Annotated in this window: 51 protein-coding genes and 3 pseudogenes (1 of these 54 running past the window's edge); 36 read left to right on the plus strand and 18 right to left on the minus strand. The window is 69.5% G+C overall.

The window, feature by feature from the left end; translation table 11 throughout:
- Both QRN67_RS22585 and QRN67_RS22590 read left to right on the plus strand, forming a co-directional pair.
- On the plus strand, positions 1-271 hold the end of the coding sequence (locus QRN67_RS22585; RefSeq protein ID WP_285413680.1) for a D-amino acid dehydrogenase. Its footprint begins 1,031 nt before the window's first position; the window shows 271 of its 1,302 coding nt (coding positions 1,032-1,302); the start codon falls outside the window, past its left edge; its stop codon occupies positions 269-271.
- Positions 272-310: 39 nt separating this feature from the next.
- Complete coding sequence (locus tag QRN67_RS22590; RefSeq protein WP_285413682.1) at positions 311-1,675, plus strand: diguanylate phosphodiesterase; 1,365 nt, start codon at positions 311-313, stop codon at positions 1,673-1,675.
- Here QRN67_RS22590 and QRN67_RS22595 read toward each other — a convergent pair.
- Positions 1,650-2,729, minus strand: coding sequence for an aromatic ring-hydroxylating dioxygenase subunit alpha (locus QRN67_RS22595; protein WP_081269306.1), 1,080 nt, complete (start codon positions 2,727-2,729; stop codon positions 1,650-1,652). The two genes, QRN67_RS22590 and QRN67_RS22595, sit on opposite strands and share 26 nt — an antisense overlap.
- 336 nt (positions 2,730-3,065) lie before the next feature.
- On the opposite strand from QRN67_RS22595, the gene QRN67_RS22600 reads away from it, so the two are divergent.
- From QRN67_RS22600 to lplT, 12 genes are all read left to right on the plus strand, one after another.
- Positions 3,066-4,103 (plus strand): ABC transporter substrate-binding protein, encoded by a 1,038-nt coding sequence (locus QRN67_RS22600; RefSeq protein ID WP_285413683.1) that lies wholly within the window; start codon positions 3,066-3,068, stop codon positions 4,101-4,103.
- The gene (locus QRN67_RS22605) at positions 4,100-4,630 is read left to right on the plus strand and encodes a nucleoside deaminase (RefSeq protein ID WP_081269304.1); all 531 of its coding nucleotides are present in this window, start codon (positions 4,100-4,102) and stop codon (positions 4,628-4,630) included. The genes QRN67_RS22600 and QRN67_RS22605 overlap by 4 nt, the downstream gene beginning before the upstream one ends.
- 24 nt (positions 4,631-4,654) lie before the next feature.
- Positions 4,655-5,485 carry an urease accessory protein UreD gene (locus tag QRN67_RS22610; RefSeq protein WP_285413684.1) on the plus strand — a complete coding sequence of 277 codons (831 nt, stop codon included), beginning with the start codon at positions 4,655-4,657 and terminating at the stop codon, positions 5,483-5,485.
- Between the two features lie 210 nt (positions 5,486-5,695).
- Positions 5,696-7,207 (plus strand): DUF4331 domain-containing protein, encoded by a 1,512-nt coding sequence (locus tag QRN67_RS22615; RefSeq protein ID WP_285413685.1) that lies wholly within the window; start codon positions 5,696-5,698, stop codon positions 7,205-7,207.
- A gap of 13 nt (positions 7,208-7,220) precedes the next feature.
- Entirely contained in the window at positions 7,221-7,508 is a 288-nt protein-coding gene (locus QRN67_RS22620; protein ID WP_285413686.1) for a hypothetical protein, read from the plus strand.
- Positions 7,509-7,513: 5 nt separating this feature from the next.
- Complete coding sequence (locus QRN67_RS22625) at positions 7,514-8,695, plus strand: tetratricopeptide repeat protein (RefSeq protein WP_285413687.1); 1,182 nt, start codon at positions 7,514-7,516, stop codon at positions 8,693-8,695.
- Positions 8,682-9,875 carry a HupE/UreJ family protein gene (locus QRN67_RS22630; protein ID WP_285413688.1) on the plus strand — a complete coding sequence of 398 codons (1,194 nt, stop codon included), beginning with the start codon at positions 8,682-8,684 and terminating at the stop codon, positions 9,873-9,875. Before QRN67_RS22625 ends, QRN67_RS22630 begins: the two co-directional genes overlap by 14 nt.
- Before the next feature lie 116 nt (positions 9,876-9,991).
- Positions 9,992-10,888, plus strand: coding sequence for an iron-containing redox enzyme family protein (locus tag QRN67_RS22635; protein ID WP_285413689.1), 897 nt, complete (start codon positions 9,992-9,994; stop codon positions 10,886-10,888).
- A complete protein-coding gene (locus tag QRN67_RS22640; protein ID WP_285413690.1) occupies positions 10,882-11,832 on the plus strand; it encodes a methyltransferase in 951 nt (316 codons plus the stop codon). The genes QRN67_RS22635 and QRN67_RS22640 overlap by 7 nt, the downstream gene beginning before the upstream one ends.
- Positions 11,832-12,926 (plus strand): hypothetical protein, encoded by a 1,095-nt coding sequence (locus QRN67_RS22645; protein WP_285413691.1) that lies wholly within the window; start codon positions 11,832-11,834, stop codon positions 12,924-12,926. Before QRN67_RS22640 ends, QRN67_RS22645 begins: the two co-directional genes overlap by 1 nt.
- Before the next feature lie 9 nt (positions 12,927-12,935).
- Positions 12,936-13,790, plus strand: coding sequence for a GNAT family N-acetyltransferase (locus QRN67_RS22650; protein WP_285413692.1), 855 nt, complete (start codon positions 12,936-12,938; stop codon positions 13,788-13,790).
- On the plus strand, positions 13,787-14,992 hold the full coding sequence (gene lplT, locus QRN67_RS22655; protein ID WP_285413693.1) for a lysophospholipid transporter LplT: 1,206 nt from the start codon (positions 13,787-13,789) through the stop codon (positions 14,990-14,992). Before QRN67_RS22650 ends, lplT begins: the two co-directional genes overlap by 4 nt.
- A 51-nt stretch (positions 14,993-15,043) precedes the next feature.
- Here lplT and QRN67_RS22660 read toward each other — a convergent pair whose 3' ends face one another.
- On the minus strand, positions 15,044-16,033 hold the full coding sequence (locus QRN67_RS22660; RefSeq protein ID WP_285413694.1) for a Bug family tripartite tricarboxylate transporter substrate binding protein: 990 nt from the start codon (positions 16,031-16,033) through the stop codon (positions 15,044-15,046).
- 148 nt (positions 16,034-16,181) lie between these two features.
- Here QRN67_RS22660 and QRN67_RS22665 point away from each other — a divergent pair, with 148 nt between their 5' ends.
- From QRN67_RS22665 to QRN67_RS22685, 5 genes are all read left to right on the plus strand, one after another.
- Complete coding sequence (locus tag QRN67_RS22665) at positions 16,182-16,739, plus strand: VOC family protein (RefSeq protein ID WP_285413695.1); 558 nt, start codon at positions 16,182-16,184, stop codon at positions 16,737-16,739.
- Complete coding sequence (gene mhpA / locus QRN67_RS22670; protein ID WP_285413696.1) at positions 16,732-18,231, plus strand: bifunctional 3-(3-hydroxy-phenyl)propionate/3-hydroxycinnamic acid hydroxylase MhpA; 1,500 nt, start codon at positions 16,732-16,734, stop codon at positions 18,229-18,231. Before QRN67_RS22665 ends, mhpA begins: the two co-directional genes overlap by 8 nt.
- Positions 18,232-18,249: 18 nt before the next feature.
- A complete protein-coding gene (locus QRN67_RS22675) occupies positions 18,250-19,002 on the plus strand; it encodes an IclR family transcriptional regulator (protein ID WP_234383163.1) in 753 nt (250 codons plus the stop codon).
- 49 nt (positions 19,003-19,051) lie between these two features.
- Positions 19,052-19,909, plus strand: coding sequence for a fumarylacetoacetate hydrolase family protein (locus QRN67_RS22680; RefSeq protein WP_285413698.1), 858 nt, complete (start codon positions 19,052-19,054; stop codon positions 19,907-19,909).
- A gap of 118 nt (positions 19,910-20,027) precedes the next feature.
- Positions 20,028-21,614, plus strand: a complete 1,587-nt coding sequence (locus QRN67_RS22685) for a GGDEF domain-containing protein (RefSeq protein WP_285413699.1) — start codon at positions 20,028-20,030, stop codon at positions 21,612-21,614.
- On the opposite strand, the gene QRN67_RS22690 is transcribed toward QRN67_RS22685, so the two are convergent.
- Both QRN67_RS22690 and QRN67_RS22695 read right to left on the minus strand, forming a co-directional pair.
- Complete coding sequence (locus QRN67_RS22690; RefSeq protein WP_285413700.1) at positions 21,602-23,701, minus strand: TonB-dependent receptor; 2,100 nt, start codon at positions 23,699-23,701, stop codon at positions 21,602-21,604. The genes QRN67_RS22685 and QRN67_RS22690 overlap by 13 nt on opposite strands.
- Positions 23,702-23,747: 46 nt before the next feature.
- Entirely contained in the window at positions 23,748-24,641 is an 894-nt protein-coding gene (locus QRN67_RS22695; protein ID WP_285413701.1) for a LysR substrate-binding domain-containing protein, read from the minus strand.
- Positions 24,642-24,747: 106 nt separating this feature from the next.
- Between QRN67_RS22695 and QRN67_RS22700 the strand changes: the two genes are divergently transcribed.
- From QRN67_RS22700 to metC, 4 genes are all read left to right on the plus strand, one after another.
- A complete protein-coding gene (locus QRN67_RS22700; protein WP_285413702.1) occupies positions 24,748-25,338 on the plus strand; it encodes a cysteine dioxygenase family protein in 591 nt (196 codons plus the stop codon).
- 86 nt (positions 25,339-25,424) lie between these two features.
- Complete coding sequence (locus QRN67_RS22705; RefSeq protein WP_285413703.1) at positions 25,425-27,014, plus strand: rhodanese-like domain-containing protein; 1,590 nt, start codon at positions 25,425-25,427, stop codon at positions 27,012-27,014.
- Between the two features lie 64 nt (positions 27,015-27,078).
- Entirely contained in the window at positions 27,079-28,104 is a 1,026-nt protein-coding gene (locus QRN67_RS22710) for a Bug family tripartite tricarboxylate transporter substrate binding protein (RefSeq protein ID WP_081269285.1), read from the plus strand.
- Between the two features lie 44 nt (positions 28,105-28,148).
- Positions 28,149-29,363, plus strand: coding sequence for a cystathionine beta-lyase (gene metC, locus QRN67_RS22715; protein ID WP_285413704.1), 1,215 nt, complete (start codon positions 28,149-28,151; stop codon positions 29,361-29,363).
- 15 nt (positions 29,364-29,378) lie between these two features.
- On the opposite strand, the gene QRN67_RS22720 is transcribed toward metC, so the two are convergent.
- From QRN67_RS22720 to QRN67_RS22765, 10 genes are all read right to left on the minus strand, one after another.
- Positions 29,379-29,963: a lipocalin family protein gene (locus QRN67_RS22720; RefSeq protein WP_106938068.1), complete on the minus strand. Its 585-nt coding sequence runs from the start codon at positions 29,961-29,963 to the stop codon at positions 29,379-29,381.
- 88 nt (positions 29,964-30,051) lie between these two features.
- Complete coding sequence (locus QRN67_RS22725) at positions 30,052-31,149, minus strand: alpha/beta hydrolase (RefSeq protein WP_285413705.1); 1,098 nt, start codon at positions 31,147-31,149, stop codon at positions 30,052-30,054.
- Between the two features lie 99 nt (positions 31,150-31,248).
- Positions 31,249-32,247: a Bug family tripartite tricarboxylate transporter substrate binding protein gene (locus QRN67_RS22730; RefSeq protein WP_503010940.1), complete on the minus strand. Its 999-nt coding sequence runs from the start codon at positions 32,245-32,247 to the stop codon at positions 31,249-31,251.
- A gap of 35 nt (positions 32,248-32,282) precedes the next feature.
- Complete coding sequence (locus tag QRN67_RS22735) at positions 32,283-33,518, minus strand: acyl-CoA dehydrogenase family protein (protein WP_503010941.1); 1,236 nt, start codon at positions 33,516-33,518, stop codon at positions 32,283-32,285.
- Positions 33,519-33,535: 17 nt separating this feature from the next.
- Complete coding sequence (locus tag QRN67_RS22740; RefSeq protein ID WP_285413706.1) at positions 33,536-35,125, minus strand: AMP-binding protein; 1,590 nt, start codon at positions 35,123-35,125, stop codon at positions 33,536-33,538.
- Between the two features lie 124 nt (positions 35,126-35,249).
- Positions 35,250-36,269 carry a LysR family transcriptional regulator gene (locus QRN67_RS22745; protein ID WP_285413707.1) on the minus strand — a complete coding sequence of 340 codons (1,020 nt, stop codon included), beginning with the start codon at positions 36,267-36,269 and terminating at the stop codon, positions 35,250-35,252.
- 46 nt (positions 36,270-36,315) lie between these two features.
- Complete coding sequence (locus QRN67_RS22750; protein WP_285413708.1) at positions 36,316-36,735, minus strand: SEL1-like repeat protein; 420 nt, start codon at positions 36,733-36,735, stop codon at positions 36,316-36,318.
- A 156-nt stretch (positions 36,736-36,891) separates the two neighbouring features.
- Positions 36,892-38,172, minus strand: coding sequence for a M20/M25/M40 family metallo-hydrolase (locus QRN67_RS22755; protein WP_285413709.1), 1,281 nt, complete (start codon positions 38,170-38,172; stop codon positions 36,892-36,894).
- Positions 38,173-38,298: 126 nt separating this feature from the next.
- Positions 38,299-38,505 carry a YbdD/YjiX family protein gene (locus QRN67_RS22760; protein WP_285413710.1) on the minus strand — a complete coding sequence of 69 codons (207 nt, stop codon included), beginning with the start codon at positions 38,503-38,505 and terminating at the stop codon, positions 38,299-38,301.
- Between the two features lie 4 nt (positions 38,506-38,509).
- Entirely contained in the window at positions 38,510-40,576 is a 2,067-nt protein-coding gene (locus tag QRN67_RS22765; protein ID WP_285413711.1) for a carbon starvation CstA family protein, read from the minus strand.
- A gap of 212 nt (positions 40,577-40,788) precedes the next feature.
- Between QRN67_RS22765 and QRN67_RS22770 the strand changes: the two genes are divergently transcribed.
- The 3 genes from QRN67_RS22770 to QRN67_RS22780 all read left to right on the plus strand — a co-directional run bounded on the left by QRN67_RS22770 (position 40,789) and on the right by QRN67_RS22780 (position 42,662).
- Positions 40,789-42,087 (plus strand): FAD-dependent oxidoreductase, encoded by a 1,299-nt coding sequence (locus QRN67_RS22770; RefSeq protein ID WP_285413712.1) that lies wholly within the window; start codon positions 40,789-40,791, stop codon positions 42,085-42,087.
- Positions 42,088-42,172: 85 nt separating this feature from the next.
- Positions 42,173-42,301: a hypothetical protein gene (locus QRN67_RS22775; RefSeq protein WP_267898750.1), complete on the plus strand. Its 129-nt coding sequence runs from the start codon at positions 42,173-42,175 to the stop codon at positions 42,299-42,301.
- 1 nt (position 42,302) lies between these two features.
- Positions 42,303-42,662 (plus strand): hypothetical protein, encoded by a 360-nt coding sequence (locus tag QRN67_RS22780; protein ID WP_285413713.1) that lies wholly within the window; start codon positions 42,303-42,305, stop codon positions 42,660-42,662.
- A gap of 27 nt (positions 42,663-42,689) precedes the next feature.
- On the opposite strand, the gene QRN67_RS22785 is transcribed toward QRN67_RS22780, so the two are convergent.
- Positions 42,690-43,190, minus strand: a complete 501-nt coding sequence (locus QRN67_RS22785) for a C40 family peptidase (protein WP_234383158.1) — start codon at positions 43,188-43,190, stop codon at positions 42,690-42,692.
- Positions 43,191-43,377: 187 nt separating this feature from the next.
- Positions 43,378-43,665 (minus strand): HU family DNA-binding protein, encoded by a 288-nt coding sequence (locus QRN67_RS22790; protein ID WP_285413714.1) that lies wholly within the window; start codon positions 43,663-43,665, stop codon positions 43,378-43,380.
- A gap of 199 nt (positions 43,666-43,864) precedes the next feature.
- On the opposite strand from QRN67_RS22790, the gene QRN67_RS22795 reads away from it, so the two are divergent.
- Together QRN67_RS22795 and QRN67_RS22800 are read left to right on the plus strand one after the other, a co-directional pair.
- Entirely contained in the window at positions 43,865-44,521 is a 657-nt protein-coding gene (locus QRN67_RS22795; protein ID WP_285413715.1) for a dihydrofolate reductase family protein, read from the plus strand.
- A gap of 17 nt (positions 44,522-44,538) precedes the next feature.
- Positions 44,539-45,756: a PQQ-dependent sugar dehydrogenase gene (locus QRN67_RS22800; RefSeq protein ID WP_285413716.1), complete on the plus strand. Its 1,218-nt coding sequence runs from the start codon at positions 44,539-44,541 to the stop codon at positions 45,754-45,756.
- Here the strand turns inward: QRN67_RS22800 and QRN67_RS22805 are convergent, their stop codons facing one another.
- Positions 45,757-46,599, minus strand: a complete 843-nt coding sequence (locus tag QRN67_RS22805; RefSeq protein WP_106938058.1) for a dienelactone hydrolase family protein — start codon at positions 46,597-46,599, stop codon at positions 45,757-45,759.
- Between the two features lie 226 nt (positions 46,600-46,825).
- Here QRN67_RS22805 and QRN67_RS22810 point away from each other — a divergent pair, with 226 nt between their 5' ends.
- From QRN67_RS22810 to QRN67_RS22845, 8 genes and pseudogenes are all read left to right on the plus strand, one after another.
- A complete protein-coding gene (locus QRN67_RS22810; RefSeq protein ID WP_285413717.1) occupies positions 46,826-47,182 on the plus strand; it encodes a hypothetical protein in 357 nt (118 codons plus the stop codon).
- A gap of 232 nt (positions 47,183-47,414) precedes the next feature.
- The gene (locus QRN67_RS22815) at positions 47,415-47,837 is read left to right on the plus strand and encodes an organic hydroperoxide resistance protein (RefSeq protein ID WP_285413718.1); all 423 of its coding nucleotides are present in this window, start codon (positions 47,415-47,417) and stop codon (positions 47,835-47,837) included.
- Positions 47,838-47,858: 21 nt separating this feature from the next.
- Complete coding sequence (locus QRN67_RS22820) at positions 47,859-49,187, plus strand: sensor histidine kinase (protein WP_285413719.1); 1,329 nt, start codon at positions 47,859-47,861, stop codon at positions 49,185-49,187.
- The gene (locus QRN67_RS22825; RefSeq protein ID WP_285413720.1) at positions 49,184-49,933 is read left to right on the plus strand and encodes a response regulator; all 750 of its coding nucleotides are present in this window, start codon (positions 49,184-49,186) and stop codon (positions 49,931-49,933) included. Before QRN67_RS22820 ends, QRN67_RS22825 begins: the two co-directional genes overlap by 4 nt.
- Before the next feature lie 4 nt (positions 49,934-49,937).
- On the plus strand, positions 49,938-50,069 hold the full coding sequence (locus QRN67_RS22830; RefSeq protein ID WP_285413721.1) for a hypothetical protein: 132 nt from the start codon (positions 49,938-49,940) through the stop codon (positions 50,067-50,069).
- A gap of 252 nt (positions 50,070-50,321) precedes the next feature.
- Positions 50,322-51,359 (plus strand): alpha/beta fold hydrolase, encoded by a 1,038-nt coding sequence (locus tag QRN67_RS22835; protein ID WP_285413722.1) that lies wholly within the window; start codon positions 50,322-50,324, stop codon positions 51,357-51,359.
- Between the two features lie 25 nt (positions 51,360-51,384).
- Positions 51,385-53,109, plus strand: a pseudogene (locus tag QRN67_RS22840) (cytochrome c biogenesis protein DipZ).
- 66 nt (positions 53,110-53,175) lie between these two features.
- A pseudogene (locus QRN67_RS22845) lies at positions 53,176-53,927 on the plus strand (SDR family oxidoreductase).
- Between the two features lie 311 nt (positions 53,928-54,238).
- On the opposite strand, the pseudogene QRN67_RS22850 reads toward QRN67_RS22845, so the two are convergent.
- Positions 54,239-54,739: pseudogene (locus tag QRN67_RS22850) on the minus strand (site-specific integrase); the annotation flags it as partial.
- Positions 54,740-54,967 lie beyond the last annotated feature (228 nt).

Genomic DNA, 54,967 nt, shown 5'->3' on the forward strand with positions numbered 1-54,967 from the left:
CGACGTGCCGCGCGCCACGTTCTGGACCGGCCTGCGCCCGATGACGCCCGACAGCACGCCCATCGTCGGCGGCACACGCTACGCCAACCTGTTCCTCAACACCGGCCACGGCACGCTGGGCTGGACCATGGCCTGCGGCTCGGGCAAGCTCATCTCCGACATGGTGATGGGCCAGCGCCCCGAGATCCGTACCGACGGCCTCGCGATGGACCGCTACGACCAGGGCGCGCCGCGCGCAACGCGCCCCAGCACCGCTGCCGCACCCGCCTGACGCACCTGACGAAGGCTTGGGCCACGCCGTCACGGCACATTGGCCTACAGGATCGCCGCGACGTCGCGGTTGCACGGTTGGTTTCCGCCGCTACCCTCGAGGGGACGGATCCAACTCATGCAACCCCTCATTCACATCGCCTACGCGAGCAAAGCGACACAAGCCTTCGACCCCGGCGCCCTGGCGCAGCTGATGCAGAGCGCAAGCAGCGCCAATGAACGCCGCGGACTCACGGGCTTTCTGCTCTACGACAACCGCCATTTCTTTCAGTTGCTGGAAGGTCCGCCGGCCGTTGTCGACGAGACCTTCCAGAAGATCGTCGCCGACGCGCGGCATGGCGAGATCGTCCGCATCCTGAACGAGCCTCTTCCCGCGCGCCAGTTCGACGAATGGTCCATGTCGTTCATGGCCATGGCGCCGGGCGAACTCCGCGCCATCGACGGGCTGCAAGACGTCTTCGACGCAGACGCCACGTTCACGCAATTGAATCCGGCACAGGCGCGCCGGGTGATTGCCGCCTTTGCCGACGGACGCTGGCGGCAGAACATCGTCGGGCGCGCATCGCAAGGAGGGGCTACCGTCACCGGCGCGGCCACCGACGCGCCGGACTTGACCGCGCCCGCATCGGCGGCCTGGGCGTCGGCGTACGGCCGCAGCTATGCCTATCAGCCGATCGTCGACACGGCGGCACTGAAGGTCGTGTCCTATGAGGCCCTCGTTCGCGGCGCCCGCGGCGAATCGGCCTTCCAGGTGCTGGGGGCGGTGCCTGCCGCGCAGCTCCACGGCTTCGACGCCGAAGGCCGAACCGAAGCCATCGCTCAAGCGGCGCGCCTGGGGATCGCCTGCGACCTGAACCTGAACTTCATGCCGCAGAGCGCCGTCGCGTCGCCGCGCGTTCTGGACAGCACCGTGGCCGCGGCCCGGCGATGCGGTATTGGGCTCGACCGCATCGTCATCGAGATCACGGAGACCGAGGCCATTCAGGACCATCGCGGCTTCTCGGAGTCGATCGACGTGTACCGGCGCCAGGGGTTGAAGGTGGCCATCGACGACTTCGGGGCCGGTTACTCGGGGCTGAATCTGCTCGCCGAATTCCAGCCCGACCAGATCAAGGTGGATATCGCCCTGGTGCGCCAGATTCAGGTCAACGGGCCGCGCCAGTCGATCGTGCGGGCGATCGTCGGCCTTTGCCGCGAGCTGTGCATCGACGTGATCGCCGAAGGCATCGAGTCGACGGACCAGCTGCGCTGGCTGGAAGACGAAGGCGTGCACCTGTTCCAGGGCTACCTCTTCGCGAAGCCGGGCTTCGAGTGCCTGCCGATGCCCGCGTTTCCCCAGCCCCGCCAGATGCAGCCGCTCCAGACCCAGGTTCAGACCCTTACGCGGCCTTCGCAACAGGAATGACGACGCCCATGCTGCGGTGGACCTCGGCTTCGCCATGCTTCGCCAGCAACTGCATGAGGTGCTTGCGGATCAGCATGCCCGGCTTGTCCGACTCCATCGAATACTCCACACCGCGCCGGCGCGTGTCGACCAGCGCATCGGGGTCGGTCGACTCGAGGATGTCCTTGTCCTCGCGCGTCACCGCATCGTCGAAGTCGATCAGCATCTGCGCCGCGCAGTCGGCCTCGGTGTCGTTGCGGAACAGCCATTGGCACAGCTGCATGCGCCCGTCGTCGATGGGGGTGAAGCAGTTGATGATGATGTGGCGCACACCGCTCGGATACTCGATGTCGAGCCGCCGCGAGAACGGCAGGAAGTATGCGTTGCGCATGTGACGCGTGGTGATCGGGTCGGTCACGCCGCTGATCGCGTGGAACTTCACCGGGTTGGTGGCCTCGATGACCGTCTCGGCATAGAAGCCCGTTTCGTTTTCCACCAGTTCGTACTTGCTCGGCTTCGGGCTCGCGGCCACGCCGAAGGTGGCGCGATGCACGAAGCTGAAGTGCGAGTTGTCGAAGGAGTTTTCCAGCGCGCGCATCGGGCTGGTCTGCCACTCCTCGTAAAACTGGAAGATGGTGCGGTAGCCCGGGTCGTCGAACTCGGGAATGGTGGGGATGTCGGCGATCGGATCTTCCAGCGCCACCCAGGCATAGCCGTAGCGCGCGGTGCAGTGGTAGGCGGTGGTGCGGTAATCGGGCGAGATCTTGCGGTCGGCGTCGTACTGCGGAATGCGCACCACCTGGCCGCTGCGGTCGTAGGTCCAGCCGTGGTAGCCGCACTGGATGGCACCGGTGCCGCAGGCCTGGCCTTCGCTGTCCACGCACCAGCCTTTTGACAGCTTCGCGGTGCGGTGGCAGCAGCGGTCGCGCAGCGCGGCAGGCTGGCCGTGCGAATCGATGAAGAGAACGATGTCCTCGCCCAGCAGCTTGAAAGGCTTCGGGCCGTTGGCGAGTTCGGTGAGCGGCATGACGGCATGCCAGAACTTGCGGAAGACGGGTTGTTGGGTAACGAGCATGCGCGGACTCCTTCTGTGGTCGTGTGGGGACGAACTGAAAGAGCAATTTCCTGCCAGGGACGGACGATGCCCGCCACGTGGCTGAACGCTTCTACTCTGCGCAAGCTGCCTCGCAAATTGCGCGCCCGGATTGTGGCTCCGCTTTTTCCGCAATGCACGCATTCCTTCGCAATGCCCGAGCAAAAGCCTTGGCATGCCTCGTGCATCGACCGGTGCAAGAGTAGAAGCGTTCAGCAGCGCACGCACCATCCACGTGCGCCCGCCCGGAAATTGCTCTTGAAACGCCTTCTGCCTTGCGGCGGAGGGATTCAAGACCCGAAGACTCCGAGGCCCCAAATGCAACGTCGATTCTTTCTTGCGGCCGGCACCGCCGCCCTTGCCCCCATCACCGCGCCGTCCGTGTTCGCCCAGGGCAGCACCGGCAAGCTCACCCCGCTCAAGTTCACGCTCGACTTCCGCATCAACGGGCAGACCGCGCCCTTCTTCCTTGCACTGGCCAAGGGCTACTACAGGGACGAGGGACTCGATGTGAGCATCGACACCGGCGCGGGCTCGGTCGCCTCGATCACGCGCATTGCCAGCGGCGTGTACCAGCTGGGCCTGGGCGACATCAGCTCGCTGGTCGAGTTCAACGCGCAGAACCCGGGCACACCGATGGTGCAGGCCGTCTACCAGTACTACAACCGCGCACCATTCGTGATCATCGGCCGCAAGGACCGTGGCGTCAGCGCAGACTTCAGGAGCCTCGCGGGCAAGAAGGTGGCCGCCGCGGCCGTCGAATCGACACGGCGCGCCTGGCCGATGGTGGCGCGCAAGCAGGGCATGCGCGCCGATGCCTTCCAGTGGCAGACCACCGACTTCAGCGCGCGCGACAACGTGATGGTGCGCGGCGATGTCGATGCCGCCACCTATTTCCACGACTCGGCCGTGTCGCTGTTCGCACGCATGAAGCCGGAGGAGCTGTCGGTGCTCAAGTACGCGGACGCCGGCGTCAACCTGTACGGCAACGCGATCCTCGCCAGCAGCAACCTCGTGGCGCAGAACCCGAAGGTGGTGGCCGCCTTCCTGCGCGCGAGCAACCGCGCCATCGTCGAGACCTTTGCCAACCCGGCGCCGAGCATCGCGGCCATGCGCCAGCGCGAACCCATCCTCGACGAGAAGATCGAACTCGAGCGCTGGGGCATCACGGCGCAGTACGTGGGCGCGGCGGACACGCGCGGCCACGGGCTTGGCGATATAAAGAAACTCACGCTCGAGCAGCAGGTCGACGAAGTGGCCGATGTCTTCGGCCTCAAGGTCAAGCCCGCGTCCGACGCCATCTTCAACACTTCAATGCTCCCATCGCGCAGCGAACGCTCCCTCCCCAAGGCATGAACATCCTCAGCAGCAACAACAACACCGCCTACCCCGCCGAAACGACGCTCGACGAGCGCGACGGCCGCTACCTGCGCAAGGCCATCGTGTGGTCGCACGCGGCGCGTCGGCGGGGCAACCGCCCCTTCGGCTCGGTCATCGTCTCGGCCGCCGGCGAGGTACTGGCCGAGGCCGGCAACAGCAACACCGAGACCGGCGACTGCACCGCCCATGCGGAGGTCAACGCATTGCGCGCGCTGGCAGGGCGCAACATCTCGCGCGAAGAGCTGGCAGGTGCCACGCTTTACGCCTCGGGCGAGCCCTGCGTGATGTGCGCGGGCGCGATCTTCTGGTCGAACATCGGCCGGGTGGTGTTCGGCATCGACGCCGAGCGCCTGCGCGTGTTCCGCGGCGAGCGGCAGGACCAGCGCGACGCCGAGCTGTCGTGCCGCGACGTGTTCCGCGCCTCGCCGCATCCGATCGAGTGCATCGGCCCCGCTCTCGTCGACGAAGCCAGCGCCGCGCACGACGGCGCCTGGAAGACCTGAAAGCGGGCGCACTAGACTCGCCGCATGCCCTGGCACGCCCGTCTCCATCTCGCCTACACACAAGAAGCCGCCCGCACCGTCGCCCGCTTTCGCCATGACGGCCCGCTGCGCATCCTGCAGAGCCTCTACCCCGAGGGCGACGCCGTCTGCCACAACGTGCTGGTGCACCCGCCGGGCGGGCTGGTGGGCGGCGACACGCTCGACATCGACATCGAGGCCGCCGACGGCAGCCATGGCCTGATCACCACGCCCGGTGCCTCGCGGTTCTACCGCTCCGAAGGCGAACTGGCGCTGCAGCGCACCCGCATTCGCCTCGCGGCCGGTGCGCGGCTCGAATGGCTGCCGCTCGAAGCCATCTGCTACAGCGGTTGCCGGGCCGAGAACCGCCTGAGCATCGAAGTGGCGCCCGGCGCCGAGCTGATCGGCTGGGACGTCACCGCGCTCGGCCTGCCTAACGCCGGCCAGCCCTTCGAGCGCGGCACCTACCTGCAGCACATCGAAGTGCCGGGCCTGTGGCTGGAGCGTGGCCGCATCGACGCGGCCGACCATCGGCTGCTGCAAAGCCCGCTGGGCCTGGGCGGCCACCGCTGCATGGCCTCGCTGTTCTTCGTGGCAGGTTCACCGCTGGCGCGCGCGCGACGCGACGCGCTGCTGGCACATGCGCGCAGCCTGCTGGAAGCCGGCCCGCTGCACGGCGGCGCCGGCGCCACCAGCCCGCATGCCGAGGTGGTCGTGCTGCGGGTGCTGGCGCCGGTGGTCGAACCCGCGATGCAGCTGCTGCGCCAGGTGTGGCAGGCATGGCGCGGCGAACTGTGGCAGTTGCCGAGCGCCACGCCGCGCATCTGGGCGACCTGAGCGCCGACGGCGCACCTGACCGCGCTCCTTCCTGCCCGCGCCCGCGCCCGCGTGCGTTTGCACCACAACGGCGGGCTTGGCAAGCGAGCAAGCACCTAGCCGCTTCGACGCATCCAGCTGAACTTGTTGGCCGTACTCAGACAGCGCCGGCCCGCGGCCGCGCAAGTCGTCTGTGCCCATTCCAACACTTTCACTACCGAGGTGACGTCGATGAGATTGTCCAAAACGCCTGTCCAGGCCTGTGTTCTCGCGCTCAGTGCGCTCGCCGCCGTGAGCGCATTCGCCTCCAGCCACCGCGAGGCGCCCTCGATCGCGGGGATGCCCAAGCTCGACGGCACAGACTTCTACATGTTCCGCAGCTACGAGCCCAACCGCCAGGACTACGTGACACTGATCGCCAACTACCAGCCCGACCAGGGCGCGTACGGCGGCCCCAACTACTACTCGATGGATCCGAACGGGCTATACGAGATCCACATCGACAACACCGGCAGCGCGATGGAAGCGCTGACCTTCCAGTTCCGCTTCACCAACACGCTGCGCGACATCCAGCTGCCGATCTCGGGCAAGCAGGTCTCGATTCCGCTGGTGCAGGCCGGCCAGATCTCGGCACCCAACCAAGCCACGAGCAACCTGCGCGAGACGTTCACGCTCACCGTCGTGCGCGGCGACCGCCGCAAGGGCCAGGCCGCCGCGGTCACCAATGCCGCCAACGGCAACACCGTGTTCGACCGGCCGACCGACAACATCGGCGAGAAGACCTTCGGCGGCCCGAACGGCTATGCCGCCTATGCGGCCCAGCAGATCTACAACATCAACATCCCCGGCTGCGCCGCGGGGGGTCGCGTGTTCGCGGGCCAGCGCCAGGACCCGTTCGCGGTCGCGCTGGGCCAGGTGTTCGACCTGATCAACCTCAACCCGCTCGGCTCGACCAGCGCCTACGGCGCGGGCACGCTGGCCACGCGCAACGTCAGCACGCTGGCGCTCGAGGTGCCGATCTCCTGCCTCACCGCGGGCGGCACCGGCCCGATCATCGGCGGCTGGACCACGGCCAGCGCGCGCCAGGGCCGCCTGATCGCCAGCCCGCCCAAGAGCGGCCACGGCACCACGACGCTCAACGGCGGCGCATGGGCGCAGGTCTCGCGCCTGGGCATGCCGCTGGTCAACGAAGTGGTCATCGGTTTGAAGGACAAGGACGCGTTCAACAGCTCCAAGCCGATGGACGACGGCCAGTTCGCCACCTACGTGACCAACCCGACGCTGCCCGCGCTGATCCAGTCGCTGTACCCCAGCGCACCGGCGCCCACGAACTTCCCGCGCACCGACCTGGTCGCGGCCTTCCTGACGGGCATCGACGGCCTGAACAAGCCCGCCAACGTCAAGGCCTCGGAAATGCTGCGCCTGAACACCAGCATCGCGCCCACGGCGATGGCGAGCCAGAGCAACCTCGGCGTGGCCGGCGGCGACAACGCGGGCTTCCCGAACGGGCGACGCCCGGGCGACGACGTGGTGGACATCGAGCTGCGCGTGGCCATGGGCGCCCTGTGCGTGCTGACGGGTGCCAACGACGCGCTCAAGGTCGGGTGCAAGCCCGCCGATGCGCCGGCCGGCGGCGCGGCCATCACCGATGGCGCGCTGCAGAGCCCGTCGCAGTTCCCGGCTGCGTTCCCCTACCTGAACACCCCGCTGCCCGGCGCCGTCAACGCCGCAGCGGCACCATGAACGGGAGCACCGCATGAACCGGAACATCCATCGCATCGGCGCCGCCCTGCTGCTGGCCGCAGCCCTTGCCGGCTGCGGCGGAGGCGGAGGTGGCGGCGGGGGCGGGTTCTACCCGTTCCCGATCGGCGGAAACAACCCGCCGCAGAATCCGCCGCCCGCACAGGCCGATCCCTACGACCAGTTCATCGCCTATGTACAGGCGATGGTCGCCACCATGCTCGACACGAGCGAACCGGCGAACGTGGCGGTCTTCGACCCGCCGCCGACTTCGGAGACCAAAGAGCCGGTCGCCACGCAGTAGCCGACATGCGCCGCACCGCATCCGCGACAGCATGGGTGGCAGGCGCCGCGCTCGCGCTGGCCGCCTTTGCAACGCACGCGGTGCCGCGCGTGCCCGCCAGCGACGACGAAGTGGTGGAGACACTGCCCGTCGTCGCCGGCTGGTCGGGCGAACAACGCCGGCTGCGCCGTGAACTGGCGCAGCGGCCGAACGACGAGGCCACAGCCATCGCGGCGGCCTCCACCTACCTCGACCTGGCCCGCGAACAGGGCGACGCGCGCTACGCCGGCTACGCCATGGGCGCGCTGCAGGCCTGGGATGCCACGCCGCCGGCCCGGATCCCACCCGCGGTGCTGGTCATGCGCGCCACGGTCGCGCAGTTCCTGCATGACTTCGACGGTGCCGAAGCCACCCTGCGGATGGCGCTCGCCAGACGCCCCAACGATGCACAGGCGTGGATCACGCTGGCCACCATTCTTCGCGTGCGCGGGCGCTACAACGAATCGGACGCTGCCTGCCGCTCGCTCGGACGATCGGGCCCCGCCTTCTACGGCGTGGCCTGCCTCGCGGAAAACGCCGGGCTGCGCGGCAACCACGCCGACGCCCGCCAAGCCTTGCAGGCCCTGCTGGCAGACCCCGCGCTGCGCGACGCAGACAAGGCCGGCACGCGGCAGTGGCTGCTGACCAGCGTCGCCGAGGTGGAAGAACTGGCGGGCCGCCAGGCCGAAGCCGACGCCGCCTATCGCAAGGCCGTGGCGGCGCAACGCTCGGGCTACCTGCTGCTGGCCTACAGCGACTATCTGCAGCGCGCCGGGCGCCATGCCGAAATCCCGAAGCTGCTGGCCAACGAGGCGCGCAGCGACGCGGTGCTGCTGCGGCTGGCCATTGCCGGCGCCGCGGCGCGCGACAAGCGCGCCCAGGCCGAAGCCGACGAACTGCGCCAGCGCTTCGAGGCCGCCGCGCTTCGCCCCGGCACCACCGCGCTGCACGCACGCGAGGAAGCCATGTTCGCGCTCGACGTGCAGAACAACCCGAAGCGCGCGCTCGAACTCGCGCGCCTGAACCTCAGGCTGCAGCGCGAGCCCATCGACTTCCTGGTGTTCGCGCGAGCCGCCTCGGCCGCCAACGACACCACCGCGCGCGACGAAGTGAAGGCGCTGATGCAACAGATCGGACTGAAGGATGCGCGTGTCGATGCAACGCCTTGAACGCGCCGGGCTGGCCGCGCTCGCCATGCTGATGCTGGTCGGTCTGCTCCTCGGCGCGGCGCCGGCCCACGCGCACAAGGCGAGCGATGCCTACCTGCAGTTGCAGCGCAATGGCGACACGATCGACCTGCGCTGGGACATCGCGCTGCGCGACCTCGACGCGATGCTCGACCTGGACACCAACGCCGACCGCAAGCTCAGCTGGGGCGAGGTGCGCACGCGCCTTGCGGACATCCGCGCCTATGCGCTGGCGCGCCTGCGCCTGCAGCAGGGCCAATGCGTGCTGGCCGAAGCGCAGCCGCCGGCCGTCGAAGACCGCATCGACGGCGCCTACCTCGTGCTGCGGCTGCAGGCGCCATGCAAGGCGGGCGCCGCGCTCGACATCGACTACCGCCTGTTCCGCGAGGTCGATCCCACGCACCGCGGCCTGCTGCGCATGGAAGCGGAAGACGCCGCCAGCGCACAGCCCACGGTGCGCTCGCTCGACCCGTCGGCCGGGCCGGTTTCGCTGCCGTGGCCCGGGAATGCCGGTGAGGCCGGCGCGGCGGGCACCGATGCGGCGGCGCAGGCCGACGGCGGCTTCTTTCGCGACGGCATCCACCACATCCTCATCGGCTACGACCACATCCTGTTCCTGATCTGCCTGCTGCTGCCCGCCGTGCTGCGCCGGCGTGCGGACGGCTGGGAGCCGGTGCTCGCATGGCGCGAAGCGGTGTGGCCGATGCTGGGCATCGTCACCATGTTCACCATCGCACACTCGATCACGCTGGCGCTCGCGGGGCTGAAGATCGTGACCATCTCGCCGCGCATCATCGAGCCCGGCATCGCCATCACCATCATGCTGGCGGCCGTCGACAACATCTACCCGGTGCTGCGCGGGCGCCGCAAGCTCTTCAGCTTCCTGTTCGGGCTGATCCACGGCTTCGGCTTCGCGGGCGCGCTGGCCGAGCTCGACCTGCCGCTGCGCGACTTCGTGATCGCACTGCTGCAGTTCAACCTGGGCGTGGAGGCCGGACAGCTGATGGTGGTGGCCGTGGTGCTCGTCGCGTTGCTGGCGCTGCGCAACTGGCAGCGCTATCCGCCGCTGGTGCTGCGCGGCGGCTCGGCGCTGGCGGTGCTGGTGGCGGCCATCTGGCTCGGCGAGCGTGTGTTCGACGTCAAGGTGCTTCCTTTTTCATAGCGCACCCATCCGCATGCCCCATCGCGGGAACGCATGTGTAGACCCCGTCTGACGGACAGCCGCCCTGCAAGGGCGCACGCTGGCCCCTTTCCTCCACCGCCCGAGAAGGATCGCCCATGTCCGCAGACGACATCACGGACCCGGCCGCGCAACGGCTGCTGCACCGGCGCCTCGCCCGTTTCAACGCCGCCCGGCTGAAGCCGGGCACTCCTTCCCCGCAGTGGCGCGAAGACCTCGCGCGCGAGCACGAACACCGGCTGCTGGAAGGCGACTTCCTCGAATCCCTGCGCAGCCAGGTGCAGGTGGCGGCGTCCGCCGCGGCCGGCAATGCGGACCACTTCGCGAGCTGGTTCGAGACGCTGGAGCGCACCGGCCCCGGCCAGCACCACCCGCTGTTCGACTGGCTGGCGGAAGAAGCCACGCTGGCGCAGATGCGCTGGTTCCTCACGCAGGAGGCCGCGGGCGAGGCGGGCTTCGAAGACCTGCTGGCCTTTACCCAGGTCAAGCTGCCGCCGCAGCCCAAGCTCGAGTGCGCGCGCAACTTCTGGGACGAGATGGGCCACGGCAAGCAAGGCGCCATGCACGGCCAGATGCTCGAGCAGATGGTGCGCGAACTCGACCTGCATCCGGCCATCGACACCACGGCGTGGGAGTCGCTCGCGCTGGCCAACACCATGGTGGGTCTTGCGGCCTCGCGGCGCTATGCGTACCACGCCGTGGGCGCGCTCGGCGTGATCGAGCTCACCGCGCCGGGCCGCGTGAAGAAGGTGGCGGCCGGCATGCGCCGCCTGGGCCTGAGCGGCCGCGCGCGCGCCTATTTCGACCTGCATGCGGCGCTCGACGTGTCGCATGCACGCGCCTGGCTGCGCGAAGTGATCCGCCCGCTGGTCGCGGAAGACCCGGCCTGCGGGCAGTTCATCGCCGAGGGCGCGCTGATGCGGCTGGCCTGCGGGGCGCGTTGCTTCGCGCGCTATGCGGCGGAACTGCAGATCGAGGAGGCCGCCGCATGCTGAACGCCGCCGGCGTACTGCGCCAGGTGGCGGCCACGGGCTATCGCTTCACCACAGTCACCCCCCTCACCCACCAGCGCGTGCTCGCGCGACGCGGTCGTGAGCCGGGCTCGACGCTGCGCGACGTCTTCGGCTGGAACCTCCCGTTCGAAGCGGGTGCGTTGCCGCCCGCGCTGCTGGCCGGCATGGAGCAGGCCGGCATCGTGCGGCGCGACGGTTCGCTGCTGCGCAGCACCGTGCGCGTCGCCAGCCTCGGCGACGACCTGTTCTTCCACTCGGCATACCCCACGGTCGAAGAGAACGCCGTGTTCTTCGGCCCCGACACCAGCCGCTTCGCGCGCTTCATCGGCCATGCCCTGCAAGCGCTCAAGCCCCGGGGCGCAGTCCCGCTGCGCGTGCTGGACATCGGCTGCGGCAGCGGTGCGGGCGGCATCGTCGCGGCGCGCGCGCTGGCCGAAGCCGGCGCGGCGGCGACGGTGGTCATGAACGACATCAACCCGCTTGCGCTGCAATACACCGCCGTCAACGCGGAGGTGGCCGGCATTCCCGTGGCGCTGGCGCAGGGCGATGCACTCTCGGCGGTGCAGGGCACGTTCGACCTCATCATCTCCAACCCGCCCTACCTCGACGACGCCGCGCAGCGTGCCTACCGGCACGGCGGCGCGCGGCTCGGGCGGGCCCTGGGCGTGCGCATTGCGGCAGAGTCGCTGAAGCGTCTTGCGCCGGGCGGCCGGCTGCTGCTGTACACCGGCGTGGCCATGGTGGACGGCGAAGATCCCTTCCTGCGCGAGCTGCAACCGCTGCTCGCGGCCTCGGGCTTCGAGTGGTCGTATGCGGAGATCGACCCCGACGTGTTCGGAGAGGAGCTGGAGCGGCCGGTGTACGCGTACATCGACCGCATCGCCGCGGTCGGCCTCGTCGCCCGCCGTCCGCTGGGAGACGGGTAGTGGCCGCCGAACTCGACATCGGCCCCGACGCGCGCCGCCTGTCGCAGGTGCGCGAATGCAGTTTGCTCGAACGCATGCCCAAGTGGCTCATCTGCGTGCCGCTGGTCGTGCAGTGGCTGTGGCTGTCGGTGCGCCACGGCGGCGTCACCGTGCCGTCGGCGGCCAACCCCCATCTCACGTCGGGCGGCCTGGTGGGCGAAGGCAAGCTCGAGTACTTCGACGGCATGGGCCCGCTCGCGCGCTCCTTCACCGCCGACCACTGCGCCGTGCGCAACGACGACACCGCCACCGAGCCCGCGCTGCGCCAAGCCATGGAACGCGCCGGCTTCGGTTTCCCGGTGGTCGTCAAGCCCAACCTCGGCCTGTGCGGCTACGGCGTGCGCCTGCTGCACGACATGGCCGCGCTGCGGGCCTACCTCGTGGTGTTCCCGCGCGACGAGACGGTGGTACTGCAGCGCTACCTGCCGCAGGAGGGCGAAGCCGGCATCTTCTACGCGCGCGATCCGGTGACGGACGAGGGCCGCATCATCGGCCTGGCGCTGCGCTACTTCCCGCGCGTGACCGGCGACGGCCGCAGCACCGTGGGCGAGCTCATCGCGGCCGACACGCGCGCACGCCGCATCGCGCGTTCGCCGCGCCACGAATGCCGCGTGCCGCTTGCGAGCGTGCCCGCCGCCGGGCAGCACGTGCGGCTGGCCACCATCGGCTCGACCCGCGTCGGCGGGCTCTACCGCAACGGCGCGGCGCTGGCCACGCCGGAGCTCGCGCGCGCCGTCGATGCCATCGCGCGCGACATGCCCGCATTTCACTTCGGCCGCTTCGACGTGCGCTTCGACAGCCTGCGCGAGCTGGCCGCCGGTCGCGGCTTCACCATCATGGAGATCAACGGTGCGGGCTCCGAAGCCATCGAGGCCTGGGACCCCGACATCGGCTTGCTGCAGGGCTTTCGCATGGTCTTCGCGAAGCAGCGGCTGCTGTTCGCCATCGGCGCCGCGCAGCGCAGGAACGGCGTGCGGCCGATCGGGCTGCTGGCGCTGGCACGGCTCAACCGGCGGCAGAACCGCCTGGTCGAGCGGTACCCGCCTTCCAACTGAGAGATCAGCATGCAGACGGAAACCATCGCCCCGCACGCTTTTCCGATCCATCGGCCCGCCGCGCACGCACCCGTGCTGGAGACGCGCTGGGCCGACTGCGAGGAAGACCTGCGCGACGCCCAGCGGCTTCGCTTTCGCGTGTTCGCGCAGGAAATGGGCGCGCACCTGGCACCGCCCGAAGGCACGCCCCCCGGGCTGGACGCCGACCGCTTCGATCCCTTCTGCGACCACCTGCTGGTGCGCGCCATCGACCCGGAGCACGGCCCCGGCCCGCTCATCGGCACCTACCGCGTGCTGACGCCCGATGCGGCGCGGCGCGCGGGCGGCTTCTACACCGACACCGAGTTCGACCTGACCCCGCTCATGCCGTTGCGCAGCCGCGCGCTGGAGCTGGGCCGCTCGTGCGTGGATGCCGAGTGGCGCTCGGGCAGCGTCATCATGGCGCTGTGGACGGCACTTGGGGCATACATGGTCGAGCACCGGCTCGACACCATGATCGGCTGCGCCAGCATCGGCATGGAAGACCACGGCCTGGCCGCCGCGCGGCTGTGGCACCGGCTGTGCCGCACGCACCTGGTCGAACAGCGCTGGCGTGTCGAGCCGCGCATCGCGCTGCCGCTGGACACCGACCTGGAGGCCGATGCCGGCAGCGACGCAGCCGCGCCCGCCGCGCCGCCGCTCATCAAGGGCTACCTGCGCTGCGGTGCCCGCCTGCTCGGGCCGCCCGCGCTCGACGCGGCCTTCAACACCGCCGACCTCCCGCTCATGCTGCGGCTGGACGACGTCGCGCCGCGCTACCGCCAGCACTTCTTTGGCGTGACTTCCGGCATGACTTCCGGCGTGCCTTGCGGCGTGTCCACGTGAGGCTGGCCGCACGCCCGCGGCGCGCGCTGGCCTCCGTGGTGGGGGCGCAGTTCCTGAGCTCGCTGGCCGACAACGCACTGCTGATCGTCGCCATCGACCTGCTCATGCAGCAGCACGCGCCGGGCTGGATGACGCCGGCGCTGCGGGTGTTCTTCTACGTCTCTTACGTGCTGCTGGCCGCCTTCGCGGGCGCGGTGGCCGATGCCGCGCCCAAGGACCGGGTGCTGATGGCCACCAACCTCGTCAAGCTCGGCGGCTGCGGCCTGCTGCTTTGGCATGTGCAGCCGCTGGTGGCCTATGCGCTGGTCGGCCTGGGCGCGGCCGCCTATTCGCCGGCCAAGTACGGCATCCTGCCGGAGCTGCTGCCGCAGGACGCGCTGGTGGGCGCCAACGGCTGGATCGAGGCGACCACAGTGCTGTCGATCCTGTTCGGCGTGGCGCTCGGCAGCTCGCTGGTCGGCAGCAGCCAGGCGCTGGTGGCCATTGGCGCGGTGTACCTGCTGGCCGCGGCGTGCACGCTGGCGATACCGCACACCCCGGCACGCGATCGCGCGGCGCTGGCGCATCCGGGCCTCCTGCTGCGGGACTTCAGGCATTCGCTGGGGCTGCTGTGGCGCGACCCCGACGCACGCATCTCGCTGGCAGTCACCAGCCTGTTCTGGGCCGCCTCCGCCACGCTGCAGTTCATGGTGCTGCGCTTCGCCGCCGAACGGCTGGGGCTGAAGCTGTCGCAAGGGGCGCTGCTGCAGATCGCGGTGGCCATCGGCATGGCACTGGGTGCGCTGGGCGCATCGCGCTGGTTTCCGCTGCCGCGCGCCCGGCGCGCGCTGCCGCTGGGCGTGGTGCTCGGTGCCGCGGTGCTGCTGATGACCCTGGTCACGCAACCCATCGTCGCGGCCGTGCTGCTGGTGGCGATCGGCGCGCTCGCGGGCCTGCTGCTGGTGCCGATGAATGCGCTGCTGCAAAGCCGCGGCCTGCTGCGCATGAACCCGGGCCAGTCGATCGCGGTGCAGAACTTCAACGAAAGCCTGGCCTCCCTGGCCATGCTGGGGGTGTACGGCGCGCTGCTCTACTTCGATGCGCCGCTGCTGCCCACGCTGGCGGGGTTCGGCGGCTTCCTGGTGCTGGCCATGGCCGGCATCACCGTCTGGTCGCACCGACTGGGGCCGGCGAGCGATGCGCTGGCGGCGCAGAACGTATAGCCGCGAAGAGGGCACCCGGAGGTGCCTCCTCGTTCGATGGCCGGCCGCGCGTCAGTCGAGCTTGACGTTGGCCTGCCTGATCACCTGGCCCCACATCTGGCGGTCGTCATGGATGAAGGCGGCGAACTCCGCCGGTGAGTTGCAGCGCAGCTCACCGCCGTAGTCGCGCCACTTCTTCGCCAGTTCTTCGGACTGACAGGCCTTCTGCATGGCGGCGCTGAGCTTCTCCAGGATGGGCTTGGGCGTGCCGGCCGGCGCGAGGATGCCCTGCCAGGCGATGGGCGCGTAGTCCGGCAGGCCTGCCTCGGCGAAGGTCGGCACTTCGGGGAAGCTCGGATGCCGCTTGCTGCCTGTGATGGCCAGCAGCTTCAGCCGGCCGGCGCGGATGCTTCCGGCCGCAGCGGGCAGGCCGTCGAACATGGCCTGCACCTGTCCGGCGATCAGATCGGTGTAGGGGCTGGTGCTGTTGTAAGGCACGAGGTTGGTCTTCACGCCCGCGACGTTGTTGAACCACACGGCCGACAGGTGCGAATAGCTGCCGATGCCCGCCGTCGCGACCGCCACTGAATCGGGCCTGGCCTTGAGTGCCGCAATGAGCGCGCGCGCATCCTTCGCCTCGACGCCGGGCGTGGCGATGAGCCCGGTGTTCAGCACGCCCAGCAGGCTGACGGGCGCGAAATCCTTCTCGGCGTTGAACGGCAGCTTCGCGTACAGGTGCGGCACCACCGACAGCGAACTGGTCGTGCCGATGTACAGCGAGTAGCCATCGGCCGGCGCCTTGGCGGCCACCTCGGTGCCGATGATGTTCGAGGCACCAGGCCGGTTTTCCACGAAGAAGGTCTGGCCCAGGATCTTCGTGAGCTCGGCGGCGATCTCGCGCGCATTCGCGTCGGGCCCGCTGCCCGCGGGAAAGGGGGCAATGATGCGCACCGCCTTGCTCGGGTAATCCGCCTGCGCCGCCGCGCCGCCGGCCACTGCGCCGGCCGAGGCCATCACGCCGAGGGCCATCCAGCGGCGGACCGTCATCTTCAGAACTCTCATCGGCTTGTCTCCTGTTGATCTTGCGTGCCGTTTGCACGAGGTCGAATGATAGATAAATACGTTGTATTGTCAAAATACGATAATCTCAATATCATTTCTTCAACGCAGAGCCGGATACCGGCCCGCTTTATCGCCAGGAGACATTGAATTGACCGAAAGCAGCCCATCGAACCTGCAGTTCAGCCACATCGGCCTGTACGTGAGCGACCTCCCGCGCATGGCGCGCTTCTACCGCCAGGCCCTGCGCTTCACGCAGACCGACGCGGGCGACCTGGGTGCGGTGCAGCTGGTGTTCCTGAGCCGGGACCCGCGTGAGCACCACCAGTTGGTGCTCGCCACCGGCCGGCCGGCCGATGCGGGCTTCAACGTGGTCAACCAGATCTCCTTCCGGGTGCCCGACATCGCCACGCTGCGCCAGTTCCATGACCGGCTGCTGGCCGAGGGCGCGAGCGACATGCACCCGGTGACGCACGGCAACGCGGTGTCGGTGTATTGCCGCGATCCCGAGGGCAACCGGCTCGAGCTCTTCATGGACACGCCCTGGTACTGCGAGCAGCCGCTGCGCGAACCGGTCGACCTGTCCCAGCCCGACGAGGTCATCCTTGGGCGTGCGGAAGCCATCGCCAGGCGGTTTCCGAAGTTCATGAGCCGCGCCGAGTGGCAGGCCGAGGTGGCGCGCCGCATGGAAGAAGACCAGCGTGGCTGAGCCCCGGCACATGCACGACGTCGCGATCGTCGGACTCGGCCCCACCGGCGCCACGCTGGCCAACCTGCTGGGCGCGGCGGGGCTGTCGGTGGTGGTGCTCGAGCGGGAAGCCGGCGTGTTCCCGCTGCCGCGCGCGATCCACTTCGACGGCGAGGTGCTGCGCATCCTGCAGGGCGCGGGACTGCGCGAGCAGGCCCTGGCCATCGCGCGCCCCGGCGAGCAGGGCATGCACTTCGTCAACGGCGCGGGCGAGACCATGCTGATACGCGGCGGCAGCGCCGCGCTCGGGCCGCACGGCTGCGCCAACAACTACTACTTTCACCAACCCGAGCTCGAGGCCGTGTTGCGCGAAGGCCTGGCGCGCTTTCGCAATGTGCAGGTGCGGCTGTGCAGCGAGGTGACCGGCGTCGCGCAGGACGCGGACGGCGCCACCCTGGCCGTGCGCGAAACCGGCAGCGGCCGGGCGTCCACCGTGCGCGCGCGCTACGTCATCGGCTGCGACGGCGCGCGCTCGCCGGTGCGACGGCACATGGGCAGCGCGATGCTCGACCTCGGGCTGCGCCAGCCGTGGCTGGTGTTCGACGTGGTGCTCACCCAGCCGGTCGACCTGCCCACGCACACGGTGCAGCACTGCGACCCGGCACGACCCATGACCTATTGCAACGTGGTCGGCGACCGTCGGCGCTGGGAGATCATGGTGCTGCCCGGCGACGACCGCGAAGCGCTGGTGCAGCCCGCATCGTTGTGGCGGCTGGTTGCGCCTTGGGTGCGGCCCGACCAGGCGCGGCTGGAACGCGCGGCCATCTACACCTTCCATTCCGTCATCGCGCAGGGCTGGCGCCGGGGCCGGCTGCTGCTGGCGGGCGATGCCTGTCACCAGACGCCGCCCTTCCTCGGCCAGGGCATGTGCGCGGGCATCCGCGACGCGGCCAACCTCGCATGGAAACTCGAAGCGGTGCTGGCGCGTCAGGCCCCCGATGCGCTGCTCGACACGTACGAGTCGGAACGCGCACCGCATGTGCGCGCGCTCATCGAGCTGGCGGTGCGGCTGGGCAACATCATCCAGACCACCGACCCGGCGCTGGCCGCCGAGCGCGACGCGAGGTTCCGCGCAGGCCGCCCGGAGATCTTCGAGCTGCCGCCGCAGGTGCTGGGCGAAGGCGCCTTCGACGCGCAGCCCGGCTCGCCCGCGGGCCGGCCTTTTCCGCAGCCGCGCCTTTGCGACGGACGGCTGCTCGACGACCTGCTGGGTCGCCGCAGCGCGGTCATCGGCCAACCCGCCGCGCTCGCGGCCGCCGCTCCCGCCACCGTCGAGCGCTGGCGACGCGCCGACGCGATGGTCATCGACCAGCCCGACGCGCCGCTGCGCGACTGGCTCGATGCGCAGGAAGCGCAAGCGGTGATACTGCGGCCCGACCGATATATCGTCGGCGTCGCGCGCACGGGGCTCGATCTGGATCGCATCTCGCAACACCTCCCCGTCGCGCCATGACATCCTGGAGGAAATCGCGTGCCGGAAAAATCCCTGTCCAGCCTGGGCCGCATGCTGGGCGTTCTCGACCTGTTCGACGACACGCACCTGACACGCACGGCGGACGACATCTCGGCCGCGCTCGACGTGTCGCTGCCCACGGGCTACCGCTACGTGCGGCTGCTGCTGGAGGCCGGCCTGCTGCAGCGCGTGGAGGATTCGCACTACGCGCTGGGGCCGCGCATCATCCTGCTCGACCACTACATCCGCAAGGCGGACCCGGTGCTGCGCGAAGGCATTCCGGTGATGCGCGAGCTGGTGGCGGCCACCGGCTTCGACTGCGTCGCTTCGGGCCTGTTCGGCATGCAGGTGCTCGACACGCACCGCGAGATGGGCGGTGCGCCGCCCGCGCTGGCCTACGGGCGCGGCAGGCCGCGTCCGCTGTTCCAGGGCGGCGCGCCCAAGGTGCTGCTGGCCACGTTCGCGCCGGCGCAGTTGCGCAAGGTCTTCGACGCCCGCCACGACGAGCTGGTGCGCTGCGGGCTGCCCGCCGAGTGGAGCGAGTTCCGCCGCTACTACGCGGCGATCCGCAAGGCGGGCCACTACATCTCGATCGGCGAGCTCGAGCCGCAGCTCGCGGCCGTCGCCGCGCCGATCCTGAAGGCCGATGGAGGCGCATGGGGCGCCATCTCGCTGGTCTTCGACACCTCGCGCCTGTCGATCGTCGATCTCGACAAGATGGTTCACCTGATCACCGAGGGCGCTTCGCGCATTGGAGGTCGCCTGGCGTAAACCCGTTTCCACAACCACCACGTGCCCTCGCGGGCCTCACGGACAGACCATGAAACTCATCAGCTACCAACACAACGGCATCGACAGCTACGGTGCGGTGACAGGCGAGCGCGCGGACCGCGTTGCCGACCTGCGCGGCATCTTCGGCAGCCGCGCGACGGACCTGAAGGCGCTGATTGCCGCCGGCCTGCTGGACGAGGCCGCCGCCGCCATCGCCAAGGCCGACGCCACGCTCCCGCTGGGCGAAGTGCAGCTGCTGCCCGTGATCCCCAACCCCGGCAAGATCGTTTGCGTGGGACTCAACTACGGCGAGCACGTGCGCGAGACCGGCCGCGAGATCACCGAGAAGCCCACGCTCTTCCTGCGCGTGGCCGAGTCGCAGGTGGCGCACGGCGAAGATATCGTGCTGCCGCCCGAGTCGAGCAAGCTCGACTACGAGGGCGAGATCGCCATCGTCATCGGCCGGGGCGGACGGCGCATCGCCCAGGCCGATGCGTGGAACCACATCGCCGGCTACGCCTGCTACAACGACGGCAGCATCCGCGACTGGCAGACCGCGACCCCGCAGTGGACGGCCGGCAAGAACTTCTGGCGCACCGGTGGTTTCGGTCCGTGGATGGTCACGCGCGACGAGATCGCCGACGGCCAGGTCATGACGCTGGTCACGCGGCTCAACGGCCAGGAGATGCAACGCACCACCACCGACAAGCTGATCCACGGCATTCCCCGGCAGATTGCGCACATCTCCGCCTTCATGCCGCTGGCCGCGGGCGACGTGATCGTCACCGGCACGCCCGGCGGCGTGGGCGCCAAGCGCACGCCACCCGTGTGGATGAAGGCGGGAGACATTGTCGAGGTGGAGGTCGACGCGATCGGCGTCTTGCGCAACGGTGTGCGCGTGGAGTGACACGTCCCGCCGGGCAGGAGCCCGGGCCGATCGGTCACGGCGGCGCAGAAGGTTCGGGCAAAAGATGAAGTAATTCGTTTACAGTCCGCAACATCCGCTCCACGACGCCACCGCCCGAGTGAACCTCAGAAAATCTGCCAACAGTCTGGTTGTTCGCCTGCTCGTGATGGGTCTGCTGATGGCCATGCTGGGGACCGCCGCCAGTTACACCCAGCTCACCCGCTTCCTGCGGGAAGACCTGACCCGGTCGGTGGCGGTGCAGCAGACGGCCCTGGCCGACTACGTGGCGCGCGATGTCGACAACTACCTGGGCGAGCGCCTCTCGTTCCTCGAGCGCCTGGCCGCCACGCTGCCGCCCGACCTCCTGGCCCGGCCCGAGCGGCTGCGGGCCTGGCTGGAAGAACGCAGCACCCTCAGCGCCCTGTTCCCGATCGGCCTGAAGGTTGCCGACGCCACCGGCAGGCGTCTCGACGGCGCGGGCCAACTCGCAACGGACGATCCGGAATTCGAGGCCGCGCGCCACGGGCAGCCGGCGCTGGGCCGGGCCCGGGCAGCCGCCTCCGGGCACTCGGTGCTGCCCATGGCCGTGCCGCTGCGCGACGCCGCCGGCCGGGTGAGCGCCGTGCTGCTGGGCACCGCGGACCTCTCGGCCGACGGCCTGCTCGACCACCTGCAGCGCGGGCGCGTGGGCCAGGACGGGGGCATCCTGGTGGTGTCGCCGCGCGACCGGATCTTCGTGGCCTCCACGGACGTCGGCATGTCGCTCACGCCCACCCCGCCCGAGGGCGTGAATCCCCTGCACGACCGGGCCATGGCCGGCTACCGCGGCAGCGGAACGACCCGCAACGCCAGGGGCATCGAGGAAATCTCCGCCATCGCGTCGGTGCCGACCAGCGGCTGGTTCGTGGTGGCGCGGCTGCCGGTGGCGCAGGCATTGGCGCCGGTGGGGCGCATGCAGACCTTCATCCTGCAGCAGCGCGCGCCCGCGGTGGCGGCGGTGCTGGTCGTGATCGGCCTGATCATGGCCTGGCTGCTGCGCCCGCTGCTGCGCGCCGCCGACCAGGCCGACCGGATGACGCGCGGCGAACTCGCGCTCGCACCGCTGCGGGTGGTGCGCAACGACGAGATCGGCCACCTGACGCAGGCCTTCAACCGGCTGCTGGCCAAGCTGCAGGACAACCAGGAGGCGCTGGCCCGCCTGGCCCATCACGACACGCTGACCGGCCTGCCCAACCGCAAGCTGCTGGACGACCGGCTCCTGCAGGCGCTGGCGCGCGCCAGGCGGCATTCGCACCGGGTGGCCGTGCTCTATCTCGATCTCGACGGCTTCAAGATGCTCAACGACACCCTCGGCCACGAGGCGGGCGACCAGGCCCTCCGGGAAATCGCGCGCCGGCTGCAGGCGCTGGTGCGCCAGACCGACACGGTGGCGCGCATCGGCGGCGACGAATTCGTGCTGCTGGCCGCCGACATCGAAGGGCCCGCGGACCAGAACGCCCTGGCGCTGGCGCGGCGATGCGTCGAGGCGATCGCCCGGCCGCTGCAGTTGGCGCGGTCACCGATCGTGATCGGCGCGTCGGTCGGCATCGCCCTGGGCAGCGGCAATGAAACCCCGCAGGACCTGCTGTCCACCGCCGACAAGGCGATGTACCGGGCCAAGCAGAACGGGCGCGGCCACTGTGTCGCGGCCGCTCAGAACGTGTAGCGCGCGCTGACCCGCACGCTGCGCGGCTCCATCGGGTGGATGTGCCGGTCGTTGACGCCGCCGCCGCAGGTGCCGCTCGCCACCTCGCCCGCGGTGCACGAGGCGTAGTAGTACTCGATGTCGTTGCCCTTGCGGCCCGCCAGGTTGAACACGTCGAGCCCCAGCGTCAGGCGCTTGTCGACCGCATAGCGCGCGCCGAAGTTCAGCAGCGTGGCCGCGCGCGAGCGCACGTTGTTCAGCGTGTCGAGCGCGCGCGGGCCCATGTAGCGCAGCCGCAGCGATGCGGTCCAGGGGCCTTCGGCGTAGGTGATGCCGGCCGCCAGCACGCGCTCGACGGCGTTGTCGATGTAGTTGCCCTCGCCTTCGGGCGCCGCGCCCTTGAAGCGGGCGCGCGACACGGCGGCGTCCACCTCCAGGCGCCAGGCGCGGTCGAACTTCCAGCGCAGCGTGGCCTCGAGCCCGCGCCGCGTGCTCGCGCGCCCCGGCTCGGTGGTGCCCGCGTCGCCGACATAGACCAGCTCCGAAGCCAGGCCGAGCTTCCACAGCGCCACCGTGGCGGTGAGGTCTTCGTCGGGCTGGAAGCGCCAGCCGATCTCCGCGCCGCGGCCCTTCACCAGCGCGGGCACGCGGTCGGCCGGCAGGCCGCTGCGCGGGTCGGCGGCGATGACGGCGCCGCGCACGTCGTTGCTGTGAAAGCCCACACCCGCGTTCAGATAGAACTCGTGCGCCGGCGTGGGCGAGAAGGCCAGGCCGAACTTGGGGCTCAGCTGCGAATCGTGGCCCTTGCCGCCGTTGAGCGGGCCATACACCGGCTCTCGGCCCTGCACGTTGTAGCGCAGCGCGTCGCCGCGCAGGCCCACGTAGCCGCGCCACCGGTCGCTGAAGTTGACGAGCTGCTGCCCATACACGGAGAACAGGTCCTGCGAGACCTTGTCGTTGCGCACGGTGCCCAGGCGCTGGCGCGCCTCGGTGTCGTAGAGGCCGACCTCGCCGATGCGGTCGCCGCGCCACTGCGCGCCGAAGCTCAGCAGTCCGTCGAGCCCGGCGATCTTGTTGGCCATCGCGTGCGAGCCCTGCGCGCCGAAGATGCGGCGGCGGTCGGTCTGCTCGAACTGGTCGCCGTTGACCGGGTTGTTGAGGAAGTAGGTGAAATCGGAGAACAGGTCGAAGCGGTAGCCGATGGCGTAGGCGCTGAACTCGGTGTCGCCGCCCGGGCCTTTGTCGAACCACTTGCCCGACAGGCTGATGCGCTGGGTCTTGCCGCCGTCGGTCGGGTTCAGGCTGCCGAAGCGCGGCAGCTCGCCGCTGTCGATCAGCCGCTCGGGCACCTGGTCGGTCGAGGTCCATTGGCTCTTGTAGGCCATGGCGGTAACGCTGAAGCCGCGCGTCTGCGAGCCCTGCGAATAGCGCAGCACGGCGTTGGTCTTCCTGAGGTTCTCGGGCACGTTCCAGGGGCCGTTGTTGCCTTCGAGCTCGATGGCGCCGAGCCAGGTCTGGTCCTGCACGGTGCGCGAGCCCGCGGCCAGCAGGCGGCGAAAGTCGTGCGAGCCCACGGTCACTTCGGCAAAGGGCGATTCGAGCGCGCTGAAATAGTCGAGCGACGCGCTGCCCGCGAGCGAGAAGTCGCCGCTCTGCGCGAAGTAGGGTCCCTTGCGGTAGCGCACGCCCGACACCAGCTCCGGAATCAGGAAGTTCAGGTCGGCATAACCCTGGCCATGGCCGTGCGTGGGCATGTTGACCGGCATGCCGTCGACCGTCACCGCGAAGTCGGTGCCGTGGTCGAGGTTGAAGCCGCGCAGGAAGTACTGGTTGGCCTTGCCGTCACCCGAATGCTGCGTGGCGACCACGCCGGGCACCGCCTCGACGATGTCGCCGGGCCGCAGCTTGGGCCTGGACTGGAAAGACTCGCGCTCCACCGCGCCCTCGCTCGCGCTGTCGGCCGTGCCGATGGCCGCATCGCGCGGGCCGACGATCTGGATTTCCGGCAGATGGCTCTGCTGCTGCGCGCAGGCCGCCGCGCTGCCGAACAGCGCACCGAGCAGCCACGGCCGCGGGAGGCGCGAAGCCGCGCGAGATGAGAAGTTCATGAATGCCCTTGTCTCCGACCGATGTTGTTGCACGCAAGCACATCGGTTACGCAGCGAAACCCTTGCTGGATTCGTCGGCGGGCGGCAGCCGCAGGTGTTTCTTCAGCGTCTCGAACACCTGCCGCGTGACCGGGTTCACGACGTGGCTGCGCACGTAGAGGTGGTAGGCCAGGTCGGGCAGGCGCGGCATGCCGTCGCCCGCGCCCAGCACGCGCAGGCCCGCGTCGAGCTGCTCCACGCCGCGTGCCGTCACCCCCAGCCCCGCGCGCAGCGCGGCCTTGATGCCGATCAGGCTCGACGAGGTGTAGCGCGGCGTCCAGGCCACGCCCGCCGCGTCGAGCGCCTCATGGCCGATGCGCCGGAAGATGCTCGGTCCGTCGGCCATGATGAGCGGCACCGGCTTGGCCGGGTCGTGCACATAGCTCGCGGCGCACAGCCACACGGTGGGCGAGTTGCGCAGCACCACGCCTTCGAACTGCGACTGCTCGTCCGCGCGGTTGGAGATGATCATGTCGACCTCGCCGCTCTTGAGCGAGGTCATCAGGTAGGGGCTGCGGCCGATGTGGATGTCCAGCTGCAGCAGCGGCGAGGTGCGCGCCACCTCGGTCAGCAGCAGCGGCAGCATGGTCTCGGCCACGTCGTGCGGCGCGCCGATGCGCAGGTTGCCTTCCAGCTGGCCCTGGCGCAGGCTGCGCAGCGCCTCGTCGTTCAGCGCCAGCATGTGGTGCGCGTAGGTGAGCAGCCGCTCGCCGTGCTCCGTCAGCCGCTTCTGGCGCCCCTGCTTCACGAACAGCGGATGGCCGATCTGCTCTTCGAGCCGCTGCATCTGCTGCGTCACGGCCGACTGCGTGCGCTCCAGGTGGACGGCCGCCGCCGCGAAGCTGTGGTGGCTGACCACGGCGGCGAAGGAGCGCAGGAGTTCAAGGTCGAGCGTGGGCATGCATCAATTTTATTAATGTGTTTCTTGCGCCGCCTGGATTGTTGCGTCACGCCGCCGTCACTACAGTGAATGCACACCAAACAGGCAACCCCACTGGAGAAACCGAATGAGCACCCCGTCCGAGCAACGCAAGCAGGCCGTCGCCGCGTCCATCGCCACCATGAAGAAAGCCATCGGCGGCGCTGAAGCGACCCGGGAAACGCTCGACACGGTGCTCGCCTCGCTGCAGGACCTGGCCGCGCACGCCGAGTACTGGGGCGCCGCCGACTTTCCGGCGCCCGAGGCCGGCGAGCACCAGGCGCGCTACCTCATTGCCGAGGACCCGGACCAGCGCTATGCGCTCTACCTGAACGTCATGCGCCCGGGCAAGAAGATCGTGCCGCACAACCACACCACCTGGGCCTGCATCGCGGCCGTGGAAGGCACCGAGCACAACCGCGTGTACGCGCGCACCGACGACGGCAGCGTGCCCGGCGTGGGCAAGCTCGAGGAAACCGCGCTCGTGGTGGTGGCGCCGGGCCAGGGCATCGCGCTGATGCCCGAGGACATCCATTCCGTGGAGATCCAGGGCGAGCAGGTGATCCGCCACCTGCACATGTACGGCCGCGCACTGGAAACGCTGAACAGCCGCACCGCCTACGACCTGGCGGCGGGCACGTACCAGACCATGGGCATCGGCGTGCAGACGCGCCGCTGAGGCGCCCCCTCCAACCTTCTTTTTTCTTCATGCGGGCCGCGCACAGCGGCCTCGCAGGACCTCGTTCGTCCCAACGACTTGCCCCCATGACCTCCTTCATCGACCCGAAGACCCTCAAGACCTGGCTGCACGACGGCCGCGAGATCGCGCTGCTCGACGTGCGCGAGCACGGCCAGTACGGCGAGGCGCACCTGTTCTACGGCATTCCCCTGCCCTTCAGCCGGCTGGAACTCGACGCGCCGCACCTGGTGCCGCGCCGCGGCGTCCGCGTGGTGGTCTACGACGAAGGCGACACCGACGTGGCCGAGCGCGCCGCCGCGCGACTGGCCGCGCTGGGCTACGGCGCCGTGCATGTGCTGCAGGGTGGCGCCCGTGCCTGGAAGGCCGCGGGCCATGTGCTCTTCGCGGGCGTCAACCTGCCCTCCAAGACCTTCGGCGAACTGGCCGAGGAGGCCTATCACACGCCGCGCGTCAGCGCCGGCCAGCTCGCCGAGATGCTGGCGCGCAAGGACAAGGTGGTGGTGCTCGACGGCCGCCCCGTCAGCGAGTTCCACAAGATGAACATCCCCGGCGCCACCTGCTGCCCCAACGGCGAGCTGGCCTACCGCGTGCGCCAGCTGGTGCCCGACGACACGACGCCCATCGTCATCAACTGCGCGGGCCGCACCCGCAGCATCATCGGCGCGCAGACGCTCATCAACCTGGGCCTGCCGAACCCGGTCTACGCGCTGGAGAACGGCACGCAGGGCTGGTACCTCGGCGACCATGTGCTGGAGCACGGCGGCACGCGCCGCTATGCCGACGACAGCGGCAACACCGACCTGCGCCCCGCGGCTCAGGCGCTGGCCGCCCGCTTCGGCGTGCCCACCGTGAATGCGCAGACCGTGCGCGAGTGGGCCGGCGATGCGCAGCGCAGCCTGTTCCTGTGCGACGTGCGAACGCCCGAGGAATTCGCGGCCGGCAGCCTGCCCGGCGCGCAGCACACGCCCGGCGGCCAGCTGATGCAGGCCGGCGACCAGTATTTCGGCGTGCGCAACGCGCGCCTCGTGCTGTTCGACGACGACGGCGTGCGCGCGCCGACCGTCGCGAGCTGGCTGCGCCAGATGGGGCATGACGCGAGCGTGCTCGAAGGCGGGCTGGCAAGCGGACTGTCGCTGGCACCCGCCGACGCGCCGGCCGCGCCTGCGCTGGCCACCATCGACGCGCGGACGCTCGCCGCGCGGCTCGAGCAAGACGACATCGCGCTGGTCGACCTGCGCGGCAGCATGCAGTTTCGCGCCGGCCACATCCCGCAGGCGCGCTGGTCGATCCGCCCGCGCCTGGCCCGCGACCTCCAGCACGAGCCGCGCCAGCTCGTGCTGGTGGCCGACGACACATCGCTCGCGGCCTGGGCCGCCGCATCCGAACTCGCGGGCCGCGCTCCCGCGCCGTTGCTGCTCGCAGGCGGCATGGCCGCATGGCGCGCCGCCGGCCTGCCGGTCGAGGCCACGCCCGCGCTGCCCGCCGACGCGGACTGCATCGACTACCTGTTCTTCGTGCACGACCGCCACGACGGCAACAAGGAAGCCGCGCGCCGCTACCTCGCATGGGAGACCGGCCTCGTCGCGCAGCTCGATGCGCAGGAGCGCGCCGCCTTCCGGTTGCCACCCGCCGCCGCACCGCACGCCCAGGGCTGACGCCCGCCTTTCCCCGTTGCCCTTTCTGTTCGTCCTTGTCCGTTCCTATTCCAGGAGTCCTGTCATGTCGTTCGCCAGCCGCATCCCGCATCTTGTCCGTCTCGCCGGTGTCACGGCGCTTGCCGCCTGGCTCGCGGCATCCGCCCTGCAGCCCGCTGCCGCCGCAGCCGAAACGCTGGCGCCGCGCAACGGGTTTCCGTCGCAGACGATCCGCTTCGTCTCGCCCTTCCCGCCCGGCGGCGGCAACGACGCGACGGCGCGCCTGGTGACCACGCGCCTGCCGGAAGTCATGGGCCAGGCCGCGGTGGTCGACAACCGCGGCGGCGCGGGCGGCAACATCGGCGCCAAGGCCGTCGCCGAGGCCAGGCCCGACGGCTACACCGTGCTCACCTCGCAGGTGTCGATCATGGCGGTGAACCCCTCGCTCTACGCATCGCCCGGCTTCGACCCGGTCAAGAACTTCATCCCGATCACGCAGATCAACGCCGCGCCGCTCGCGCTCGTGGTGGACGCCAACTCGCCGCTCAAGAGCTTTGCCGACCTCGCCGCCAAGGCCAAGGCCAGCCCCGGCAAGGTGACCTACGCCACGCCCGGCAACGGCACCCTGTCGCACCTCGTCGGCGTGGTGCTGTCGAAGGACAACGGCATCGCCATGACCCACGTGCCCTACAAGGGCGCCGGCCCGGCCCTGACCGACCTGCTCGGCGGACAGGTCGACATCCTGGTCACCTCCACCTCGTCGGTGGCGGGGATGGTGCAGAACGGCAAGCTGCGCGTGCTGGCCGTCACCAGCCCGCGCCGCATCGGCGTGTTCGCCAAGGCGCCAACGCTGGAAGAACTGGGCTACGCCGGCGCGCGCTTCGAGGACTGGTACGGCTTCTTCGCCCCGGCCGGCACGCCGCCCGAACGCGTGGCCTACCTGAACGAAGCCATCGTGCGCACCCTGCACCTGCCCGAAGTGGCCAAGCTCGTCACCGACGGCGGCAGCGAGGTGGTGGCCAGCACGCCCGAAGCCTTCGCGGCGCAGCTGCGCCAGGACATCGAACGCTGGTCGCGCATCGTCAAGCTTTCCGGTGCGAAGGCGGATTGACGCAACATAGCGGCCTGCCGCCCACTTTCGCCCTTCATCGAACCATGTCCGCTTCGCACCACGACGACCCCGCCGGCCAGTCCCTCGACACCCGGCTCACGCGCACCGGCAAGACGCCTTCGTATGCCGGCGGCGCCCCCGTCAACACGCCGCTGGTGCGCGCCAGCACCGTGCTGTTCGACAGCGTGGGCGCGATGCGCGACGCCCGCGCGCGGCGCGACGAGGAACGCGTCTTCAGCTACGGCGCGCGCGGCACCCCCACCACCTTCGCGCTCGAAGACGCGGTGAGCGAACTCGAAGGCGCCTACCGCACGCGGCTCTTTCCCACGGGCCTTGCCGCCATCGGCATGGTGCTGCTGTCGTACCTGAAGCCGGGCGACCACGTGCTCATGTCGGACAGCGTGTACGAGCCCACGCGCAACCTCGTGACTTCGTTCCTCGCACCCTACGGCATCCGCAGCAGCTTCTTCGCGGCGGACGGCAGCGGCATCGAGGAACTGTTCGAAGCCGATACCCGGCTGGTGTACGCCGAATGCCCCGGCTCGCTGGTCTACGAGATGTGCGACCTGCCCCGGCTCGCGGCGCTGGCCCATGCGCGCGGCGCGCTGCTGGCGGCGGACAACACCTGGGGGTCGGGCCTGCAGTACCGCCCGCTCGCGCTGGGCGCGGACATCTCGACGATGGCCGCGACCAAGTACCTCGGCGGCCACTCCGACGTGATGATGGGCACGGTCGCGACCACCGAGGCCGCATGGCGCCCGCTCAACGAGCGCTGCGACGCCTTCGGCATGACCGTGAGCCCCGACGACGCATGGCTGGTGCTGCGCGGCATGCGCACCCTGTCGGCGCGGCTGCAGGTGCACGAGCGCCATGCGCTCGACGTGGCGCACTGGCTCGAGGCCAGGCCCGAGGTGGCGACGGTGTTCTGCCCCGCGCTGCCGCAGCACCCGGGGCACCACCTCTGGAAGCGCGACTGCAAGGGCACCAACGGGCTGCTGTCGATCGAACTGCAGCCGGGCATCGGCAACGCGGCGGTCGAGCGCTTCGTCGACGCGCTCACGCTCTTCGGGCGCGGCTCTTCATGGGGCGGCTACGAGAGCCTCGTGGCCTGGACCAACATGCGCGCGGCACGCAGCGTGACCGACTGGAGCGGGCGCGGCGCGGTCGTGCGGCTGCACATCGGGCTGGAGTCGCCGGCCGACCTCACGGCCGACCTGGCGCGCGGCTTCGCGGCGCTGAACGCGCAAGGCCCCGGCTGATCGCCCGTTGCGCGGCTACTTCGCAGCCGCCGCGGCGTCTTCGGGCCAGCGCTGCGGCACCCGGCGCAGGTTGTCCGTCGAATAGCCCAGCGTCTTCAGCCGCGAGACCGCCGCCTCGTACACCGGCTCGGGAATGGTCGGCGTGCGCGCCATGATCCAGGCGTAGTCGCGATCGCTCCTGCCGATGATCGTGAGCTGGTAGTCCCTGTCGACATCGACGATCACGTACTCGGCCTTCACCGGCCAGATGAACTGCATGCCCCACACCGCATTGCCGGTGCCCGGCACCACGCTGCCGACCGGGTTCATCGTCTTCAGCGGGCCGTCGAACGCGCCTTCGCGGTAGCGAAAACGCGTGTCGATGCGCCCGTCCGGCTGCAGCGTGTACGACTCCACCGCGTTGAAGGCATTGCGCTCCGGCCGCGTCGGGATGTTGCCGATCACGTACCAGTCGCCCATGAAGCGCTGCAGGTCGACCTGCTTGACCGGCGGGATCGTGGGCGGCGAGACCGCGCAGCCCGCAATGAGCAAGGCCACCGCCGCGCCCGCGGCGATGAGAACGGGCGGGCTGGCCAGGAAAGTTCGCAGGGATCGCTTCATCGTGCCTCCACAGGGGGAATCGGAGCGCGAAGCGTACCGGCCCCGCGGGGCATCTCGCGTCGGACGGCGCCTTGCCTGAGCTGCCTACTTACCGCCCCAGATGCCTGTCGAAGAAGCGTGCGATGTCGCCGAACGCCTCGCGCGTTTCCGGCGCGTTCGCATCGATGCCGTATTGCGCGTGCGACTGCCCTTCGTACACGTTGAGCTCGGCCTCGACACCGGCGCGCCGCAGCTTGCGGTGCGTGCGCACGGTGTTCGACAGGAACAGGTCGCGCGTGCCGGTGGTCAGGATCGCGGGCGGAAAGCCCTTGAAGTCGCCGTAGATGGGCGAAAGCTGCGGGTCTTTCAGGTCGCGGCCGTTGGCGTAGAGCAGCGCGGCCCGGCCGAGCCAGCCGTCCCAGGTGACGAGGATGTTGTCGATCCATTCGTTGGTCTGGTAGGTGTCGCCGATTTTCGCGATGTCGGACCAGGGCGTGCCCGGCGCAATGGCGCCGGGCAGCGGCACGCGCTCGGCCTTGGCGCGCAGCACCAGCGCGAGCGTCATCGCGCCGCCGGTCGACGTGCCGAACACCGCCATGTTCTGCGGCTTGTTGGTCTTGAGCAGCTCCTTCCAGACGGCCATGGCGTCGTCCATGGCCGCGGGGTAGGGATGGTCCGGCGGCATGCGGTAGTCGACCGAGACCACCTTGTAGCCGCCGAAGCCGGCCAGCAGCATGGCCTCGGGCAGCGCGGATTCGCCGGGGCCGAACACATAGCCGCCGCCATGCACATGCATCAGCAGCCGCTTCTCGTTGCCCGGCGCGATCCTGTTGGGCGTGACGACGAAGGCGTTCACGCCCGCGATCTTCACGGACTGCACGGACACGCCGAGCTTTTCCTTCAAAGCCGGAATCGCGGCGATCACCGGCGCGGCACGGCGGTTGACCAGCTCCTTCCACTCGGCCGCGTTGCGCGGCGCCGCATTGAAGTGCGACGGATACGGACCCGCGATCAGCGCCTGCATCTGCGGGCTGACCTCGTTGACCGGCACCGGGCTGACCTGCGCCGGCGAGCGCCGCGCACCGGGCTGCGCGTTGGCGGCGGCCTGCGCGGTGGCCTTGTCGGCATAGGTCTGCGGGGTTTGCGCGCACGCGGCGAGCACGAGGGCCGCGAGCAGCGCTGCGACACGTGGAATGGCGACGTTCATCGGTTTGGGCTCCTGTGTTGTCGCGCCATGCTCTCACCGCCCTTGCGCCACCGGCCTCCGTTGAAACCCGCCTGTGCGTACGCACAGGAGACAAGCGTGCTACAGCGGCGAAATCCCGGCACTCTTCATCATCCGCCCCGTCAGGTCGATCTCGCTGCGGATCACCTGAAGGTAGTCCTGCGGCGTCGACGGCATGACCTGGCTGCCCAGCTCCGTCAGCGCGGCGATCACCTTCGGCTCCCTGAGCAGGCCGCTGAACACTTCGTAGATGCGGTTCGCGATCGCGTCGGGCGTGCCGGCCGGCAGCGACAGGCCGCCCCACGACGTGAGCTCGACGCCCTGTAGCCCCTGCTCGGCGAGCGTGCGCACCTCGGGCAGCGCGGGGTTGCGCTTTGCGCCCGCCACGCCCAGCGCCTTGAGCTTGCCGCCTTTGACGTGCGGATACGCCACCGCGAAGATGGGCATGCCGAAGCTCACCTGGTTGCCCAGCACCGCGTTCACCAGTTCCGACGCGCCCTTGTACGGCACATGCGTGGCGGTGATGCCCGCCGCATGGAGGAACAGCTCCACGCCCAGGTGCGAGGGCGTACCCACGCCGCCCGATGCGTAGTCGAGCTTGCCTGGGTTGGCGCGCGCCTTGTCGATCAGCTCCTGCACCGACCCGATGCCCGACGACTCGCCCACGACCAGCAGCACGTCGGACGTGGTGATGCGCATGACGTGGCGAAAGTCCTTCATCACGTCGTAGCCCGGGCTCCTGTACATCCGGACGTTGGCGGCCATGGGCCCGGCCGAGTAGATCCAGGTGTAGCCGTCGGGCGCGGCGCGCGCCACCTGCCGCGCGCCGATGTTGCCGGCTGCGCCGCCCTTGTTCTCGATGATGATCGGCTGGCCCAGCAACGGCCCGGCCGCCTCCGCCAGGATGCGCGCGCCGATGTCGGGGCCGGTGCCGGCCAGGTAGGGCACGACCCACTTGATGGGCCGGCTCGGCCAGTGGTCGGCCGCGTTCGCGGCCGTGGCGGCCAGCGGCAGCAGGGGGATGAAAGGCGAGGTCGCAAGCGCGCGGCACAGCGCGCGCCGCGTGAGATGGGTTTGCACGGTCTTTTGTCTCCTGGGATTTTTTTGTGCGGCGGCTACTTCGCCTCGCCGATGAGTTCGCGCGCGATGATGTTCTTCTGGATCTCGCTGGTGCCGGTCAGCACCCGGTACATGCGCAGCATGCGAAACAGGAACTCCACGCGGCGCCCCTGCACGATGCCTTCGCCACCGTGGATCTGCACCGCCGCATCGGCAATGCGGAACGCGGCTTCGGAGCAGAACAGCTTGGCCATCGAGGCATCGGCGCGCGCGTCGCCGCCGGCGTCGAGCTGGCGCGCGGTCGAGATCATCAGCGCGCGTGCCGCGGCCAGCTGCGTGGCCATGTCGGCCAGCGAATGCTGGATGGCCTGGAACTCCGCGATCGGGCGGCCGAACTGGCGGCGCGTGCGGGCGTAGTCGCGCGCGTCCTTCAGCGCCAAGGTGGCAAGGCCCACCATGCCGGGGCAATGCAGCAGCCGGTTGACGGCAATGCGGCCCAGCGCCAGCGCAAGCCCCCGGCCGGTCTCGCCGATGAGGTGGGTGGCCGGCACGCGGCAATCGGTCAGCACGATGTCGCCGGTGGTCGACTGGCCGGCCATCGTCTTGTAACCCGATTGCACCTCCACGCCGGGCTGCCCCAGGTCGACGAAGAACGCCGAGACCTCGCGGCGCTCCGGGCTGTCGGAGGTGGAGGCCATCAGCACCGCGTAGTCCGCGAAGGGCGAACCCGAGATGAAGCGCTTGCGGCCGTTGAGCACGAAGACGTCGCCCTCGCGCCGCGCCTGCGTCTGCACGGCGCCGGCGTCGGAGCCGGCCTCGGCTTCGGTCAGCGCGAAGCAGATGGCCTTTTCGGCCTGCGCCACGGGAAGGATGAACTTCGCGAGCTGCATGGGCGAGGCGAAGCGCGCGAGCGCACCCACGCGCGGCGGCCCGCTGAGCTCGCCGAACACATGGGGCGCGAGCGGTGAGCCGCTCGAATAGATCGACTCCTTGATCAGCACATGGTCGAGCAGCGAGAGCCCGAGCCCGCCCATCTGCGCGGGCAGCGTCATGCCGTAGAAGCCGAGTTCGTGCGAGCGGCGCCATACGCGCTGCAGCGTCGCCTTGTCGGGGCTGTGCTCGTGGTCGATGCCCTTCTCATGCACCAGCGCGGCAAGCTCGCCGTTCAGGAAGTCGCCGATGCGGGCGATCAGTTCGGCCGCGCGCGGCGAGCCTTCGAAGGGGCCGTCGAAGAGCGGTGCGCGCACGTCGGCCGCCAAGGTGGGCCCGGGGGTCATGGTTTCGGCATTCATGGTGTTCTCGCTGCTCCTCAGTTCACGCGGCGGTCGTGCCCGGCCCAGTACGGCGTCTGGATGGCCTTGCGCGCGATCTTTCCGTTGGCGTTCTTCTGCAGCGCGTCGACGAACTCGATGCGCCGGGGCCGCTTGAAGCCGGCAAGCCGTTCGGCGCAGAAGGCATCGAGCGCGGCGGCGTCGAGCACGGCGCCGGGCTTGCGCACGATGTGCGCCGCCACGGCCTCGCCCCATTTGTCGTCGGGCACGCTGAACACGCAGGCCTCGTCGACCGCCGCGTGCTGGTAGAGCACGGCCTCGACCTCCGAGGGGTAGACGTTGAAGCCGCCGCTGATCACCATGTCCTTCTTGCGGTCGACGATGTAGATGTAGCCCTCGTCGTCGGCGCGCGCGAGGTCGCCGGTGTGGTAGCGGCCGTTCTTGAGCACCTCGGCCGTGAGTTCGGGCGCGCGCCAGTACCCCGCGAACACGTCGGCCCCGCCCACCACGATCTCGCCGATCTCGCCCGCCGCCACGGGCCGGCCTTCGTCGTCGCAGATGTCGACCTGCGATTCCAGGAAGGGGCGCCCGCACGAGGCCAGCCGCTCGGGCATCGCGGCGCGCGCGAACAGGTGGTCGTCCACGCTCAGGCCGCACACGCCGGAGGTGGTCTCGCCCGCGCCGTAGCCCTGCGAGAGCACCGGGCCGAACACGTCCATCGCCTGCATGATGCGCGCCGGCGCCATGGGCGCCGCGCCGTAGCCCAGCCGGTGCAGGTCGGGCAGCGGACGGTACTGGCCCTGCACTTCGGCCAGCAGCATGTTGATCATGGTGGGCACCATGAAGGTGTGGGTCACGCGCTCGCGCTTCATCTCGGCGATGAAGCGCGCAGGCTCGAAGCCGGCGAACAGGCGGATCGTCGCGCCGCTGCACAGGGCCGGCACCAGCTGCATGCCCGACGCATGCGTGATCGGCCCGACCAGCCCCAGCAGATCGCCGGGACGCGGGTTGTCGGCGCGCATCAAGAACTTGCGCAATTGCGCGAGTCGGTTGCCGAAGGTCTGCATGGCCGCCTTGAGCACGCCGCTGGAGCCCGAGGTGTAGTGCAGCACCGCGAGTTCGTCCGCATGCACGCGCGCGGCGGCGAAGCTGTCGCTGGCCAGTGCCATGCGGCCCTCGTAGGAGGCGGGCGTGTCCTGGGCGGCGTCGAGCAGCAGCAGGCGCGGCGCGGCGCCCTTGAGGTGCGGCAGGAAGCTCTCGGCCCGCTCGGCGGTGGTGACGACCAGCGCAGCCTCGCTGTTGGCGATGACCTCGGCCACCTCGACGGGCGCGAGCCGTGCATTCATCGGGGCCTTCACCAGCGCCGCCTTGTAGCAGGCCAGCTCCAGCTCGACGATCTCGATGCAGTTGGGCAAGTAGACACCCACGCGATCGCCGCGCTGCAGGCCCAGGCCGCACAGCGCGTTGGCCAGCCGGTTGGAGCGCTGCTCGAGCTGTTGGTAGGTGACGGCGCGCGACGCGCTCGTGACGGCAAGGCGCCGGGCGTGGATGCGCGCGGCGCGGGATACGAGCTCGCCGACATTGGCGATCTCATGGGCGGCTGGGGGCAGCAAGGTTGTCTCCTTCATGCGCGTGCCACAAGCACGCGGTACGGGCGACTTTCGCCGCAGACGGCGCCCGACAACAAATACCGATTGCTGATGCGCGGCCATCAAGAAAGATGATGGCCAGCCCGAGCCCCTGCGCTCGCGGCTATGGCCCGGCCGTCTTGCCGCGCCGGCCCGGCAGGAACTCGGCCTCCCAGCGGCCGGCGTCGATCAGCGCGCGGGTCTCGTCGACCAGCACCTGCATCACGGCGCGCGTCGCGGGGTCGGGCTCGCGCGCCGAGGAGGTCGCGAGGTAGTAGGTGCGCGCCAGATCCGGCTGCACCACGCGCGCGGCGAGCCAGCCGCCGCCGGCAGGCGGCGCATCGGCCATCGCGCAGGCCGGCGAGAAGGTGAAGCCCGCGCCCGCGAGGTACAGCGAGCGGATGACGCGGGCCGAATCGTGCTCGTGCGCGATGTTGAGCTCCAGCCCCAGGTCGTTAGCCGCCGCCTCCACGCTCGCGCGGATGCTGAAGCGGCGCGACTGCAGCACGAGCGGCAGCCCGGCAGCGCGCGCGAACGGCAGCATGGGGCGCCGCGACGTGGCGGCCTTGCCCCGCCCCTGCTTCTTCCCGCCCGGTGAGGGCAGCGTCATCGCGGCCACGTCGCCGCCGGGGTCGTAGCCGCAGATGAACATCGGCTCGCGCACGAAGGGCGTCACGTCCAGCCCGTTGAGGTACTCGGTATCGACCAGCAGGCCGATGTCCGCGCGACGGTCGACCATGGCCTTGCGCACCATCAGGCTCAGGTCGTCGATGACGAACACGCGGATGCGCGGATGCGTGCGCTTGAGCCGCGCCAGCACGGGGCCGAGCAGCAGCGACGACAGCAGGAACGGCACCGCGACAGTGACCGAGCCCTCCGGCCCCTCGGGCGGACGCTGCAGGCGATCGCGCATTGCGCTCGCATCCGACAGCAGCTTGCGCGCATCCTGGTAGAGCTGCAGGCCGGCGGCCGTGGGCGTGACGCCCGCGTGCGAGCGTTCGAACAGCTGCGTGCCGAGTTCGAGCTCCAGCTTCTTGATCTGCGCCGTCAGCGCGGGCTGCGCAACATACAGCGCCACGGCGGCGCGCGAGAGACTGCCCGCCTCGAGCACGGCGATGAAGTAGCGCAGGGATCGGAGTTCCATCAACTCCCGATTCTGACCTGAAGGCCAGCCGCCCGCGGCGCGGGCTTCAGCCGCAGGCGCCGCGCCCTTCGGGCGAGCCGCGCAGCCGGTTCAGGAACACCAGCTGCGCCCGCGCGCTCTCGCTGCCCTGCGCCGCCGCGCGATGCATCCATGCGCGCGCCTCGCAGCGGTCGGCCTTCACGGCGGCGCCATAGAGCGTCGGGCCGGTCAGCAGCACCATGCCCAGCATCTCCTGCGCCTGGGCATGGCCTTCGTCGGCGGCCTGCCGCAGCATGTCGAGCATGGTGGCGTAGTCGCGGTCCGACTGCGCTTCGAGGGCCAGCTGGAAGCGCTGCTCGGCATGCAGCCGGGTGCTGGCGTCGGTCGGCTGCGCGGCGCACAACGCGGCCACGACGCACAGCGCGCCCGACAAGGCAATGCGCCAGCGCAAGGACCAGCTGGCGATCTGGTTGAATTCGGATGACATCGGCAAGCTCCGCGAATGAGATGGCATGCATCGTCTCTTCGCGGCGCCGATGGGAAAAGCTGGAATTGGCTCAGGCGGCCTCAGCCTTCGCCTGAGCCTTCAGCCTCGCGGCGCGGGAAGATCGACAGCGCCGAGAGGAAGGCAGCCCGCACCGGGTCAGTTGTTCGCGCTCAGGTCCATCAGCATGCGCGACAGCAGGTAGAGGCGCGGCACCACGCTCTCGACCTCGGCGTATTCCTCCGGCGTGTGGATGCCGCCACCCACGATGCCGAAGCCGTCGAGCACCGGCACGCCCACGCCCGCCACCAGGCTCGCGTCGGCCGCGCCGCCGCTGCTCTCGATGGTGAGCTTCTTGCCGATCTCGGCGTAGATGCCCTCGGCCATCTTCACCAGCTTCTCCGATGCGGGCAGGCGCGGCATCGGCGGCAGGCCGCGCACCAGGCGCACGCGCACCTCGGTCTCGGGAATCAGCTTGTTCTGCGCGATGCGCATCAGGTCTTTCTCGACACGGTCGAACTCTTCCGGCGTGGCCGCGCGCACGTCGCCCTTGGCGCTCGCGGTGGCGGGAATCACGTTGGTCGGGCCGTTGGCGGTGATCACGGTGAAGTTGACCGTGGTCTTCTTCACCGGGTCGGCCGTCTTCGACAGCTGCAGCACCTGGTGTGCGACTTCCATCGCGGCATTGCGGCCGGCCTCGGGCGCCACGCCCGCGTGCGCGGCCACGCCCTTCACCTCGACCAGCGCGGTGGCCGAGCCCTTGCGCTCGACCACGAGGCCGTCGGCCGGGCGGCCCGGCTCCAGGTTCAGCGCCACGTCATGCTCCTTGGCCACGCGCTCGATCAGCGCGCTGGTGCCGACGGAGCCCGTCTCCTCGTTGGTGTCGAGCAGGAAGGTGATCTGCCCATAGTCCTTGAAGCCGATCTGCTGCAGGATCTTCAGCGCATAGAGGCCCGCGACCACGCCGCCCTTGTCGTCCATCACGCCGGGGCCGTAGGCGCGGCCGTCCTTGACGTAGAAGGGCTTGGCGGCGGCCGTGCCGTCCTTGAACACGGTGTCCATGTGGGCGAGGATCAGGATCTTCTTCTTGCCCTGCCCCGTGAAGGTGGCCACCACGTTGGTGCCGGGGTGCGGGTCGGCGGGGAAGGTCTCGATGCGCGCGCCGAGCTTGCGCAGTTCGCCCACGGCCATCTCGCGCACCTTGTCGAGCCCTTCGGTGTTGGCCGACCCCGAGTCGATGTTGACCATGCGCTCGAGCATCTGGAGCGCCTCGTCCTTGTATTGCGTGGCCGCATCGAGCGCGCCCTGGTGCGGCTTCTGGGCCAGGGCGTTGCCGCCGGCCAGCAGCGCGCATGCAAGCACCACCCCGTGGCAGACGGAGCGCAGCGGCGCCGGTTTGTTGGTGAGCTTGGTGGGGGATGAGCGCTTGGAAGAAATCATGGGTTGCGTTGTGTTGTTCGCTGGTGTTCGACGAAGAAAAGCCTGCCCCTCGCGAGGCGAGGGCAGGCTATCACCCGCATTCTGCGCGGGTCAAGCGAACACGAACAACGGCAGACGAAGCGCTGGCTAGCAGCAGCGCCCCTTGCCTGCCCCGTAGCGCGCCTCCAGCCGTTCGAGGAAGAAGGCTTCGTAGCTCATGGGCGGGCGGTCCGGGTGGGTGGCTGCCATGTGGGTCAGGTAGGCGTCGTAGTCGGGCATGCCGACCATGAGCCGCAGCGACTGCTTGAGCGAGCGCGCGAAGTAGCGCCCGGCTTCGGGCAATGCGAGGCCCATGGCTTCAGCGCGCGGCCGATGCGGCCAGCGGCTCGAACGGCGTCTCCTGCGTGGTCGGCCGGTTGGCCGCGCGTGCCGCCAGGCAGGCCTTGATGCTGTAGACCAGCACGCTGAGCACCACGAACATGAAAAGCGCGCACAGCGCCGCATCCAGCCGGTCGTTGAACACGATGCGCGACATGGCCTCGGGCGTCTTGGCCGGCGCCACGAGCACGCCGTTGGCGATGCCCTCGGTGTACCTGGCGGCATGCGACAGGAAGCCGATCTTCGGGTCGGCCGAGAAGATCTTCTGCCAGCCCGCGGTGAGCGTGCAGGCCAGCAGCCATGCGGCCGGCGCGGCGGCCACCCAGGCGTAGCGCTCGCGCTTCATGCGGAACAGCACCACCACGCCCAGCATCAGCGCCACGGCGGCCAGCATCTGGTTGGAGATGCCGAACAGCGGCCACAGCGTGTTGATGCCGCCCAGCGGATCGACCACGCCCTGGTACAGGAAGTAGCCCCAGGCTGCCACGCACAGTGCCGTGGCCACGAGGTTGGCCGGCAGCGAGTCGGTGCGCTTGAGCGCCGGCACGAAGCTGCCCAGCAGGTCCTGCAGCATGAAGCGGCCGGCGCGGGTGCCGGCGTCCACCGCCGTGAGGATGAAAAGCGCCTCGAACAGAATCGCGAAGTGGTACCAGAAAGCCATCATGGCCTGGCCGCCGATCACCTGGTGCAGGATGTGGGCCATGCCCACCGCCAGCGTTGGCGCGCCGCCTGCGCGGCCCAGGATGGTGGTCTCGCCCACGTCCCTGGCGGTCTGCATCAGCATCTCGGGCGTGATCACGAAGCCCCAGCTCGAGATGGTCTGCGCCGCCTGCTGCGCGGTGCTGCCCACCAGCGCGGCCGGGCTGTTCATCGCGAAGTAGATGCCCGGCTCGATGCACGAGGCCGCCACCAGCGCCATCACGGCGACGAAAGACTCGGCCAGCATGCCGCCATAGCCGATGAAGCGCGCATGGCGCTCGTTGTCGAGCATCTTGGGCGTGGTGCCCGAGGAGATGAGCGCGTGGAAGCCCGAGACGGCACCGCAGGCGATGGTGATGAACAGGAACGGGAACAGGCTGCCCGACCACACCGGGCCGTTGCCCTGCGCGAACTGCGTGACGGCAGGCATCTGCAGCGTGGGCATCACGAACACGATGCCGATGGCCAGCGCGATGATGGTGCCGATCTTCAGGAAGGTCGACAGGTAGTCGCGCGGCGCCAGCAGCAGCCACACCGGCAGGCTCGCGGCGACGAAGCCGTAGCCCACCAGCATCCAGGTGAGCGCCTTGCCGTCGAAGGTGAAGAGCGGCGCCCACTCGGGGCTCTGGCTCACGGCCTGGCCGCCGAAGATGGCCAGCATCAGCAGCACGAAGCCGATCAGCGACACCTCGCCGATGCGGCCCGGGCGCAGGTAGCGCAGGTACACGCCCATGAAGAGCGCCACCGGCACCGTGGCCGCCACCGTGAAGGTGCCCCACGGCGACTCGGCCAGCGCCTTCACCACGATCAGCGCCAGCACCGCCAGGATGATGATCATGATCATGAAGGTGCCGAACAGCGCGATCATGCCGGGCACCACGCCCATCTCCTGCTTCACGAGGTCGCCCAGCGAGCGGCCGTCGCGCCGCGTGGAGATGAAGAGAATGATGAAGTCCTGCACCGCGCCGGCGAACACCACGCCGGCCAGCACCCACAGCAGGCCGGGCAGGTAGCCCATCTGCGCCGCGAGCACCGGGCCCACCAGCGGGCCCGCGCCGGCAATGGCCGCGAAGTGGTGGCCGAACAGCACGTTCTTGTCGGTCGGCACGTAGTCCAGGCCGTCGTTGTGGCGGTGCGCGGGCGTCTTGCGGTTGCCGTCCAGGCCCAGCACCTTGTCAGCGATGAAGAGGCTGTAGTAGCGGTAGGCGATCAGGTAGGTGCAGATCGCGGCGGCCACCACCCAGAGGGCGTTGACGCTCTCACCTCGGGTCAGGGCCACGGTGGCGAGCGAAAACGCGCCGGCCACGGCCACGACCAGCCACATCAGGTGGCGTCGGATGCTTTGCATTGGGATGTCTCCAGGATTGAACCCCGGGAGTTTTGCCGCGCGGGCGCCGCGGCGCATCCGTCGGACCGCGCGGGCCGGGCGCGTGGCTTTGCGTAATGGAAAACCCGCATGCCCATGCCCGAGGCCCGCAGTTCAATGCCTGCGGGCCTACACGCACGAACCGGACCAAGCCGGAACAATAGGGGTCTGTCTTCAACAAGCGAGCCAGCCGATTGACCGACACCGCTCCCCCTACTTCAACCCAGGCGACCCAGGCAAGCCAGGCGCAGGTGCGCTGCTGCATCGCGGGCGGCGGCCCCGCCGGCATGGTGCTCGGATTGCTGCTCGCGCGGGCCGGCGTCCCCGTCGTGGTGCTGGAAAAGCACGTTGACTTCCTGCGCGACTTCCGCGGCGACACCGTGCATCCGTCGACGCTGGAGGTGCTGCACGAACTGGGCCTGCTCGAGGCTTTCCTGCAGCGCCCGCACGACCGCATCGAGCAGCTGTGCGCGAGCTTCGAGGGCCGGAACTTTCCCGTGGCCGACTTCACCCACCTGCCTTCGCACAGCAAGTTCCTGGTGCTGATGCCGCAGTGGGAGTTCCTGGACTTCATGTGCGACGAGGCGCGGCGCTATCCGGGCTTCGAGCTGTGGACCGACGCCGAGGCCGTCGGCCTGCTGCAGGACAAGGGGCGCGTCAACGGCGTGAAGGTGCGGCGCGGGCGCCGGGCCGGGAAGCCGCAGGACGTGGAGCTGCACGCCTCGCTGGTGGTTGCGAGCGACGGCCGCCACTCCGCGCTGCGCGATGCCGCCGCACTGCCGCACATCAGCTACGGCGCACCGATCGACGTGCTGTGGATGCGCATTCCCAGGGAAAGCGGCGACCCGGAGGCCACCGCGGGGCACATCGCCGCCGGGCACTTGCTGGTGACGCTGAACCGCGGCGACTACTGGCAGTGCGCGTTCGTGATTCCCAAGGGCGGGCACGCCGCGCTGCAGGCCCGGGGCATCGACGCCTTCCACGCCGAGATCGGCAAGATCGCGCCCTTCTTCGCCGACCGGCTCGCGAAGGCACTGCCCGACTGGAACGCGGTGAAGCTGCTCGAGGTGACGGTCGACCGGCTCGAGTCGTGGTCGTGCAAGGGCATGCTGTGCATCGGCGATGCGGCGCATGCCATGTCGCCTGTGGGCGGCGTCGGCATCAATCTGGCCGTGCAGGACGCGGTGGCCGCGGCCAACCTGCTGGCCCCGATGCTGGCCGGCACGGCCACCGACAAGCAGATCGACGACATGTTGCCGCAGCTGCAGCGGCGAAGGGAATGGCCGGTGCGCGTGACGCAGGCGGCGCAGCGCATGGTGCAAGACCGCGTGCTGGTGCCGGTGCTCGGCGGCAAGATGACGGCGGTGGCGGGCCACGTGCCGTGGCCGCTGCGGCTGCTCTCGCGCTGGCCCGTGCTTCGCAGGCTGCCGGCACGAGCGGTGGGGCTGGGCGTGCGGCCGGAGCACGTGACCTCGCCGCAAAGGTCTTTATGAAATTTTTACGCGCGGCCACCGGCATTCGATGCCGTTTTTATGCGCGTCTTTCGATACTCCATCCACTCCCGAACAAGAGTGAGCAATGGACATCGTCTGGTTGGCCGCCGTCGCGGCCGTGTGGGTCGTCTCGGCAGAGACGCTGGTGAGGCTTTATCGGCTCGACAAGCCGCGCAGGCGGCGCATGCCGCGCATGCCGCCTGAGAGGGCGTGACATGGCACTGCACGCGACGCTCTGGTATCACGCGGCCGCCTGGGCCCGGCAGGCACAGGCACGGCCCGACATGACGCTCTACTGGTCATGCTGCGGCACGCCGGCACTCGACGAACAGACCATGCTCGGCCACGTCGAGACCGGCAGCGTCCTCGTGGCATCGTGCAGCCATTGCGGCGCCCGGTGGATGAGCATCTCGCGCGCGGAAGATCCGACCGACTGGCGCCCGCTGAACGCCGACGACGCCATCGCCATCCGCATGGCCGGAGACATCACGCGCGCCGCACTGCTCAACGCCTGGGCACGCATGGACGAGCGGGCCGGCTGGCGACGAAGAAAACAGCGCGACGCGGAAGACTGACCGGTCGATGCGCCCCGGGCTCGACGCTCAGGGCCGCCGTGCCTGCGTCGGCTGGCGCGACCAGTACACGCCGTCGAGCCGGTCGAGCCGCACCTCGCCGCCCGTGGACGGCGCATGCACGAAGCGGCCGCCGCCCACATAGATGCCGGCATGCGTGGGCGTGGACGAACCGAAGAGCACCAGGTCGCCCGTGCGAAGCTGCGACATCGCCACGGCTTGACCGAAGTCCGACATGCGCGCCACCGTGCGCGGCGGCGATTGCCCCACGCTGTTGAGATAGACGTAGCCGATGAGCCCGCTGCAGTCGAAGCCGCCGTCCGGCGTGTTGCCGCCATAGCGGTATGGCGTGCCGACCAGCCCCAGCGCGTGAATGGCGATGCTGTTCGACTGCTCGTCCGTGAGCGGCGTGCTGGTGATCGACGGTGCGGGGCCTCGTCCCTGGCGCGGGCCCGGAGGGCTTGCGCAGCCCGCCATCAGGAGGCAGGCAGCGATGACGAGAATTTGAAGCAGCCGCGGTGGCGCGGGCATGCGGGAACGTGGCGTTGACACAGGTGCGTCGGACATGTCGGATGGCTGAGCTTGTGAACGTGCACGCACTCTAGCGCGGAACGCGTCCGCTTCCTGAAGAAGAGGCCACGCCCTCCGGGGTCTGCGCTGCTGCGCCGGCGCCGCGGAGGGAGAAGATGCAAAAAGAAAATGACGCGAGGCGTGCCGCTTACTTGGCGACGACGGCGTTGACCGCGTCCTTCAGCGCCTTGCCGGCGGTGAACTTGGGCGCCTTGCTGGCCTTGATGGTCATCGGCTCGCCGGTCGACGGGTTGCGGCCCGTGCGCTCAGGGCGGCTTGCCACGGCGAAGGTGCCGAAGCCGATCAGTTGCACCGTGTCGCCGGCGGCCAGCGCGCGCGACAGGTTTTCGATCGCGGCGTCGAGCGCGCGGCCGGCATCGGCCTTGCTGAGGTTCGTGTCCGTGGCGATGGCGGCGATGAGTTCGGTCTTGTTCAAAACGGGATGCTCTTTCTTCAATCAAGCGGTTGGAAAAAAACGGTAGCGAGAAAGCGCTACCGGGGACCGAACTTTAAACGCCCCGGCGGCGGATGGCGGGGCGCATGCGTTTCAAGAGTGAAACATCTGGTCGAAGCGGGACCTCCGCGAGGCACCGCCCACGCTAGACTGCCGCTTCGTTCTTCCAGGAGACCCCGCCATGACCCGATTGCTAGTACGCAGTTTCGGCGTTTCGCTCGACGGCTTCGCTGCCGGCCCGGACCAGAGCCTGGAGCATCCGCTGGGCGTTCGCGGCCCCGAACTCATGAACTGGTTCTTTCCCACGCGCGTCTGGCAGCAGATGCACAGCACGGGCGAGGCCAACGGCGAGACCGGCATCGACAACGAGATCGCCGAGCAGGGCTTCGCCGAGATGGGCGCATGGATCCTGGGGCGAAACATGTTCGGACCGGTGCGCGGTCCCTGGCCCGACGAGAGCTGGAAAGGCTGGTGGGGCGACGAGCCGCCCTACCATGTGCCGGTCTTCGTGCTGACCCACCATGCCCGCGCGCCACTGACGATGCAAGGCGGCACCACCTTCCACTTCGTCACCGGCGGCATCCATGAGGCTCTGGCATTGGCACGGGCGGCCGCAGGCACGCGCGACATGCGTGTGGGTGGCGGCGTGGCCACCGTGCGCGAATACCTGAAGGCGGGGCTGATCGACGAACTGCACCTGGCCGTGCGGCCGGTGCTTCTGGGCAAGGGCGAGGCGCTTTTCGCCGGCCTGGACCTGCCGGCCCTGGGCTACAGCTGCGAGCGGCAGGTGGCAGGCGAGCGCGCCACGCATGTGTTCCTGCGCCGCAATGCGCCCTGACGCGGGGCATGCCATCCATGAAGTCCTTGGGCCTATCCTTGTTGCTCTTCAGTGCAACGCCCGTGTTCGCGCAGATCAACGCCGGCACCCTGCCCCCCACCCCGTCGCCCCCGTTCAAGCTCACGAAGGTTGCGCAGTTCGACCTGCCATGGCGCATCGCCTTCCTGCCGGACGGGCGCATGCTGGTCACCGAGAAGATCGGCAAGCTCTACCTCACGACCCAGTCCGGGCAGAAGCTCGAAGTCACCGGCGTGCCGCCAGTGCTCTACCAAAGCCAGAACGGCCTGCTCGGCGTGTACCTGGCCCCGTCCTTTGCGAGCGATGGGGCGATCTACCTGACCTATTCGGAGCCCGGACAAGTCCCGGGTACCTCGAGCCTGGCGCTCGCCCGCGCGACGCTCAGGATCGGCACCGGCACCGCTTCGCTGGAGGACCTGAAGGTCGTCTGGCGTGACCCGATCAAGGGCAAGGGAGGCCAGGTCGGCGCCGCCGTGGCCTTTTCGCCGGACCAGAAGTTTCTCTTTCTCACGGTCGGCGATCGGCAGCGCTTCACCCCCGCGCAAGACCCGAACCAACCGGCCGGCAAGATCCTGCGACTGACCCTGGACGGCAAGCCCGCACCCGGCAACCCCATGGAAGGCAAGACGGGTGCGCAGTCGGTCCCGGTGATCGATCCGCCGAGAGACACGGAGGCCGCGAAGACCGCGCCGGTCGTGCGCACCCATGTCTTCGATGGCCCCAATCTGACGCCGTCCGAGACATGGAGTTCGGGTCATCGCACGCCCTACGGCCTCGCATTCGCGCCGGATGGCCGCCTTTGGGAGCTCGAGCACGGCCCGCGCGGCGGCGACGAACTCAACCTCATCGAACCGGGCAAGAACTACGGTTGGCCGCTCGTTTCCTATGCGGTGAACTACGACGGCGTGCCCATTGCCAGCCCCGACACGCGCGCCGACCTCGCCAAGCCCGCGATCTATTGGACGCCTGTGCTGGCGCCCGGCAACCTGATGTTCTACAGCGGCGCGATGTTTCCGAAATGGAAGGGCTCGGCGTTCGCGCCCGGCCTCGTCAGCCGTGCCCTGCACCGGATCGAGGTCAACGGCGCGATCGCGAAACCGGCAGAGCACTGGACCGTCGGCTTTCGCGTCCGCGCCGTCGAGCAGGCGCCCGATGGCGCGCTGTGGCTGATCGAGGACGACCGCGAGGGCGGCCTGTATCGGCTCACGCCGAAATGATCAGGCCAGTGCCGTGCTGAACGTGGCCAGCAGGCGCGTCCAGGCGCGCTCGGACTGGGCGGCGTCGTAGACCTGGGTGTCGGGCGGGCACCAGCCGTGGGCCGCCGGGTACACCTCCACCTCGGCTGGCAGCTTCGCGCTTTCGAGCGCAGTGCGCAGCGTGACCTTGGCTTCGGGATCTTTGGCGTCGTCGTTCTGGGCCACTGCAATCAGGTAGCGCGCCTGCGTCTGGGCCACCAGGCGATGGGGGCTGTCGGGCGCCGCGGTCACCATGGCGGCGCCATGGAAGGTTCCGACAGCACCTACGCGGCCGGGGGCCACGGTGGCAGTGCGCACCGCGATCGGGCCGCCCATGCAATAGCCGGTGGTGCCCAGCTTGCGCGCCTTGTCCACCTCGCGTTGGGCATCGAGCCACGCCACGAAGGCCTTGCCGTCGCTCAGATGCATGGCCGGCGTCAGCGCCTGCATCAGCGGCATCACTTCAGCGATCGGCGTCTGGCCGCCTTGCGCGGCAGTGGGAGCCTTCTTCTGCCGGTAGAAGGGATTCACCACCAGCACGCTGTAGCCCGACTCGGCCAGCCGCCGACCCATTTGCCTGAAGGCCGGGCGAAGACCGAACACGTCGGGCCACACCAGCACGCCGGGTGCAGGCCCCGAGGTGGGTGCGACAAAGTAAGCGTCGCAGTTGCCATCCGCAGTGGCGATGGTCACCTCGCGCTCGGCAACGGCCACGGCGTTGGCCACGCTGGGCAACGCCGTCAGCACGCCGGCGGACGCGGCCCACGTAGCGAAGTCGCGGCGGGTGTACTTCTTGAGTTCTTCCTGGTCGTTCAGATCACACACGGTTGATTTACCTCATAAGGATGGGAACACGCCAGCTTTTGCCACGAATCGGGACAGCCAGCAAGCAGGCGGGCTTTCCATGAGGCACGGCGAATCGGCAGCATTCAGAGTAAGCCAGACCGCCGAGTCAAAAAAATGGGCGCACCCAATTGCGCATACTTGTGAGGTCGAACGCGCAGTTATTGCCTCCAGAAGGCATGCGCCTCATAGAAAGGATCGAGAAACAGTGGCGACCACCATGTACTGCTGGCGATGCAAGATCGATCTCCCAATACTCACGGAGGAGGAATATCGACAGGTCTTCCCCACGGGTTTCATGGAGCAGATACGGGACTATCGCGAGAAAACCGGGGCTGACTTGCGTCAGGCACAAGCGGTCGTCGGAGAGCAGGCGCTGGCAACTTACGAACGCATCACCGGCTTCAGAGAAGCCAATCCTTTTGCTCTCTACCACCATCGCCTGAGTCTCTATGGGCCGCCTTGCTCCGAATGCGGAAAACCGCTTCGAACGCCGGCCGCGAACTACTGTGCGGCCTGCAGCGCACCGCGTGCCCGTTCCGAGGATGCGAATTCGCAGTCCTAGGTTGAGCTGCAAGACGGCACGGCTGTAGCGCCGCTCGCACGCCGGGCTGGCGCGTGCATCGCCTGCGGCCGCGGCGGAGTCGCCCCGCGCTGCTGGATGGGCGACTTTTGTATAGTTTTGTAGCCCGCATGAGCGGGCTCCTACACAAGGTCAAGAACACCCTCGGAGAAAGCGCTGCGCGCCCTAACAATCGCGCCTCCATTTCCACAACTCCCTCTGACGGACAACGACCATGAACACCACCACCCAAGACAAGGTTCTCTACACCGGCCGTACCCAGACCACCGGCGGACGCGGCGGCGCCGCGCGCAGCGACGACGGCCGGCTCGACGTCACGCTCACGCGCTTCGGTACCGTGGGTCCGGGCACCAACCCCGAACAGCTGTTCGCAGCCGGATGGTCGGCTTGCTTCATGGGCGCCATGGCCCGCGCGGCCCAGGCCCAGGGCGTGCGCCTGCCGGAAGGGCTGGCCGTCAATGCCGAGGTCGACCTGGTCGAAGGTGCCGACGGCTTCAGGCTGGCGGCGCGGCTGCAGGTCCTCGTGCCCGGCGTGCCGCACGACACTGCCCTGGCCATCGTCGAAGGCGCGCACCAGCTGTGCCCCTATTCCAAGGCCACGCGCGGCAACATCGAGGTCGCGGTGTCGGTGGCCTGACCCACGCACCGGCCCCCACCCATGCCCGCATTCCTCCGAAGGCTGTGGCCAAGCACCCTGCTGGCGCGCGTCACGCTGCTGGTGGTGGTGGGTATGGCGCTGGCCCAGGTGCTGACCTACACGGCGATCCGCTACGAACGCGGGCAGACGCTGATGAACCTGATGGTCAGCGGCGTGGAGCGCGACATCGCGAGTTCCGTGGCCATCCTCGACCGCCTGCCCGCCGCTGAGCGCGCCGGATGGTTCCAGCGCCTGGAGCGGCCCAACTACCGCTTCTCCCTGGAGGGCGTGGGGGACATGGCGCCGCCCTCCTCGCCCGCCCTGGCGCGCTTCGCCGATATCGTGACCAACGCGCTGCGGCCCTTTCCCGTGGTCGCTGTGGGCCAGCTTCCGCAGCAGCCCGAGACGGCGTGCATGCAGGTGCGGCTGAACGACGGCTCCTCGCTGTATGTGCTGGCGCGCCGCGTGCCGATGCCGGTGGCCGACTGGGTGACCTGGCTGTTGCTCGCGCAGCTGCTGGTGCTCGCGGCCTGCGCCTGGGCCGGCATGCGGCTGGTCACACGGCCGCTGGCGCAGCTGGCCCGGGCCGCCGACCGGCTCGGCCCCGACCTGCGGCCCGCGCCCGTGGCCGAGGCCGGGCCGGCCGAGGTGGCGCAGGCCGCGCGCGCCTTCAACGCGATGCAGCGGCGCATTGCAGGCACCGTGCAGGAGCGCATGCAGATCCTCGCCGCCATCTCGCACGACCTGCAGACGCCCATCACGCGAATGCGCCTGCGCGTGGACCTGGCGGACAACATGCCCGAGGCCGACAAGTTCCGCCAGGACCTCGAATCCATGCGCACGCTGGTGCACGAGGGCGTGGGCTACGCCAAGACCTTGCAGGGCTCCGACGAGACGCCGCGCCGCGTGAAGCTGGACGCGTTGGTGCACAGCATCGTCAACGACTACGCCGACACCGGTCGCCCGGTCACGCTCGTGCACGAGGCCGACGTGTCGCTCAGCACCCGGCCGCACGCGTTGCGCCGCATCCTCACCAACCTCGTCGACAACGCGCTCAAATACGGCGAGCGCGCCGAGGTCGGCGTGCGGCTTCAGGACGGTGCCGTGCTGGTCGAGGTCTGCGACCATGGCCCCGGCATTCCCGAGGAACAGCTCGCCGCCGTGCTGCAGCCCTTCTACCGGCTGGAAAGCTCACGCAACCGCGAGACCGGCGGCACCGGGCTGGGCCTGGCCATCGCGCACCAGCTGGCACTGTCGCTCGGTGGCGAGCTGGCCCTGCACAACCGGCCCGAAGGCGGCCTGCGCGCGAGCCTGCGCCTGCCCGCCGCCACGAATCAGGACATCCGATGAACACCACCACGCCTGCCGCCGACCACATCCTTCTGGTCGACGACGACCGCGAGATCCGCGAGCTTGTCGGCGCCTACCTGCAGAAGAACGGTCTGCGCGTGACCACCGCGCCCACCGGCCGCCACATGCGCCAGGCCCTGGAGGCCGCCGGACCCTTCGACCTCGTGATCCTCGACCTGATGCTGCCCGGCGAGGACGGCCTGACGCTGTGCCGCGACCTGCGCGGCGGCAAGCACAAGGCGCTGCCCATCCTCATGCTCACCGCACGCGGCGACGAGGCCGACCGCATACTGGGCCTTGAAATGGGCGCCGACGATTACCTCGCCAAGCCCTTCGCCGCGCGCGAGCTGCTGGCCCGCATCAAGTCGGTACTGCGCCGCACGCGCATGCTGCCGCCCAACATGCGCAGCACCGACGAGGCGCGCTACCTGGCCTTCGGCGACTGGCGGCTGGACACGGTGGAGCGCATGCTGCTGGACCACGAAGGCACGGTGGTGTCGCTCAGCGGCGCGGAATACCGGCTCCTGCGCGTGCTGGTGGACCATCCGCAGAAAGTGCTCACGCGCGACCAGATCCTTTCGATCACGCAGGGCCGCGAGGCCGAGCTGTTCGAGCGCTCCATCGACCTGATGATCAGCCGACTGCGCAAGTGCCTGGGCGACGACGCCCGCGAGCCGCGCTACATCAAGACCGTGCGTAGCGAGGGCTACGTGTTCGCCGCGCAGGTCGAAGCGCAAGACGCATAGAGACATGCGCAAGCTGCTGTTCTCGCTGTTCTTCCTCTTCGGCGGTTTCGCGTCCGAAATCAGCCAGTCTGCGGGGCGGCCGTGTGCCATGCCTTCGGCCAGCGCTGCACCGCCGCTGCGGCGGCGGCGTTCCTGAGCGCCGGCCTGCCTCCACCCGTTTGCCTCCAGCCGCCACCTCCGGGTGGCGGTGTCGTTTCAGGGCATCCCATCCGCGATGCGCCAGTCGATGGCGAGTTTGTATGGCTGTGTATCCGGCCCCGCCGCCGCGACATGGCCATGCAATCGGGGAGTGCTTACGACACATGCCACATACATCCGGGCGATGTACTAGGGGCCAGCCGACGCAGACCGCGCCGGCACCGTCCCAACCGCAGCCAAAGGCCATTCCATGCACACCGCCCACACGACAACCGCAACGACCACCCGCCGCCGCGACTTCCTCGCCAGCGCGGCCCTGGGCCTCGCCGCCGCGCCCATCGCCAACCTGCTCGCCTCCCCGGCACGGGCCGCCACGGGCACGGGCACCACCGGCTTCGCATCGCTCAAGACCATCGCCGCCGGCGACCTGCGCGTGGCCTATGCCGAGGCCGGCCCGGCCGATGGCCCCGTGGCCATCCTGCTGCACGGCTGGCCGTATGACATCCATGCCTTCGTCGACGTGGCGCCGCGTCTGGCGGCGGCGGGCTATCGCGTGATCGTGCCTTACCTGCGCGGCTACGGCGACACGCGCTTCCTGTCCGACGCCACGCCCCGCAACGGCCAGCAGGGCGCGGTGGCGCAGGACATCGTGGCGCTGATGGACGCGCTGGGCATCCGCCAGGCCGTGCTGGGCGCCTTCGACTGGGGCGCGCGCACGGCCTGCATCCTGGCCGCGATCTGGCCCGAGCGCGTGGCCGGGCTGGTGTCGGTGAGCGGCTACCTGATCGGCAACCCGCAAGCCAACGCCAAGCCGCTGCCGCCGGCCGCGGAGTTCGCCTGGTGGTACCAGTCGTACTTCGCGACCGACCGCGGCCGCGACGGGTATGCCGCCAACCCGGCGGCATTCAACCGCTTCATCTGGCAGCAGGCTTCGCCGCGCTGGCGCTTCGACGAGGCCACCTACCAGCGCAGCGCGCAGTCCTTCGACAACCCGGACCACGTGGCCATCGTGGTCCACAACTACCGCTGGCGCATCGGCCTGGCGGCCGGCGAGCCGCGCTTCGACGCGCTGGAGCAACGGCTGGCCACGGCCCCCGTCATCGCCGTGCCCACGATCACGATGGAAGGCGACGCCAACGGCGCGCCGCATCCCGATCCGGCCGCTTATGCGAAGAAGTTCAGCGGCAAGTACCAGCACCGCCAGCTGGACGGCGGAATCGGCCACAACCTGCCGCAGGAGGCGCCCGCCGCGTTCGCGCAGGCGGTGATCGACGTCACGCGGCTCTGAGCCGCACCACCGCTTCGGATCCGCCATGACCCTTGCCATCGCCGCTTTTGTCGCCGGCATGCTGACCGTGCTCAGCCCTTGCATCCTGCCGGTGCTGCCCTTCGTTTTCGCGCGCCATGACCGGCCCTTCGCGCAGGGCAACCTGCCGCTGCTCGCCGGCATGGTCGCTGGTTTCGCGGCCGTGGCCTCCCTCGGCGCCGTGGCGGGCGCATGGGCCGTGCAGCTGAACCAGATCGGCCGCTGGGCCGCATTGGCGGCGCTGGCCCTGTTCGGGGCATCGCTGCTGTCGCCGCGCCTGGCCGCGTGGTGGAGTGCCCCGCTGGTGCGGGCCGGTGAGCGCCTGGCGCACAAGCAGCAGCGCGGCGGCTGGCGCAGCGCCGCGCTGCTGGGCGCGGCCACGGGGCTGATCTGGACACCGTGCGCAGGCCCGGTGCTGGGCCTGGTGCTCGCCACGGCCGCGCTGACGGGGCCGGGTGCCCATACCTTGCTGTTGCTGCTGTCGTACGGCGCCGGTGCCGGCGTGGCGCTGTGGGTGGCGCTGCGGGTCGGCGCCGGGCCGCTGGCCGCCTTGAAGGCCAGGCTGCTGCCCGGCATCTCTGGCCGCCGCATCGCGGGCGTCGCCATGCTGGCCGGCGTGGTGGCCGTGGGCACCGGCATCGACACGCGCCTGCTGGCCCGGTTCGGCGGCCTGGGCGACAGCGGGCTCGAAGCCGGCCTGCTGCAACGCCTGATTCCCGCCGCGCTTGCTGCCTCACCGCAGCCCGCCCGGCTGCCGGTGGAATCAGCGCGGGCCAGCCTGGAAGGCGGCACGCAGTGGCTCAACGCCGCTCTGCAGTCGATCGCCGCATTGCAAGGGAAGGTCGTGCTGGTCAACTTCTGGACCTATTCCTGCATCAACTGCCTGCGCACATTGCCCTATGTGAAAGCCTGGGCGCAGAAATACGCCAACCGTGGTCTCGTGGTGGTGGGCGTGCACACGCCCGAGTTCGCCTTCGAGAAAGACCCCGGCAATGTCAGGCGCGCATTGCAGGATCTGCAGATCGCCTACCCGGTTGTGCAGGACAACGACTTCCGCATCTGGCGCGGGTTCGACAACCATTACTGGCCGGCCCTGTACTTCGTCGATGCACAGGGCCGCGTGCGGCACCACCAGTTCGGCGAGGGCGGGTACGCGGCCTCCGAGCGCGTGATCGAGGAGCTGCTGCGTGAGGCCGGCGCGCCCGGCACCGGAGATGCGCAGCCTGTGCCGGCGCCGAACGTGGCGCCGGACCTGCGCGGCCCCGGCCTGGCCGCCGACGCCGACACCCTGCGCAGCCCGGAGACTTATCTTGGCTACGAGAAGGGGAGCAGCCCACGCGTCGCCGGCAAGGTCGTGCCCGACAAGCCGGCGTACTACACGCCCGCCGCGCTGCAGTCCAACAGCTGGTCGCTGTCCGGCACCTGGACGCTGAAGCCCTAGTTCGTGGAAGGGGCCGATGCGGGTGGCGGCCTTGCGATGCGCTTCGAGGCCCGCGACGCCAACCTGGTGCTCGGCGCGGGCGCCAGCGGCCCGGTGCGCTTTCGACTGACGCTGGACGGCCAGCCCCCCGGGCGGCACCACGGCACGGACGTGGATGCCGATGGCAACGGCGTGGTGGACGCCACCCGCCTGTACCAGCTCGTGCGCCAGAGCGGCGCGGTGAAGGCCCGCACAGTGGAAATCCGCTTTCTTGATTCCGGGGCGCGCGGCTACGCATTCACGTTCGGCTGATGCCGCAGCACGCGCCCCCTGATTTCTGGTCCTGCCTGCGAGCAGGTGTTCGGTGAGTGACGGACCATGGCGCCCGGAAAGGAAAATGAAGTGAGAAAAGACGCAACAACGCCCCGCGGCGCCGCCTTGGTGTTCGGCGGATCACGCGGCATCGGCGCCGCCGCCGTGCAGCGACTGGCGGCCGGCGGTTACGCCGTCGCGTTCACCTACGTGTCGCGGCCCGACAGCGCACAGGCACTGGTCGCGCAGATCGCGCAGGCCGGCGGCCGTGCCTAGGCGCTCGCGGCCGACAGCGCCGATGCCCAGGCCATTCGCAGCGCAGTCGCCCTGGCCGTGGAGCGCTTCGGCGCCCTGCAGGTCGTGGTCGTCAATGCCGGCATCTACAAGGCGGGCAGCATCGACGCGGTGCCGCTGGCCGACCTGGACCAGATGCTGGCGATCAACGTGCGTGGCGTGTTCCTGGCAGTGCAGGCGAGCGTGCCGCATGTGCTGGATGGCGGGCGAATCATCACCATCGGCAGCAACGTGGCGCTGCGCACCGGCCAGGCCGGCTCCAGCGTCTACCAGCTCACGAAGACCGCGGTCGCCGGCCTGGTCAAGGGCGCGGCGCTGGACCTGGCGCCGCGAGGCATCACGGTCAACAACATCCAGCCGGGCCCGGTCGAGACCGACATGACCGCGGACTGGACCGAAGCACTGGCGCAGCGAAGCCCCTTGAAGCGCGTCGGCAAGCCCCAGGAGATCGGGGCCCTGGTCTCCTAGAGTCAGGGTACATGACGGGCGCGAGCCTGACCATCGACGGAGGTCTGACTCTGTAGTTGTTCTTGGCAGAAGCAGCGCTCCGGGCGGTGCCGCGTCCCTGACAGAGTGTTAGAAATCGAGTGCTGCTTGAAGCTAGGCGACTCTGTGTCGGAGCCATTCCTCCTGGAGGTGGGCCGCGGTGCTGTCGCGGCAGATGAACCGCTGCGAAGGGCTGTTTGTTCAAAGCTGATTCTGGAGTTTCCGCTTCAGACTGGCTGCAGTCAGTCTGTGTGGCCCACTGAATGTCTGCTGTTCGCCGCAATCGAGCCATCTGGCAGCGCATCGATCCGTGTCACCGCCGCAGCAAGGCGGACGGATCTGCGCTGCTCAATCGACGCTCGCGCAGGTTTCTTGTCCGCCGGTAGATCAGCGTCGCTTTCGTCCGTCGCATCGAGTACGTTCCGTAGTCGGCAGGACCCAGTCCAAGCTCTCTGACCCAGCCAGCCAGTATTCGTACGTACTGCCGGGTGCCAAGGTGCGGCGGGCCATGCATTCGGCTCAGGAACAGGAAGTCGTCCGATCGCAGGCCGGTGCGGTGGATCCACGCATGGACAGCCTCTCGGGCTCCGGCGTGAGCTCAAACTGCACCGGACGCTGGGTCTTTTGCTGCATCACCGTCGCCCGCGGTGCAACCTGCTCCCCCTGGCATACGTCCCTGAGCATCTGCCTTACAAGGTCGCTGCCGCTCAGCTTGCTGTCCAAGCCCCAGCTGAAGCGAGCCAGTTCGAGCAATTGGCCCTCCAGCTGCAGCCGCACCCGCAGCGCCCAGATTTTCTTGAGCTTGAAAGGCGCCTTCTGCGCCGACGATCTTGCCCTCGTTCCAGGGCACCTGGCAGCTCGCAGTGTTTACTGATCACATGATGGGCTCCCATCGAGTTGAGGGAGCCTCAGCATGCGCGCGCCGGACTGCAGCTGTGCTTGTTGCAGCCGCGAAGCAGCACCTGCTTTCACTGAGAGGGATCATCTTTCGCGACTATGTTTGACGCAGGGCAAAGGGCACAATCGGCGGCGGATTCAACCGGTCGATGCAACACACTTATAACTGCGTAGGCAGAAG

This window comes from Variovorax sp. efr-133-TYG-130, assembly GCF_030208835.1.
Taxonomy (GTDB): Bacteria; Pseudomonadota; Gammaproteobacteria; order Burkholderiales; family Burkholderiaceae_C; genus Variovorax.

What these genes read in the sequence shown, in the direction of transcription:
- QRN67_RS22595 (WP_081269306.1), bottom strand. Translation starts at nt 2,729, where the DNA reads ATGCTCGTTACCCAACAACCCGTCTTCCGCAAGTTCTGGCATGCCGTC.
- QRN67_RS22600 (WP_285413683.1), top strand. Translation starts at nt 3,066, where the DNA reads ATGCAACGTCGATTCTTTCTTGCGGCCGGCACCGCCGCCCTTGCCCCC.
- QRN67_RS22605 (WP_081269304.1), top strand. Translation starts at nt 4,100, where the DNA reads ATGAACATCCTCAGCAGCAACAACAACACCGCCTACCCCGCCGAAACG.
- QRN67_RS22610 (WP_285413684.1), top strand. Translation starts at nt 4,655, where the DNA reads ATGCCCTGGCACGCCCGTCTCCATCTCGCCTACACACAAGAAGCCGCC.
- QRN67_RS22615 (WP_285413685.1), top strand. Translation starts at nt 5,696, where the DNA reads ATGAGATTGTCCAAAACGCCTGTCCAGGCCTGTGTTCTCGCGCTCAGT.
- QRN67_RS22620 (WP_285413686.1), top strand. Translation starts at nt 7,221, where the DNA reads ATGAACCGGAACATCCATCGCATCGGCGCCGCCCTGCTGCTGGCCGCA.
- QRN67_RS22625 (WP_285413687.1), top strand. Translation starts at nt 7,514, where the DNA reads ATGCGCCGCACCGCATCCGCGACAGCATGGGTGGCAGGCGCCGCGCTC.
- QRN67_RS22630 (WP_285413688.1), top strand. Translation starts at nt 8,682, where the DNA reads ATGCAACGCCTTGAACGCGCCGGGCTGGCCGCGCTCGCCATGCTGATG.
- QRN67_RS22635 (WP_285413689.1), top strand. Translation starts at nt 9,992, where the DNA reads ATGTCCGCAGACGACATCACGGACCCGGCCGCGCAACGGCTGCTGCAC.
- QRN67_RS22640 (WP_285413690.1), top strand. Translation starts at nt 10,882, where the DNA reads ATGCTGAACGCCGCCGGCGTACTGCGCCAGGTGGCGGCCACGGGCTAT.
- QRN67_RS22650 (WP_285413692.1), top strand. Translation starts at nt 12,936, where the DNA reads ATGCAGACGGAAACCATCGCCCCGCACGCTTTTCCGATCCATCGGCCC.
- QRN67_RS22660 (WP_285413694.1), bottom strand. Translation starts at nt 16,033, where the DNA reads ATGAGAGTTCTGAAGATGACGGTCCGCCGCTGGATGGCCCTCGGCGTG.
- QRN67_RS22680 (WP_285413698.1), top strand. Translation starts at nt 19,052, where the DNA reads ATGAAACTCATCAGCTACCAACACAACGGCATCGACAGCTACGGTGCG.
- QRN67_RS22690 (WP_285413700.1), bottom strand. Translation starts at nt 23,701, where the DNA reads ATGAACTTCTCATCTCGCGCGGCTTCGCGCCTCCCGCGGCCGTGGCTG.
- QRN67_RS22695 (WP_285413701.1), bottom strand. Translation starts at nt 24,641, where the DNA reads ATGCCCACGCTCGACCTTGAACTCCTGCGCTCCTTCGCCGCCGTGGTC.
- QRN67_RS22700 (WP_285413702.1), top strand. Translation starts at nt 24,748, where the DNA reads ATGAGCACCCCGTCCGAGCAACGCAAGCAGGCCGTCGCCGCGTCCATC.
- QRN67_RS22705 (WP_285413703.1), top strand. Translation starts at nt 25,425, where the DNA reads ATGACCTCCTTCATCGACCCGAAGACCCTCAAGACCTGGCTGCACGAC.
- QRN67_RS22710 (WP_081269285.1), top strand. Translation starts at nt 27,079, where the DNA reads ATGTCGTTCGCCAGCCGCATCCCGCATCTTGTCCGTCTCGCCGGTGTC.
- metC (WP_285413704.1), top strand. Translation starts at nt 28,149, where the DNA reads ATGTCCGCTTCGCACCACGACGACCCCGCCGGCCAGTCCCTCGACACC.
- QRN67_RS22720 (WP_106938068.1), bottom strand. Translation starts at nt 29,963, where the DNA reads ATGAAGCGATCCCTGCGAACTTTCCTGGCCAGCCCGCCCGTTCTCATC.
- QRN67_RS22725 (WP_285413705.1), bottom strand. Translation starts at nt 31,149, where the DNA reads ATGAACGTCGCCATTCCACGTGTCGCAGCGCTGCTCGCGGCCCTCGTG.
- QRN67_RS22735 (WP_503010941.1), bottom strand. Translation starts at nt 33,518, where the DNA reads ATGAATGCCGAAACCATGACCCCCGGGCCCACCTTGGCGGCCGACGTG.
- QRN67_RS22740 (WP_285413706.1), bottom strand. Translation starts at nt 35,125, where the DNA reads ATGAAGGAGACAACCTTGCTGCCCCCAGCCGCCCATGAGATCGCCAAT.
- QRN67_RS22745 (WP_285413707.1), bottom strand. Translation starts at nt 36,269, where the DNA reads ATGGAACTCCGATCCCTGCGCTACTTCATCGCCGTGCTCGAGGCGGGC.
- QRN67_RS22750 (WP_285413708.1), bottom strand. Translation starts at nt 36,735, where the DNA reads ATGTCATCCGAATTCAACCAGATCGCCAGCTGGTCCTTGCGCTGGCGC.
- QRN67_RS22755 (WP_285413709.1), bottom strand. Translation starts at nt 38,172, where the DNA reads ATGATTTCTTCCAAGCGCTCATCCCCCACCAAGCTCACCAACAAACCG.
- QRN67_RS22760 (WP_285413710.1), bottom strand. Translation starts at nt 38,505, where the DNA reads ATGGGCCTCGCATTGCCCGAAGCCGGGCGCTACTTCGCGCGCTCGCTC.
- QRN67_RS22765 (WP_285413711.1), bottom strand. Translation starts at nt 40,576, where the DNA reads ATGCAAAGCATCCGACGCCACCTGATGTGGCTGGTCGTGGCCGTGGCC.
- QRN67_RS22775 (WP_267898750.1), top strand. Translation starts at nt 42,173, where the DNA reads ATGGACATCGTCTGGTTGGCCGCCGTCGCGGCCGTGTGGGTCGTCTCG.
- QRN67_RS22780 (WP_285413713.1), top strand. Translation starts at nt 42,303, where the DNA reads ATGGCACTGCACGCGACGCTCTGGTATCACGCGGCCGCCTGGGCCCGG.
- QRN67_RS22785 (WP_234383158.1), bottom strand. Translation starts at nt 43,190, where the DNA reads ATGCCCGCGCCACCGCGGCTGCTTCAAATTCTCGTCATCGCTGCCTGC.
- QRN67_RS22795 (WP_285413715.1), top strand. Translation starts at nt 43,865, where the DNA reads ATGACCCGATTGCTAGTACGCAGTTTCGGCGTTTCGCTCGACGGCTTC.
- QRN67_RS22800 (WP_285413716.1), top strand. Translation starts at nt 44,539, where the DNA reads ATGAAGTCCTTGGGCCTATCCTTGTTGCTCTTCAGTGCAACGCCCGTG.
- QRN67_RS22815 (WP_285413718.1), top strand. Translation starts at nt 47,415, where the DNA reads ATGAACACCACCACCCAAGACAAGGTTCTCTACACCGGCCGTACCCAG.
- QRN67_RS22820 (WP_285413719.1), top strand. Translation starts at nt 47,859, where the DNA reads ATGCCCGCATTCCTCCGAAGGCTGTGGCCAAGCACCCTGCTGGCGCGC.
- QRN67_RS22825 (WP_285413720.1), top strand. Translation starts at nt 49,184, where the DNA reads ATGAACACCACCACGCCTGCCGCCGACCACATCCTTCTGGTCGACGAC.
- QRN67_RS22830 (WP_285413721.1), top strand. Translation starts at nt 49,938, where the DNA reads ATGCGCAAGCTGCTGTTCTCGCTGTTCTTCCTCTTCGGCGGTTTCGCG.
- QRN67_RS22835 (WP_285413722.1), top strand. Translation starts at nt 50,322, where the DNA reads ATGCACACCGCCCACACGACAACCGCAACGACCACCCGCCGCCGCGAC.